The following is a 56,489-nucleotide window of genomic DNA, read 5'->3' as shown; positions in this document are numbered from 1 at the left end:
GCGCGGGCTCAGCGATGAGCAGGCCGCCACGTCTCCGACGGTCAGCGCGCTCTGTCCCGGCGGCCTCGTCAAGCATGTGGCGTCCACCGAGGCCGGTTGGATGCGCTTCGTGGTCGAGGGCCCGTCGGGAATGCGCCACGACCTGCCGGACGGCGTCACCTGGGCCGACCTCGCGGCCGGTACCGCGGACCGGATCCCGCAGTGGATGATCGACCACGGGAACGAATTCCGCATGCGGCCCGGCGAGACGGTGGAGGAGATCCTCGGGAACTACGCGCAGGTCGCCGCCCGTACCGAGGACATCATCGCCGGTGTCCCCGACCTGTCTGCGGCCCACCCGCTCCCGGAGGCGCCCTGGCACGAGCCAGGAGGCGTGCGCAGCGTGCGCCGGGTGCTGGCGCATCTCATCGCCGAGACCGCGCAGCACGCCGGACACGCGGACATCCTGCGCGAGACGCTCGACGGCCGGAAGGCGACATGAGCCCTTGTCACGCTCCCGTCGGGCGGTGGAAGCCGAGAGCGGCGGACAGCCCACGGATGCCGAGGGGAAGGCGCGCTGCGAGGACACCGCGCCCCGGACGCACCGGAGCCCGGACCGCCCGCGGGCTCCGGGCTCCGGGCACCGAGGTGACGCGATGACCGTACTGGACACCCGGGCGCTCAACCGGGCCACACTGGCCCGGCAGTTGCTGCTCGACCGAGCCGGCCTCCCGGCCCTGGACGCCGTCGGGCATCTCTGCGGCCTCCAGGCGCAGGAACCGCAGGAACCGTACGTCGGACTCTGGTCGAGGCTGCGGCAGTTCGAGCCGGCGGCCCTGTCGGGGCTGCTGACCGGGCGCAGCGTGGTGCGGATGCATCTGATGCGGCGTACCGTCCACCTCGTCACCGCCGACGACGCCGTTGCCTGGCGTGCCCGCCACGCCGCGATGCTGCGTCAGCGGGTGCTCGGCGTCTACCGGAACGAGTTCGACGGAACGGATCTCGACGGACTCGCCGCGGCGGGCCGGGCCGTCATGGCCGACGGAGAGCCGCGTACGACCACCGAGGTCGTCGGCGCGCTCGCCGGCCGCTGGCAGGCACCGGGCCGGCGGGCTCTGGGCGAAATGGTGGTCGCGGCGCTCGTGCCGGTGGTGCAGGCGCCGCCCCGCGGGCTGTGGCGCACCAGGGCGGGGGTCCGCAACGTCCTGCTCTCCTCCTGGCTGGACCAGGACGTCGACCCGTCGGTCGCCGACGCGACGGACCCGGTGGGCCAGGCGTTGGTACGGCGCTACCTCGCCGCCTTCGGGCCGGCGGCGTCGGCGGATCTGCGCGCGTGGTGCGGCCTGGCCGGCCTTCCCGCCGCGGTGGCGGCACTGAGGGAGGAACTGGTCTCCTTCCGGGACGAACGCGGTCGCGAACTGCTCGACCTCCCGGACGCGCCACGCCCCGACCCCGGCACACCGGCACCGGTGCGCTTCCTGCCCGCCTTCGACAACGCGATTCTCGGTTATCACGACCGCAGCCGGATCATCGACGACGCCCACCGGGGCCTCTCCGTCGCCGGCGAGCGTGTGGTGCTGGTCGACGGACGGGTGGCGGCGACCTGGAGCGTCGACGCCTCCACCGTGGTGGTGACCCCGCTGCGCGGGCTCCACCGGGCCGACCGCGAAGCAGTCGCGGAGCAGGGGGCCGAGCTGGCGGCCTTCCTGTCATACGGCGCGAGCAGGCGCGTACGGGTCGCCGGGGCCCCGCGCTGAGCTTGCCCGTTCACCGTCCGGCAGCCGGCATCCCCGGCCCGGGGATCCGCGCGACCGTCACTGTGGCTCGGCGGCGAGCACCAGGTCATGGATCATGAAGTGGAGTTGCACATCGTCCATCGACTCCGCCCACAGCCCCTCGGCGTCGAGCACGGAGGCCGCGACCATCCGGGCCTCAGCGACGAGTTCGGGGTCGTAGGCGAAGCCCGGCCAGGGAAGGACGGGGAAGCCGTTCTCCTCGCCGAACCGCCGCACCCTCTCGATGTCGCCCAGGGCGGCGTGCGGGAGTGACTCGTTCGCCCAGGACCACAGCCAGGTCTGCTGGGCGGCGCTGACGCTGCCGATCACGGTGAGTCGGCCTGTGAGGAAGACCTTGCCGTGGCGCGACCACGTGATCCTCGCGTCGTCCATCGACCAGTCGTACCGCACGTCTCCGGACAGGCCGAAGCGCTCGACCATGAGTGCCTGCCGCGCGCGGGCACGCTCCCGAGCCGCGAGGACGACCTTCTCCCAGCCGGAGTGATCATGCTTCGAGCGGTCGTCCACGTCGCCTCCTCGTACAGAACTTCGAGGAAGATCCTTTCACCCTGCCTGCGGTCCGGACTCGCGGGCCCGGACTTGGCAGTCGTGGGACCGGTTGCATCCCCGAACTCGCCGGACGGCCGGGCGGTGCGGCCGTCCGGGGGCTCGCGGCCCGGGGCTTCAGGCGCGGTCGGCCGCCATGCTCTCCACCAGGCTCCTGGGCCGCAGGTCGGTCCAGTTGCGCTCCACGTGGTCGAGGCAGGCCTGGCGCGTGTCCTCCTGGTGGGTCACCGTCCATCCGGCCGGAACCTCGGCGAACGCGGGCCAGAGCGAGTGCTGTCCCTCGTCGTTGACGAGCACCAGGTAGGTGCCGTTCTCGTCCTCGAAAGGATTGGTCACCGATACTCCTCGAACTTAGGTAAGGCTCTCTTTGCCTGACTGTGGGCGACTCTACCCGGCCCGCTCGAAGCCGACGCGTCGAATCCCTCACATCCGCCGTCCCGACGGCATCGGCGCAGGCGCACCGTAGCGAGGCCGCGGACCCGGTCGGCAGGCGACGCGGCGTCCGTCCCACTGACTACGGCGGGCGCCTCGCGTGGCACTCAGGTACGACCCACGACCGACGAGTAGAGGGATTCGTGGAACCCCCGACCGCTCATACCGTCTTGATCAAGGACGGCGGCCGACCACCGCCGGGATGTTCCCGAAGACGGGCGAGACAGTGAGCGGGTGGCACGGATGACTCAGCAGGATCGGCCGAAGGAAAAGGCGTTCGCACCGGAGTACCAGGGGGCCCTGGGCTCGTTGTCGGTGAATTCCTCCCTCACCGAGGTACTGGCGAAGGGCGTCGAGGAACTGCGCTCCGCCGAACGCGCCGGGCAGCAGCGGGAGATGGCACGCTGCGGGCTCGCCGTCGCGGAGGCGTACCGGCGCCTGGGAAGGGTGGCGGAGGCCGACGCCGCCTGGAAGGCGAGCTACCGCGCGGCGCGTTCGGCGGAGGACGTCGGAGCGATGGCCTGGGCGCTGTGGAGCGGTGGCACGCTCGCCCGCCAGCGCGGCTCCCTGGCGCTGGCGTACCGGCTGCTCGGACTCGCGGCGGAGCTGGGCGAGCGAGGGGGCGACGTGGTGGTGCGGGGCTACTCGCTCGCCGGCCTCGCCGAGACGGGGCGCATCCAGGGCGACTACCAGGCCGTCGGCGAACTGCACGAACAGCTGCTCGCCGAGGCCCGCAGGCGAGGAGAGGCCAGGCACACGGTCTGGGCCCTGGAAGGCATAGCCCAGATGCACCGGAACACGGGCTCGTACGACAGGGCGCTCGCCCTCTTCGAGGAGGCGGCCGAGACCGCGGGCCGGGCCGACGACCGGCGGGGGCGGGCCTGGGCGTTGCGCGGCATAGCCGACGTCGTGTCCGTGCGGGACGGTGACTCGGAGCGCGCGCTGGCCCTGCTCGCCGAAGCCGAATCCGCCTGTCGCGAGATGAAGTTGTCCAGTGCCCTGGCGTACAACCACAAGATGCGGGGCAACGTGCACTACCGCGCGGGACAGTACCCGCAGGCACGGGACTCCTACGCGCAGGCGCTCGCGGAGTTCCAGGAGATGAACGAACCGCGGGGGACCGCGCTCTCCCGGCTGGGACTCGCGAAGGCACTGGCCAGGCTCGGCCGGAACCCGGCGGAGACGGTCGTGGAACTGGCCGAGCTCCGGCGGACCCTGGACCGGATCGGCCTGCGGCACGCGCGGGACATGGTCGACAAGGCGACGGTCGAACTGGGTGTGGGGCCGCTGCCGGACACCGGCCGCCACGTCGAGGAGGCGGTGGCGCGATGATCTCCCCCGCGACCGTGCCGGAGCCCGTGTGCGACCCCGGGTCCGTCCGGAACACCTCACCCGCCGGGAAGGCGACGTCTCCGGTCACCGCTCCGCGCACGCTCGCCCGGTGCCGTGACCTCGTACGCCCCTCCCTGTCCGCTGCGATCGCCCGGCTCCATCCGTGGCACGGCGAGATGGCGGCGTTCTCGCTCGGCTGGTGCGGGGTCGGAGGGACGCCCACCGACAGGCCGTCCGAGGGCAAGGGCGTACGCCAGGCCCTTGCCGTGCTCTGCGCCGAGGCGGTGGGCGTGCCCGGGGAGAAGGCCGTGGCGGGGGCGGTGGCCGTCGAACTGATCCACACCTTCTCGCTGATGCACGACGACATCATGGACGGGGACGAGACCCGGCGGCAGCAGGAGACCGTATGGAAGGCGTACGGCACCGGGCCGGCCGTGCTCGCCGGCGACGCGCTCTTCGCGCTCGCGGTGCAGACCCTCGCCGAGGTGCCGGGGCCGCACACTGCTGCGGCTGTGGGCCGTCTGTCCGGGACGCTGAACGGCCTCGTACGCGGTCAGGCGGAGGACCTGCTCTTCTCCGCCCGTCCCTGGACGGGTCCCGAGGCCGTCCGGACCGATGAGTACCGAGCCATGGCGGAACTCAAGACCGGCACCCTGCTCGGCTGCGCGGCCGCGCTCGGGGGCCTGCTGGGCGGGGCGCCCGCCCGCACCGTCGCCGCCCTGGACCGGGCGGGCCGTCACCTCGGGGTGGCCTTCCAGGCGATCGACGACCTGCTCGGCATCTGGGGCGACCCGGACGTGACGGGCAAGCCCGTGCACAGCGATCTGCGACAACGGAAGAAGACCTTTCCCGTGCTGGCCGCTCTTACCGAGAACAGCCCCCGCACCGGGGAGCTCGCCGCCCTTCTGCACTCCCCCGTTCCCCTCGACGAAGCGGGTGCGGTCCGCGCGGCGGCGCTCGTGGAGTCGTGCGGCGGCCGGGCCGCCACTCTGGGCGAAGCCCGCCACCACCTCGATGCCGCCCGCGCGTGCCTGCGGAGCGTGTCCCTCGCCCCGCAGGCGGCCCACGAGATCGACGTACTGATCGGGTTCCTGCTCCACCGCCGGGCCTGAGCGGTCCGGGCGCCCGCGGGGCCGGCCCCGCTCGTCGCGGGGCCGGCCCGCGTCCCCCCTGATCGCCGGGCTCTCGCACGTCGTGCCTGACACGACAGGCCTGACACGACGTGCACGGCGCCGCGTCACAGCTGGACGATCAGGCGCGGACCAGCCGGTCGGTGAAGGCGTTGCCGAAGACACCGTGCGGATCCAGGCGGTCCAGCACGCCGACCGCCTCCGTCCACTGACCCGGGCCGTACGAGGCGGGGACGGTGGTCCCGATGACCTCCTCGTCCGCCCACGCCTCCGTGCCGGTGTACGCCCAGCCCTTCGACCACTCGACACGCGTCAGGGCGTACTCCCCGTCGAAGGTGGCGAGGAGGAAGCGCTCCAGGTCCCGGTAGAACGCGTGGGCTCCGGGTGTGGTCGGCTGGGTCAGGACGTCGATCCACACGGCGCAGTCGAACTCCGGCCGGTCCGCGGGCGGTCGCACGACGGAGAGCAGGGGCGGCCGGGCACCCGACGCCGCTGACTCCTCGGGCCTGTCCAGCCCGCCCACTCGGATCTCGACCTGACCGTTGACCGGGAACTCGCCCCGTGCGGCCCGCGTCTTCAGCTGGTCGCTGTAGTAGGCCGCGAACTGCGAGATGACTCGCTGTACGTCGGCCCGCCGGGTCAGGACGGCGTAGCCGTTCGCGGTCTCCCGCAGCGTCGTGGGGCGAAGGTAGAACTGCAGGTTGTGCGCGGCGCCCCACAGATCGGTGGCCAGGGTAGTGGCCAGCCCTGTCGCGGCCACCGTGTACTGGGCGGCGCCGAAGGCCGGGGCGAGATACCAGGCGGCCTCTCCCAGCATGCGCCCGGCAAGACGGGCGACAGGTGTGGGAAGCGAGTCGCTGAACGGGTAGTTGTACGGGTGGTGCACCGCCCTCGCCGTGAGGGGCCGCTCCGGGCTGAGACTCCACACCTTCAGCCACGGCCGGTCCGTGAAGGCGAACCAGATCGCCTCCACCCGCCCGGTGCGGTCGAGGAAGTCGGCGAAGGTGTTCCCCCGGCGCGCGAGTGCGCTGCCCGGAGCCGCGAACAGTTCGTCACTGGTGAGGTCGACCCGGCTCACGCAGCGGAGCGGGGTCTCCTCGCCCGCCTGCAGGACCACCTCGGCGACGAGGCCCCGGCCGATGTGCGCGGCCAGGGCCTCGCACTCCTTGTCGGAACCCCGGTGGAAGGTGCGTACGACATAGGCGGAGCGGGCGGCGTCCCAGACGACGGCGGTGACGGACAGGACGAGGTTGCTCAGGGTGCCGTAGGTGTGGCCCGGCCTCGCGGCCTCCCCCACCGCGGGCACACTGGTGCCGTGGGCGTCGATGGCCAGTGTGCCGCCGAGCGTCAGTTCGCCGGGCGCCGGGGTGTTGGTGACACCCAGCCCGTGGCCGGCGAGGAAGGCCGTCAGCGTCTCCAGGGTCACCCCGGTCTGCGCCCGGACGGCGCCGGGAGCACCGGCGGGCGGATCCACCAGCTCCATGCGGGTCAGATGCCTGGTCGTGTCCATGAGCAGCACGCGCTGGTCGGATTCGCCGGGGCCGGTGATGGTGAGGGGCGACCAGTTGTGTGCCTTGCCGCGTGCGCGCAGCCGCCATCCGTTGCCGTGCGCCCAGTTCGCGAGGTCGGCGAGGTCCTGGCCGGTGCGGGGAGCGCAGGCCCACAGCCCGTGATGGGTGATCTCGCCGGCCCAGTTCGTGTAGGGCGTGCGGTACGCCTCCAGTCCGGAGGGCAGTTCGGGAGCGGGCGAGGGGGTGGCCGAAGGCGCTGCCGCGGCGGTCGGGGGCCCACCCGCCGCCAGCACCCCTCCGGGGACGCCGAGGGCTCCGCCGACGACGGCCGCCGCGCGCAGCACCCCACGCCTGCTGGGCGGGATCGAATGTGACGTAACGTCAGGAAAATCTGGCATGGGCACGAAGGTATGCACCTCACGCCTTCCGGCCGACGGATACTCCCGAAGGCCTGCGGGATCCTCACATACAGGTGTAGAGGGCAGCGGTCTTCGGCCTCACCGGGCGCGAGAAGGGGAGTGCCGACCGGTTCATCCGAGAACAGCGGCAATGGTGATCAGGGCCGGCACGGAGGCGACGGTGGACAGGAGTATGGATTCTCTGGCCAGTTGCTCGGCGACCCGGTACTGGCTGGCGTAGGTGTAGAGGTTCTGGGCGGCGGGCAGGGCCGAGATCACGACGACGTCGAGGAGAGCCTCTCCGCGCAGGTGGAAGACGCCCCCGCCCACGGCCAGGGCGACGAGTGGCTGGACGGTCGTCTTGAGGGCGGCGGACAGGATTATGGCGGGCCGGTTCTCCCCACGGGCGGGTATCCCGCTGCCGCGCAGGGAGATACCGAAGGCCAGCAGGACGGCGGGGACGGACATGTTGCCGATCAGGGTGAGCGGTTCGAGCGCCGGCTGCGGAACGGTCCATCCGGTGGCGGCCACGGCGACGCCCGACAGTGATCCGACGGCCATCGGGTTGCGGAGCGGCGTGGTCAGGCGCTGCCGGAGCGAGCGGGGCTCGCCCGGCCTGTTCAGGTCGAGGATGGTCAGGGCCAGCGGTGTGACGACGATCTGCTGGAAGAGGAGTACGGGGGCGACGAGCGAGGCATCGCCCAGGACGTAGACGGCGATCGGGATTCCGAGGTTGCCGGCGTTGACGTAGCTGGAACACAGCGCACCGATGGTGAGCTGTCCGGTGTCCCAGCCCCGCAGGAGCCCGATGGTGACGAAGACGGCGGCAGCGGCAGCGGTCCCTGCCGCCGTGACCAGGAGGCGCTGGGAGAAGATGACCGAGAGGTCGGCTCCCGCCAGCGTGGTGAAGAGCAGCGCGGGGGTCGCCACGTTGAAGGCGAGCCTGGTCAGAACCGTCCGGCCGTCGTCCCCCAGGTGTCCGCGACGCCCGAGGACGTAGCCGACGCCGACGACGACGGCGATCACCGCGAATCCGGTGAGAACTCCCTGCATGAAGATCCTTGCTGATGAATCGTGTGCGGCCGGCCTGCGCCTGTCCGGTGCGCAGTGGTCCGGGCCGTCGGCGGTGCCACGGAACCTGCTGCCACCCTGTGGGAACTCCGAGGTCGGCTCGCCGATGTGCCGGCCGGGGCTCAGCCTATGATCACCGCGGCGGCGGAGGTCCCGCGGGGCGGGGCACTGCCGCCGGGGTGGGCCGAGGGGCCGGGGCAGCCGGCGCCGGACGGCGGACGGACCACCGGGGTGGCCGCCCTCGTCATGATCGGCCCGGTGCTGGGCCGGTCAAGTGGTTTCGGGCACCGGGGTGAGTGAACTCCGACGCTTCCGTGGCAGGTGAGTAGCGGTAAACCGCCCCGTCGTCGCAGGAGAACCATGTCACCCCAGAGTTCCACTCCGCGCTACACCGTCCCGGGCCTCAGCACCAAGGAGGGCGGGCGGCTGATCGACGTGTTGCGCATGCGCCTGCACGCGCTCAACGACTTGGCGCTCACCCTGAAGCACATTCACTGGAACGTGACAGGGCCCCACTTCATCGCCGTGCACGAGATGCTCGACCCGCAGACCCTGGCGGTCCGCGACATGGCGGACGGCGCAGCCGAGCGCATCTCGGCCCTGGGCGGTGTACCGCAGGGAACCGCGGGCGTGCTGGTGGACGAGCGGACGTGGGACGACTACGCCGTGGGCAGGGCCGATGCCATCGCCCACCTCGGCGCACTGGACCTCGTCTACACCGGCATCATCGAGGACCACCGCAAAGCTGCGGCGAAGGCGGCCTCCGTCGACCCCGTCACCGAGGACCTGCTCATCGAGCACCTCCGGTCCCTGGAACAGTTCCAGTGGTTCGTCCGTGCCCACCTCGAGAACAGTGCCGGTGCCCTGTCCACGGCCGATGTCAGCAGTGAGAAGCAGGCTGCCCAGGCTGCGGGCCCGGCGAAGAACATCCCGGCGAAGAAGACCGCGAATGCCAGGCGTGTCGGCAAGAAGGCCGCCCCCGCCAAGCGTGCCCGCTAGCGGCGACCGCCTCGTCCCGCGGCAGCAGGCGTACTGAGCAGCAGATGTCGGGGGCTCCTCCGGGCTCGGCCATGGCGGCGAGCAACGCGGACCGGGCGACGCCGTGGCCGGGTCGTGCCGCCGGCCGAGGAGTTCCAGCTCGGTTCGGGCAGTGCAGCGTGGGGACGGGGGCGGTGCGGTGGGCGGGCGCGACCTTCGCGGCGGTGGTCCGCCACGCCGAGCCGGCGGCCCGCCGCGCCGCCGCCCGCGCTCCTAGGATGGCCGGGCTCGCCTCCCGACCGGCGAACAGGCTACCGCTTCCCCTGCCCGGAGAGGAACCACGCCATGACCGCGCCGCACGCCTTCCCCCTGGAACCCACCCCGGTCCATGTGCCCGACACGGTCCTCGACGACCTGCGCGCCCGGCTCATATCGACTCGTCCGCCGCTGGACGAGGGGAACGCGGACTGGTCCTACGGCGTCCCGGACAGCTATCTGCGTGAGCTGGTCGCCCACTGGCGGGACGGCTACGACTGGCGGAAGGCGGAAGCCGCCATCAACGCCTACGAGCACTACCAGGTGAGCGTCGGCGGCGTCCCGGTGCACTTCATGCGGAAACCCGGCCGCGGCCCCCGCCCGATCCCGTTGATCCTCACCCACGGCTGGCCGTGGACGTTCTGGCACTGGTCGAAGGTGATCGATCCGCTCGCCGACCCCGCCGCGTTCGGCGGTGACCCCGACGACGCGTTCGACGTCATCGTGCCGTCCCTGCCGGGCTTCGGCTTCCCCGGCCCGCTCACCGGTTTCCCGGACGTCAACTTCTGGAAGGTCTCCGACCTCTGGCACACCCTGATGACCGAGGCCCTGGGATACGAGAAGTACGCCGCCGGGGGCTGCGACATCGGCGGGATCGTCTCCAGCCAGCTCGGCCACAAGTACGCCGACGAGCTGTACGGCGTCCACATCGGCTCCGGGCTTCCGCTCGACTTCTTCAACGGCCCGCGTGCCTGGGACTTCGCCCGGAACCGGCCCCTCACCGACGACCAGCCGGCCGACGTCCGCGCCCGCGTCATCGAGCTGGACCACCGCTCGGCGTCCCACCTCGCCGTGCACATGCTCGACGGCGCCACCCTGGCCCACGGTCTGAGCGACTCCCCCGCAGGACTGCTGGCCTGGCTGCTGGAGCGCTGGAACGCCTGGAGCGACAACGCCGACGACATCGAGTCCGTCTTCACCAAGGACGATCTGCTCACCCACGCCACGATCTACTGGGTGAACAACTCCATCGCCACGTCGATGCGTTACTACGCCAACGCCAACCGTTACCCCTGGGTCCCCACGCACGACCGCACGCCGGTCGTGCAGGCCCCGGTCGGCCTCACCCTCGTCACGTACGAGAACCCTCCCGGCATCCACACCGCCGACGAGCGCGTCCGGGCGTTCAGGGCCGGCCCGCAGGCCGACTGGTTCAACCACGTCAACGTCAACGCCCATGACCACGGCGGCCACTTCATCCCCTGGGAGAACCCCGACGCCTGGGTGGGCGACCTGCGCCGGACCTTCCGGGGCCGCAGGCCCTGAGGGATGCTTCCCGCTCGGGGACACGGCGGAGCGGCGAAGCACGCCGCACCACCTCCGTAGGCGGGCGGAAGCAGGGCGGTGCCGATCAGAGCCACCGGGTCGGCTCTGCCACGACGTCAGATGTGCCGTGCCCCGATTCAGCCGTGAAGCAGGTCCAGCCGGTGCTGGACAGCAGCGATCGCCCCCGGTCGGCGGCCGGGAACGTGACCGCGCAGCGCGACCAGGGCCGGGCCGAGCTCCAGGGCGCGTTGCGGGTCCCGAAGTTCCTGCCACTGGTGGTGGGCACGGTCGACGGCGTCCACGACTGCGGGGTCGTCAGGGCTTTGCTGCCGTGCGAGGCGGGTGTCGGCCGCGGACATCCACAGCTCGCAGCTCCGTGCCGGTTCACCGGCGAGGCGTGCGAGGTCGGCTCGGATCTCGAGCCAGTGGATGGCCTGCTCGGAGCCGGCGCCGTGGGTGCGCAGCGCCCATCCCTCCCACATGGATGCGAGTGCCGCCGCCTCGCTGTGGTGTCCGGCCTGCGCCGCGCCGAGGATCGCGGGCAGTGGATTCTCCGGTTCCGGCGGCTGGACGAGCCGGCTCGGTGCCGGCCGGACCGGTGGTGCGGGGGCGGGGAGGGGCGTGCTGTCGATGGCCAGGTGAAGTGCGTCGTGAGCACCGTCCTTCGCCCCGGCCTGGGCGATGGCCTGCTCGTGCAGCTCGGTGAGCGGCGGATTGCTTCCGCTGCGCCAGGTGGTGGCGATGGCCTTCAGATAGTCCGGCTCCGCGACTCGGCGCCGTGGCGGCTGCGGGGCCACACGGCCGTACAGGCGTATCCCGTGCCCGATCGTGAGGCCGTCCTTACGGATGTGCTGCCAGGTGTCCGGCGTGGCGATCAGATCGGCGACGACGGTGGTGGTGCCGGGTCTGCGCGCTTTGAGCTCGCCGGCCAGCCAGTGCCAGGGGAGGGCGGAGTAGCGAAGGGTGGCGGGTGTGGTCCTGGCCAGAGCGAAGTGGACGAGGTGCTGCTTGGTGTCGAGGTGGAGCTGCCCCACGAGGAAGACGGTGAGCGGTCCGGGTGTGGTGGCCGCGGCGCGGATCCGGGTGAGGACGGTCTGCGGGTCGATCGGATCGGCCAGCTCGACGACGGTCCCGGCGGTGGTACCGGTCAGGATGCTCGGCGGGACGGCCGCAAGCGCGGGCAGGACGCTCGTCGCGTTGATGAAGCCGCTCTTGCCTGCCGGGGCAGCGGCGAGGAGCAGCGCGGTCCCGGTTACTGAGTCATCCACTGTGATCACCACATCAGCACGGTAACCCGAGCTGACGTGGCGCATTACCGGTCGGCCGGGAATGCCGGAGGGACGAGCCCCTACGCTCGTGGCCCTGCCTGCCCGGCACCCGTCCGTGCCCTCGTCGCGGCAGGGGACGCGCCCCGGTCCGGCACCGCGTCGGAGTACCGGCCGCAGACTCCTCCCGTACGGGCCACTCCCCCGGCGGCGACAAGCGTACGGCGGCGCCTCGGCCCGGCGGGGCCCCTCACGGCAGCCACCACGGCAGGGTCGCTCCCTCGCGTCAGGCCGTGTCGTGGTGTTCATGGGTGACGACGGTGATCTTTCGGTGCGCGGGGCCGGACCTCCGGTATCCCGGGCGACGCACCGGCCACCTATGCCTCGCCGGTGGCGAACAGTTCGAGGTGCCCGCACTTGGGGCAGCGGAACGCCTCGATCTGCCGCCGGGGCCGGCCCATCCGTTTGGCACCGCCGAACACCCCCCGCTCCAAGGCGCCTTCGATCCAGCGCGCGTACCCGCGCGAGTGCTCGCCCGCGTCCTCGATGAACCCCTCCATCAGACCGACGGTGCCGCAATGGGTGCACGTGTAGTTGTTCATCCCGCGAGTGTAGGAAACGGGCGGCCGGACGGTCCCCCCAGCCGTCTCTTGCCGACCGCCCGACACCGTCGGGCCGGGCGGAGTGCGGGACCGGGCAGGGCGAGGAGGAGACCGGTGCGCGGCGCGCGGGACATCGGCGGAGATCATCCGTAGAGCGATCGGGCTCCCGGGCTGTCGCCCTTGAACCGTTGCCCCATGACGATCTCCTCGCCCACCACCGACCAGACGGTCTCGTCGTCCCTGAAGGGGAACGGGTCGATGCCGCCCGTCTCCTGACGGACACGTTCGACCTCGCGGTCCAGGCGCTCGAAGTCGGCTTCCTCGTCGGCGTCGTCGCCGCTGAAGGTGAACTCGTCGAGCAGGCGCTGGAACCGGAGGGTGACCTGCACGAGGGAGGAGACGTCCGCGTGGAGTTCCTGCACGGTCGCCTCGTCGGCGTCGAAGACGTGCACCCTGCCGGAACCGGGGTCGAGGGCGAGGTGGGCGTCGAGCAGCCGGCCGATGACGGGCCATCGACCCGCGTCGTCCGAGGCGCTCTCGAAGTCCTCGACGCGGACGACGTCCCGGACGAGGGCCGGCCGACCGGAGTCCTCGTCGGGCTCACGCAGCCACAGCGTCCCGGTGGGGACGCCGACGGTTTGCAGGAGGCGGACGCCCTCGGTGTCCGCTGCGAAGGGCGGGAAGGACGTGGCGGGCAGGGTCGCGAGCCGGTCCTCGCCGAAGATGTCGACGAGTTGGCTGCGGGTGACGTCGAACAGCACTGCTGGAACTCCGGACTCGGCGGCGGCAGGGGCGCCGTGGGACGATTGCGGACGGGTGCGGTGGCGCCGGCGGCCAGTGGATCGAGGCGTTCACGGCGGCCCCCGCTTCACGCACACCCGACGGGGTCGTCCGCCTTGAGGAAGACGGCGGTGCTGTCGCGGGCCACGGCGAGGTCTGCGCCTGCGGGTCTGCCGGCCGTCGGGCGCAGGAGCCCGCACAGGGCCCGTCACTCTCCTTCGGCACGTCCCTGCCGCCGAGAGGGCCAGGTCAGGCCGGCTGCCACAGCTCGACCCGACTGCCCTCAGGATCGGTGACCCAGCCGAAACGGCCGACACCCTCCATGTCCTGCGTCTCCTCCGCCACGTCCGCTCCCTCGGCTCGCAACTGGGCGAGCATCGCGTCCAGGTCGCGGACCCGGAAGTTGAGCATGGTCCGCTGCGCGCGGGACCCGAAGTAGTCGGTCCCGGACTCGAACGCCGCAAACACCGTCGGCCCGGCATCCTGACGCCAGAGGCCGTGCTCATCCGCGTCCAGACCCAGACAATCGCGGTACCACGCGCTCAGGGCCGCCGGATCGGAAGCCCGCATGAAGTACCCACCGATTCCAAGCACACGTTCCATGCCCCGATCTTGTCAGAACCCCGATCGGCGGGCCGGCATCACGCTGTCGCCCGCTTCGAGCGGTTCCGGCCCGGCCTCTGGAGCCCATGGGAGCTACGCGCTCACGTCGCGGGACGGGAGTGCACGCTGACGGCATAGCCGCAGCCGTGCTCATAGGGGTCGCCGTTCCAGGTGGCGTACCGCTGTCGCAGGGTCACACCGGCTTGCGTACACCACTCGTCGAACTCCTCGAGGGTCACCGGCGGCTTCTGCAACGGCAGATGTGCCGCGTCCAGCCCCATGCCCGTGACCAGCAGACCGCCGGTGCGCAGTGCGGCGGCCAACTGCCGGACGACGGTCGATTCGGTGCCGGGGGCCAGCAGGGGGATGACGTTCCCGGCGGCGAGCACCAGGTCGAAGTCCGGGCTCAGGCCGAGGTCGTCGAGACGGGCCAGGTCGCCGAGGAGCCACTCCTGCGCGGGGGCGTCGCGGCGGGCGACGGCGAGCATCGAGGAGTCGACGTCCACACCCGTGCACCGGTGACCCAGCTCGGCGAGCCGGATCGCGACCCGGCCGGTGCCGCAGCCGGCGTCGAGCACCCGGGCCGCGGGCTTCAGCAGTGCGGTGCAGAAGGCGGCCTCTCCGTGGATGTCCTGACCTGATTCGGCCAGCCGCGCAAAGCGCTGTGCGTATTCCTCTCCAGCTTTTCCGCCGGTCAGTTCCGCCCAGCGGTCGGGTTGCCCAGTCATGTTCCGCATGCCTTCCGGTCAGTCTCGCCCCGCAGGGGCGAGGACGTTGCCCTCACGCTCCACGATCGCAGACGCGGGCCCGGCGGCCCGCACGACGGTACGCGCGGCGGGGCGGCGGTGCCGGCCGGGCACCGACGGCTCCCCGGGAGCCGGTGGAGCAGGGCGGCGGAGCACGTGGTTCCGTTCGTCTTGGCCAGCGCTCTCAGCTGGGCGACGTCATGTGAAGTAGGCCGTCGGATCCAGGGAGTTGAGCGCGACCCAGCGCTGTGCCGTCGCTTCGGCGGACGCCGGGCCACCGCCCGCCGGAGCCCGGAAGAAGCCCTGCACGTCCAGAGCGATGCGGGGATCGTCGTCGATGCGCCGCGCCATGTCGTAGTAGACGGACAGCTCATGGACGCACCGCGGGGTGGCGGCCGGGCAGGTGCAGTCGACGCTGTCGAGGGCCGGCGCGGGCCGATGGCCCGCGTCGGCGATCGCGCGGTACAGGTCGTCGGTGAGCAGGGGCTGGATGCCGCTCAGCCGGCGGGAGACCTCGGCCGTCACCCCCGGGGCCATCGCCGCGACCTCGATCGTGACCACCGAGGTGCCGCGGCCCCGGTGCACGACGGCACGCACGGTCCGGTCGTCGAACGTGATCTGGACCTTCCCGTCACGTGCCGTGCGGCGTGCGCTCGGCAGCTGGGGATCAGGACGGGTCTGGCGCAACGACTCGGCGAACCGGACCCAGTCCTTGCCCCACTTGGTGTACCCGTAGTCGTGGTCGGCCATGGTCAGTTGACCCGCTTCCGGCGCAGGACCTCGATGAGACGGTCGTCGTCCAGTCCGGTCAGCTCGGCGACGCCGGGCCTGTCGGTGATGTCCGACAGCGCGGACTTGCGGTCGTGCATGGCCGCGATGTGCTCCTCGACGGTGGTTCCGGTGGTCAGGGTGGTGACGGTGACCGTGCGGGTCTGACCGATCCGGTGGACCCGGTCGGACGCCTGGGCCTCCACGGCAGGGTTCCACCACCGGTCGAAGTGGATGACGTCGGCCGCGCGTGTGAGCGTGAGCCCGGTGCCCCCTGCTTTCAGGCTGAGGACGAGCACGGCCGGCCCGTCGGCGGACTGGAACCAACGGACGATGCCGGCCCGCTGCTCCTCGTTCAGGCCACCGTGGAAGAACGGCGCACGCACCCCGAACTGTTCGGCGAAGTGCCGGACCAGCAGCTCACCGGTCTGCCGGTACTGGGTGAAGACGAGGGTCGGAGAGCCGGTCTCCACGTTGTTGGCCACGATGTCGGCGCACAGGTCGAGCTTGCCCGACCTGCCCGACAGCTCACCGAGGTCGTCCGTGATCAGGCCCGGATGGTTGCAGACCTGCTTGAGCGACGTCAGGACCGCGAGCACCTTGGTCTGCCGCTGGGCGCCGCTGCCGAAGCCGTCATCGACGACCTGGTCCAGCAGCCGGTCGTACAGCTGCTCCTGCTCATCGCTGAGGTCGCAGATGAGATCGGCGTGGATCTTGGGAGGGAGAGATCCCGCGACCTGGGACTTCTTCCGCGTCAGCACGACCGGCTCGATGGCCCCGCGCAACCGGGCGGAAGCGGCCTGGGAGCCGTCCGCGATCGGCCGCACGAAGCGACGGCGGAACTGCGTCCGGTTCGCGAACAGGTGCGGTGCGACCAGATTGAGCAGGGCCCACAGCTCGTCGAGGCGATTCTCGACGGGCGTCCCGGTCAAGGCGATCCGCGCGTCGGCCGCGATGGTGCGCGCGGCCTTCGACACCTGCGTCCGGGGGTTCTTCAGGACCTGTGCCTCGTCGAAGACCGCGGTGCTCCACCGGATCCCCGCCAGGGCCGGGCTGTGCATGCGCAGCGTGGGGTAGCCGGTGAGCACCACCGTGCCGCTGGCCACCTGGGGCAGCGGACCGCCGCGCCAGATCGCGGTCCGCAGCCCGGGGGCGAACCGCGCGATCTCGTGCGCCCAGTTCCCCACCAACGACGTGGGGCAGACCACCAGTTGCGGCGCCCTCTCGGCGCGTCCGGCGACACAGCCGATGGTCTGCAGGGTCTTGCCGAGCCCCATCTCGTCGGCCAGCACCGCGCCACCGTGCGTCTCGATGGTCTCGCGCAGCCAGCTCACCCCGCGCACCTGGTAGGGCCGGAGCTCGGCGGTGAGCGCCGCGCGCATCTCTGCCCCCACCGAGGTGGTACGGCGGAAGACGCCGCCCGCGTGCTCCGCCGTCGTCACGGCGACTCCCGTGGCGTCGGGCACCGCGTGCGCGGCGATCGACAGAGGTGCAGCGCCGTCCGCGATCCACGACCGCCAGTCCCTCACCGACCGGCCGGGCGAGTCGAGGGGCGCGGCCACGAGCCGGTCCGGCTCGATCAGGACGCAGTCGACGTCGGACACCTTGAGCCCGCCGAGGTCCGCCGTCGGCACGACCAGGGGAACGGTCTCGACGTCGCCCAGCGGCGGGGCCGCCCCCACGGCGCCGTCGGCCCAGGTCCACAGGGCGAACATGTGCCGGTCGGGCAGGTACGTGGCCTGGCTGTCCGACCGCACCTCGGGGAGTTCCTGTCCGTTTCCCATGCGTCAGCGGGCTCCCAGGTCGTCGCCCACGCGGACGGGCCGGGCATCGGCACCGGCACGGGGGGCCGCCTGGTCCGTGGTCGGGTCGGTTTCCCGCGTGGGCTCCGGCTCGCCCCCGGCGGTCGCGGGCCCGCGGACCGCGCGCAGGGCCAGCAGGAGTACAGCCGCACCGAGGAGCGCGATGAGCATGAGCCAGATCGCACCGACGTGCATGGCGTGGACGAACGCGTCATCGGCGGCGTTCCCGAGCGCGGGCAGGTGGGACGTGGTGGCGACGTGCCGGGCCTGTTCGGCGGAGACGAGCGCCTCGTCCCGCACCGGTCCGGGGACACCGTGCAGCGAGGGTTCGATCGCGCGCCGGTACACGATCGACATGATCGTGCCGCCGACGGCGATCCCGATCACGCTGCCGGTCTGGCGCACGGTGTTGGTGACGGCCGACCCGGCGCCGGCGCGTTCCAACGGCAGGGTGCTGATCAGCGCCGCGGTCACCGGCCCGAGCACCATGCCGACGGAGAGGCCTTGGACCAGAAGCAGGACCTCGATCCGGACGAGGGGAGTCCTCAGCCCGAAGAACCCGTACGCGCCCATGGTCAGCGCCGCGACGGTGAGGGCCGGCACGGTGACGAGCCGCAGCGACCAGCGGTGCACCAGGCGCGCGCCCACGGGTGCCCCCAGGATCGCGCCGAACGCGGTCGGGAGGCCGGCCAGGCCCGCCTCGATCGGCGAGAATCCGCGGGCGCCCTGCAGGTAGAAGGCGTTGTAGAAGGTGATGGCGGACACGGTGAACAGCAGCAGTCCGAGGGCTGCGTTGCCGCCACCGAACGCGCGCTGGGCGAGAAGCCGGGGGTCGAAGCTCGGCATCTTGCTGCGCAGTTCGACGCGGACGAACGCGGCCAGCAGGATCAGTCCGACGACGATCGGCGCCCAGACGTCCGTACGGCCCCAGGCCGCCACCTGCCCCGTGCGGATCAGTCCGTAGGCGAGCGCCGCGAGGCCGCTGACCGACAGCAGCATTCCGGCCGGGTCCAGCGGTCGCACCACGGGGCTGCGGAAGTTCGGGACGAGCAGGACGATGCCGATGAGCGCGAGGACGACGACCGGGACGTTGACGAGGAAGACCGAGCCCCACCAGAAGTGATCGAGCAGCACGCCGGCGAGCACCGGGCCCACGGCCATGCCGACGCCGGCGGAGGTCGAGGAGATGGCGATCGCGGTCGACCGCGCCGGGCCGGTGAAGGTCCACATGAGGATGGCCAGGTTGCCGGGCAGGATCAGCGCGCTGCCGACACCCATCGCGGCCCGTGCGGCGATCAGCTGCCCCGCGTCGCCCGCGAACGCCGCCCACACCGAGGACGCGGCGAAGACCACCAGGCCCGTCACGAGCACGGTCCGGTGACCGAACCGGTCGCCCAGCGCGCCCGCGGTGAACATCAGGGTGGCGAAGGCCAGCGTGTACGAGCCGGTGGCCCACTGCAGTTCGGCCGGGCCGGCGTTCAGCCCGCGGACCGGGTCCGCGAGGGTCTCCAGGGTGGTGCTCAGGACGGTGTTGTCCAGCCAGATGAGCAGTGAGGACACCATGAGAACAGCAAGAATCAACTGCTGCCTGGACTTCGGCAACGTGGATGCAGTCATGAATACCTTTGGGTGCGGTCCGGAAAACCTGACCAGCGGAATGTAAGCAACAATCAGGCGGGTGTCAATTCCCTGACGGGGAATAACAGTTGACGATTCTTCGGCGCACCGAGGGCATGCCGACCGGCTTTCTGTCAATTATTGAAGATGTGACCGGGAAGGCGATTCAGTACGCCGCCGAGGGCATGCCGCCAGCGCTCTGTCAATTGCTGAACCCGATGTTTGACTTGGCGAGAATTCCGTGCCCCGCCCCACGTTCTGCCCACGTGTCCCGCCCCGTGCCGGGAGCGGCGGCCCAACCGGACGGCGGCCCCGCACGAGCTTCCCCTGCAGCCCGCCGATTCAGCGGGCCGCACATTCTTCCCCGCACATCTTCCGAATAGGGGGATCGAAATTCACCCGGATCGGGACCAGGGCGCCGCACAGGCCGTCTGCGGGACTCAGCCGGGACGCTGACAAAAGGTTCTGCCCGTGCAGGCCCTCCTATGAGAACCGAAATGCCGGGACCGTCCACGACCCCCCGGAACCAGCCGCCCATCAGCAGATCTTTACGAACCCACCGCCTGCTCAATAACGTGGCGGCATGCTACCTGCCGTGGACACGGATGAGCAGTGGGACGAAGTCGTCCCCGACGACGAGGCACTCCGCCCCGGCGTAGAGCATCTCTGCGCCCGGCTCGGTTTCGCCGATGTCCGAGCTGTTCGGTACCCCGACGGATCGGAGCCGGTCTACGCGCTCGGCGACCGCCACGTCCTCAAGCTCTTTCCCCGCTTGTGGGTGCAGGACGCCCTCACGGAAGTCCGGGTCCTGGAGTACCTCCAAGGGCGTCTGCCCATCCCGGTACCCGAGTTGCTGGAATCCGGGGAGTGCGAGAACGGGTGGCGCTACGTCCTGATGTCACAACTCCCCGGAGAGGGCCTCGCGAAGGCCTGGCCGCGGCTTCCGGAAGCCGACCGGGACCGCATCGTCACCGAGGTCGGGGAGGCCCTGTCCGTCCTGCACTCGCTCGACCCCGCGCCCCTGACCGATGTTCTGGGACCCGAGGACTGGGGCGCCGCCCTGGCGGGTCGCCGCGCCCGAGCCGTCGAGCGGCAACGCGAACGCGGACTGCCGGCGGAGTGGCTGGAGCAGATTCCCGGCTTCCTGGACTCGGTCACGCTCACCACGGACCGGCCGCGCTCCCTGCTGCACACCGAGGTGATGCGCCAGCACCTGATCGTCGATCCCGGCAGCCGACGGCTGACCGGACTCATCGACTTCGAACCGGCCATGATCGGGGACCGCGCCTACGACTTCGTCGGCATCGGCCTGTACGTCTCCTGCGGCGACCCACGCCTTCTGGGACGGATCATGAAGGCGTACGGGCAGGAATTCGACCCCCGCGAGCTTCTCGCTCACACACTGCTGCACGTCTACAGCAACCTGCCGCGGTACTTGCGGGACCTCCCCGAGCCGCCCGAACCCACCCTCGACTCGCTCGCCGAGACATGGTTCGGCACCGGGCGAGCCTGAAGCGTGGCCCCGCCGGGAACCGGCGGGCCTCACCACCGTGCCCCTCCCCTGCCGTACAGGGAGAGGGGCACGGTGGCGGCCCGTCGCCGGCCTGGGGAGCCCGTCCGCAGCGGCCGGCTCCGGCTCAGGGGTCGAGCCTCCCGGCGTGGGGGTGCTCAAGTGGTCTGCCGTGGCCGGGATCGGAGACGCCGGCGTCGGGGGCGAAGCCCTCGGTGAAGTAGTCGGCGTCCTTGGGACGTGTACGCGCGGACAGGGCGCGGGGGGCGGGTTCGAGGTGCGGGATGTGCTTGGAGCAGTGCACATAGGCCTCGTGGACGCCGATCAGCGTCCACAGCACCGGCCTTCGTCCGGGGGCGGTGTCTGCCGGTATCCAGGGGTGGGCGGCACGGAGGTCGTGATCAGCGACGAGCCTGACGGAACCGTTGACGTGCAGTCCGATGTGGTCCTGGGTGAAGTCCATGAAGAGCAGTCCGATGTGCGGGTTCTCGGTGATGTTGCCCGCACTGGCGAGGACGCCGTTGCCCCGGTACTCGGGGTAGGCCACGGTCCGGTCGTCCAGGACGACGACGAAGCCGGGGGGACCCGCGCGGAACGTGGCGTCACACTGCCCGCGGGCGTCGGCGGTGGAGAGGAACACCATGGACTGGCGGTGGATGAAGTCCCGCATCGCCGCGGTGAGGTACGCGTGGACCTGCCGGTCGTAGAAGGCGTCGGCTCGCTCCCGTGTGCCGAGGTGGGCCTGCAACCGGAGCTCTCCCTGCGAGGGGGTGGCGGGGTGCGTCACGGCAGGTCGCTCTCCAGACTGGGTCGGGGCGGGGTGAGGGGTGCGGTGAGGACGGGGGTGTCGATCGGGTCGTGGTGGATGTGGGCCCGTGGTGTGCCCTGGCGCAGGAGGGTGTCAACGGCTGTGGTGACCATGACGGGCGGGCCGCACAGGAAGGCCTCGTGCCGGTCCCAGGGGCCGAATTCGCGCAGGACCTGTGGGAGCGTGCCCCGCTGGCCGGGAATCTCCTGGTGGGAGACGGACGCGCGAACCGTCAGCCAGTGGTGGCGCTGGGCCATACGCAGCATGTCGTCGAGACCGTAGAGCTCCTCTGCGGTGCGCGCTCCGACGAACAGGTCGACGTAGCGGCGCATGCCGTGGACGGCCGCTTCCTCCAGCAGGGCACGGATCGGTGCGAGGCCGGTACCGCCCGCCACACACACCAGATCGCGGTCACCTGCCGAACCGAGCGTCATGTCACCCTGCGGTGGCCCCAGTCGCACCGTGTGACCCGGCGCTCCGTGGTACACCAGCGCACTGCTCACCGGCCCGTCGGGAACAGCCCGCACATGAAAGGTGAGCGTGCCGTCCGAACGCGGCGGGTGCGACGGGGAGTAGTGGCGCCAGGCGCGGGGATGCCAGGGGGTCTCCATGCTCACGTACTGTCCGGCCACGAAGGGGTAGGGCAGGTCGGGGCGCACGGTGATCTCGGCGATTCCGTGTCCTCGGTACGCATGGTCGATGATCTGCGCCTCCCAGGTGGCCGGGCGCAAGCGCATGTCATCAGCCGCGGCCGCGATCATCACGTGGGAGGCGAGGGTGTACGAACGGGTCCAGGCGGCCGCGAGCTCGTCGTTCCAGGCCGGGCCCGCATAGCGGGCCACGGCGGCCAGCAGGCACTCCCCCACCGCCGGATAGTGGGCGTCCAGGGTCCCGAACTTGCGGTGGTCGCGTCCCAGCCGGGAGCAGAACTTCACAAGGTTGTCGACGTCGTCGACGAGGTCGATGATGCGCAGCAGGCCGCGCAGCAGCCGGTCACGCTGCACGTCCATGTTGGCGGGGAACAGGCTCCGGACCTCGGGATAGCGGGCGAAGAGGATGGCGTAGAAGTACACCGTCAGCTCCGTGGCCTGCGGCGCGACCGCCGCCACGCTGGAGCGCACCAGGGAGATCTCGCGGCCCGTGGGCGGTATCGGCATCATCTATGGCCACCGTCCGACGGGAGACGGAAGAGCACTGGGCGTCGTGCAGGAAACAGGTGGGGGGAGGAAGGGGCCGCGCCGGACACTGGCGCGACCGGGACGAACGGATGTACAGACAAGAAAAGGCTTCGCAATCGTGAGGGGGGCTTCCCACTCCGGCAAGCCGTGAGCGGAAAAGCGTGATCAGCGGACGCAACATTGTGCACACCGCACCGCGCGGCCGGACTAACCCCGTCCACTTTGCGGGACGAACCCGCCGGAGACGCAGGGGGCTGCTCGTGCGAGGGCGGCGATCCGTCCGTCGGACGCCTGTGGGCCTCGTGCGGCCGTCAGCACGATGCCGACGCTGGGCAGGGCGGCGCGCAGCCGGAGTTCCCCTTCCACGCATGCGTCCGGACCGGCCGGAATCTCGAAGGGTTCGGCGAGCTTCTCGAAAGCGTTCTCCCGGCCGGGGCGGAGGTCGTGCACGACCCGCCGGTCGGCCGGCGCGAACCTCATGACGGGCAGACCGTCCCCCGTGACCAGGTCGACCGTCCGGTCCACGGCGCGGGTGCGCAGATCAGGGGCAGGGGGCTGCTCCCTGGCCCGGTCTCTCCGTAGCGTCCGCACGCACACCCGTCCCCCGAACTATGGTGTCCCGCCACATACGCCCCTGACCTGCCCCTTCCTACGGTATGGCGACACGGAAACGTCCCCGCCAACTGTCCGGAAGTGGTACCCATGACCGTCCCCGCAACCGCTCCCCCGCCGCCCTCGAACCTCCGCCGCATCGTCGCCGCGAGCCTCGTCGGGACCACGGTGGAGTGGTACGACTTCTTCCTCTACGGCTCCGCTGCCGCGCTGGTCTTCAACAAGCTGTTCTTCCCCGACTCCGACCCGCTCGTCGGCACCCTCCTCTCCTTCCTCACCTACGCGGTGGGCTTCGCCGCACGGCCGGTCGGGGCTCTGGTCTTCGGGCACTACGGGGACCGGCTGGGGCGCAAGAAGCTGCTGGTGCTGAGTCTGCTGATGATGGGCGGAGCGACGTTCGCCATCGGGCTCCTGCCGACGCACGCCACCATCGGGTCCGCAGCACCCGTCCTGCTCACCGTCCTGCGGCTGGTGCAGGGCTTCGCCCTCGGAGGCGAGTGGGGCGGCGCCGTGCTGCTCGTCTCGGAGCACGGCGATGCGAAACGGCGCGGCTTCTGGGCGTCCTGGCCCCAGACGGGGGCGCCCGCCGGGCAGTTGCTCGCGACCGGGGTGCTCTCGGCCCTCACCGCGCTCATGTCCGAATCCGCGTTCGGTGCCTGGGGGTGGCGGATACCCTTCCTGCTTTCGGGCGTTCTCGTCATCATCGGTCTGTGGATTCGTCTCTCTGTCGACGAATCGCCCGTCTTCAAGGCGGCCCTGGCCCAGGCCCAGCAGCGCAAGGCCACCGACGCCCAGGCAGAGAAGATGCCCCTGGTGGCCGTGTTGCGGCATCACTGGCGCGATGTGCTGATAGCCATGGGTGCGCGGATGGCCGAGAACATCAGCTACTACGTGATCACCGCCTTCATCCTCGTCTACGCGACGACGTCCGCGGAGCTGAGCAAGCAGACGGCACTGAACGCCGTACTCGTCGCGTCCGCCGTGCACTTCGCCGTGATCCCGCTGTGGGGCGCGCTGTCGGACCGGGTCGGTCGCAGGCCCGTCTACCTGGTCGGCGCCATCGGCGTGGCGCTGTGGATGTTCCCGTTCTTCGCACTGATCGACAGCAGGAGCTTCGGGAGTCTGCTGCTGGCGGTCACCGTCGGGCTGATCTTCCACGGTGCCATGTACGCGCCTCAGGCGGCCTTCTTCGCGGAGATGTTCGCGACGCGGATGCGTTACTCGGGGGCGTCGATCGGCGCCCAGTTCTCCTCGGTCGCCGCGGGCGCCCCGGCGCCCCTCATCGCCACGGCGCTGCTGGCCGACTTCGGCAGCTCGACGCCGATCTCGTTGTACGTGATCGCCGCCGCGCTTCTGACCGTGCTCGCGATCGCCTGCGCGAAGGAGACCAGGAGCCGGGATCTCGCGGACATCGAACCGGACGGCGGCCGGGAGGCCGCGGATCGCGCGACGCTGCCCGCCGGCGCCCGGAGCGTCTGACGCACCACCCGGCGGCGGGCCGAGGTCCGTCTCCCGGCCCGCCGCCTCGCGCGGCGGTGTCGGACCTCGGCGACAGGGCGCTCCGCGGGCGGGGACTCGGGCAGCCCGCACACCGGGGCCGTCACGTCGCCTTCCGCCTGGGCCTTACGCCGTCACCCGCCTGGGCCCGGCGCACGGTAGGGGCCTTCCTCCGCGGTCAGCACCCTGTCGACGCCGGTGAGTGCGAGAAGGTGGCCGAGTTCCCTGGACACGCCCACGAGCAGAACCGAGGTCCTCGCCGCCCGGGCCCTGCGGTGGGCGAGGACGAGCTCCGTGAGCCCCACCGAGTCGCAGAACGTGAGCAGGGTCATGTCGAGGACGAGCGGCGACTCCGCACGGAGGGGGATCTCCTCGACGGCCCTTCGGAAGCGGGCGGCGGTGAGGTGGTCGAGCTCTCCCGTGAGCCTCAGGACCACCGCGCCGGAAGGGCTGTGGTCCGCTGTGAGCACCAGCGCGCGGTCAGGCACCGTCAGCGCCCCATGGGGACACGCGGACGCCCTGGTCACGGCGGGCGCGGGCCGGGGTGCGCCGGATGTCAGAGGAGCCGGGCCGCCAGCAGTGCGATGTCATCCGTCTTTCCCTTTCCGAAGGTGTCGAGCAGTACGTCGCACAGCTCTTCCAGTTCCTGTGGCGCGCCGCGGAGCGTGTCGCTCAGCGCCTCCATGCTGTCGTCGAGGTCCTCGCCGGGGACCTCGATGAGCCCGTCGGTCAGCAGCAGGAGTGTGGAACCCTCCGCGACGTCATGGCTGGTGGCGGGAGGATGCGGAAGCTGGAGACCGAGGAGCGGACCGTGCTCCGTCAGATAGCTGGTGGAACCGTCGGTGCGTCTCAGCAGTGGCGGTATGTGCCCCGCGTTGGCGACGTGGATCCGCCGGCCGCCCGGCTCCACCAGGACGAGGCAGACCGTGACGGTGATGGAGGGGCGCAGTCTCACCAGCAGCGCGTCCAGACGGTTCAGCAGTGTCCGGGGGTCGTGCCCCTCGATGGCGTAGGCACGCAGCGCGTGGCGGACCTCCCCCATGACCATGGCGGCCTGGAGGGAGTGCCCGGCCACGTCTCCGATGGCCAGCATCAGGCCTCCGGGCGTCTGTATGGCCTCGTAGAAGTCGCCGCCGATCTCGGCGTGATCGGCGGCCGGTTCGTACCGCACCGCCATGTCCACACCGGGCACCTGCGGAAGCCGGTCCGGCAGGAACGAGCGCTGCAGGGTGAGTACGAGGGCGTGCTCCTCGCTCTGGCTGCGGAGCGCTTCCAGGGCCAGCGCGCACGCCTGTGCCAGCTGGGACAGGAGTTCACCGTCGTCGACTCCCGCGAGCGTCGTGGCGTCCACCGCCAGCGCCACCGGCGGGCGTCCCTGCTTCGTCCGGGCGAGAACCAGCCCGACCCGGCCGGGGAACACGTCGGCCCGGCCGGACCGGTCCCGCGCCATGAGGCTCTTCCACTGCTCGCCCGACAGCAGCACCGTGTCCGTTCCGATGCCGTCCCCCAGAGCCGTCTCGCAGAGAAGGTCCAGGACATGCAGGTCCGCCTGCCAGGCCGGCCCCGCCGGCGGACCCGACGCTCCCGGTTCCTCCGCCGGACCGGACCCGGCCGGCGGAGCCGCGGCAAGCAGGAGTGTGCGGTTGTCGGGGCTCAGGGAGATGGCGACGGCGGGTGAGGACATCAGAGCGGCCGCTCCCGCGGCGGCGGCGGTGGTGAAGGCCTCACCGTCCCGCGCGCCGTAGACGGCGAGGGTGCTGCTGTTCAGCGCGGCCACGCGCCTGGCGAGCCGCTCGGCACGCCGGCGGGCCCGGGCGTAGCGCAGCGCCGCCGTGACCGTGGCCAGCAGTTCGTCGGGCGCGATCGGCTCGGTCAGGTAGGCATCGGCTCCGCGGTGCAGCCCCTGGGCGCGGTCGCTCACTTCGACGGCCGATGCCGACACATGGATGACGGGCAGGGAGGCGGTGCGCGGGTCCGCCTTGATCTGCTCGCACACCTCGAACCCGCTCATGTCCGGCAGGCGCACGTCCACGACCGCCAGTTCCGGCAGTTCCGCTTCGGAGGCCCCCGCCAGCAGGGCGAGCCCCTCGGCTCCGTCGGCGGCCTCGACCACCGTGTGACCCGCGCGTCGCAGCCAGCTGCCCACGATGTAGCGCTTGGTGTCGTTGTCGTCGAGCACCATGACCGTCGCGACGGCGCTGTCCGGGTGCACGTGGCTACTCACTGTCTTCCTCTCCGGCTGTGCGAGGGCTGTCCACGTCTCCGAAGGCGGAGACGAGTTGCGCGAGGCTGAGCGTGGACTTGTCGAGGACGGCTCGCGCGTGGGCCAGTCTCTCCTTGTCCAGCGATCCGGCGGGGGCCGAGGTGACGACGACGACCGGCGTGCCGCGCAGTTCGGGGTCGGCGGCGAGTCCGGCCAGGACCGCGTAGCCGTCGAGGTCCGGCATGTGCAGATCGAGGAGGACCGCGTCGGGCCGTTCGGTGCGGACGGTGGCGATCGCCTGGCCGCCTTCTCCGACTTCGGCCACCTGACCGGCCAGCTGTTCCAGGACGGGACGGATGGTGTCACGGAACGCCTCGTCGTCGTCCACGGTGACCAGCGTCGCGAGGACCGGGCTGTGCGTGGGAGGACCGGCGCCCACGTCATCGGGGGCCGGTCCCGCGGGCAGTCTCACGGTGACCTGCGTACCCGTACCCGGCCCGCTCGTGAGCACCAGGCTGCCGCCGAGGAGCTCCGTGAGCCGGCGCGCGTAGGGCAGGCCGAGACCGGTTCCCGGACGCCCGCGCTGGTGCGGCCCGCGCACCTGGTAGAACTCCTCGAAGATCTGCTGCTGCTCCGCCTCGGGAATGCCGATCCCCGTGTCCGCCACCGTGAAGACCACGTGGTTGCCCCCCGGACCGTCGTCGGCCTCGACGTCGAGGCTCACGGTGCCGTGCTCCGTGAACTTGAGGGCGTTGGACAGGAGGTTGCGCAGGATCCGGGTGAGCATCACCTCGTCGGTGACGAGCGGAGGACCGGAGGTGGCGACCGACAGGTCCACCTCGTCCTGCGCGCCGTACCCCTTCAGCGTTCCGCGCAGCTGGCCCAGTACGGCCCGCAGGTCGATCTGCGCCATGTGCGGTTCGAGTCGGCCCGACTCGGCTTTGGCGACGTCCAGGAGCTCGTCGACGAGGGCGAGCAGCGTATGGCCGGAGCTGGAGATCAGGGAGATCTGCCTGCGCTGTTCCTCGTCGAGCTCGCCGGAGTCAGGGTCGAGGAGGAGCCGGGCGAGGCCCACCACGGAGTTGACCGGCGTACGCAGTTCATGGCTCACGTTCGCCCAGAACCGTGTCTTGGCCTCGCTGGCCACCCTCAGCTGGTGCGACTTCTCGTCCAGTTCCGCGTAGAGGGCGACCACCCCTCTGTTGGTCTCCTCAAGCTCCTCGGACAGCTCGGAGTAGAGGGCGACCACTCCTCTGTTGGTCTCCTCCAGCTCCTCGTTGAGGCGGCGGAGTTCCTCCCTCTGTGCCCGCGACTCCTCCAGGGCGGCGATCAGGTCGCTGGTCTGGGCCCGGGCGTCCTCGAGAACGCTGCCGCCGTTCTGCTGCACGAGGAGATCCCGCGCCCTCTGCACGCTTTCGGCGGTCTGTGCGCCCGCCGTGAGCTGCTGCTCGATCAGCAGCGACCGGCTGTGTCCCTCGTGGTGCACCTGGACCAGGCGGGAGGCGGCCCGCAGCGACTCGTCGCCGGGGCCCGGGCCGTCCGCCCAGTGGAGGGCGGCCCGCAGCACGGGCTGTGTGCCCTGTCCCGTGCTCAGGGCGACCCTCAGGTCGGACGAGCCGAGCAGATCACGGCCGAGCTCGCTCAGCGCGGTCGCCAGGCGTACCTGGTCCTGCCGCTCGACACCGAGAGCCTCGGCAGCCGCTTTGCCGCTGCGGCGAAGGGCGAAGATGTCCTGTTCGGTGGTGATGGCTATCGTCACCAGGTGAATGGTGCCGTCGGCCGCGGTCGAACTCACCAGCTCCCCTTCAGTACGGCGACGCCTGCGTCGTCCCTGCGTATCCCTGCCTCACGGAGCAGCTGAGCGGCGGCCACCAGCGGGGTGTGCTCCAGGAAGCCGGGCATGGCGGCCGGCTGCCATCGCTCGGTGAGCCCGTCGGAGTGCATGACCACGCCGCCGTGGCGCGGGAGTTCCTGTCGCACCGCACGAAGCGTCGGAAGCTGGTGGCCCACGATCCCGGGCGACGACAGGAGGGAACGCCTGACGTCGGTGTCCGAGTCGACGACGAAGGTGCTCACGTTGCCCACGCCGCAGAAGTACAGGCACTTCTTCTCCGGTTCGACGCGCACGACGGCGACCGCTCCCCCACGGCTTCCGCGGAGGGCCTTGTGCAGGTCGGTGAGCACGCCCTCGGGATCTTCCGCCCGGCTGTCGCGGAACGCCGTGACGGCGGTCTGGGCGGCACGGTGCGCGAGGGGGCCGTGACCGAGTCCGTCACAGAACATCAGCAGCAGGGCGGGCCCCTCGGCCCCACTCGTCCGTCCCCGTGCAGCCCGTTCAGGCCGCGCCCGCTCCGGCTCCGGCCGGAATCCCGTCAGCGCCGCCCACCCGAGCGGCTCGTCGGAGGAAGCGCGTCCCGTCACCCTCCGTGCGGCTGTGGGCTCCGGTTCGCGCTCACGGCCGCCCACGGCGCGCGCGGCCCAGGCGTCCCCGCACACGGATTCGCCGGTGATGGGCCGGGTGAGTCCGGCGACGACGGGCTCTCCCAGTGCGGCGGCACGGCGTGCGGCGTCCTTCGTCCAGAACCGGGCGGACATGGACGTGCCCTTTCCCGGCAGTGAGTGCACGTCAAAGGTGTCGGCGAGGCGGACGATCGCCCCCAGGCCTATCCCCAGCGTGCCCGCCGAGGACGAACCGTCCACCAGGCACTTGTCGACGTCGGACATGCCGGGGCCCTCGTCCGTCGTGACGAATTCGAGGCCGGCGTCGTGTTCCGTACGCACGACCCGCAGCAGCAGCGCTCCGTCGACGGCGTGCTTGCGCAGGTTCGACGCGGCCTCGCTCACGGCGAGCGCGACCTCGGCGCAGCGTGATTCGTCGAACCCGAGGCGCCTGGCGAGCGCCGCGGCGGCTCCTCTCGTCGACGCGGGGAGCGACTCGTCGTCACGGAACCAGGCGATGTCCTCGGATTCCAGCAGGGGCGGGTTCAGCGGGCCCATTTGGTCACCGCAACCTGCGTGCCCCGGCCGACCTCGGTGTCGAGGGTGAAGTCGTCCACCAGCCTCCGGGCTCCGCTGAGGCCCAGGCCGAGCCCGCCGCCGGACGTCCAGCCGTCGGTCAGGGCCAGGTCCAGGTCCGGGATGCCGGGGCCGGAGTCCTCGAAGACGGCCGTGACGCCCACCCGGCTGTCCTTGCGGACGAGTCCGGTGCGCATGACGCCTCCGCCTCCGTACACCAGGGTGTTGCGCGCGAGTTCGCTCGCAGCGGTGACGAGCTTGGTCTGGTCGACCAGGGAGAGCTTGCACCGCTGGGCGAGGGTGCGCACCAGTTGGCGGGCTCGGACCACGTCGTCGTTCGAGCCGATCGTGACTGTCTCGTGGTCGGCGTCGGGGGCGGGCCGCAACCCGCTCACGGCTTGGCCGGAGGACGGCTGTCGGGCCGGGCAAGCATGTCGAGCCCCTTCTCCAGGGTGAGAGCCGTGCGGACGCCGCCGAGCGAGAGGCCCAGCTCCACGAGTGTGATGGCGACGGCCGGCCGCATTCCGACCACGACGGTCTCGGCGTCCAGCATGCGCGAGATGGCTGCCGTGGTCGCGAGCATGCGGCCGACGAACGAGTCGACGATCTCCACCGCGGTGATGTCGATGACCACGCCGGACGCCCCGGTCGCCACGATCCTCGCCGCGAGATCGTCCTGCAGGTCGAGGACGGTCTGGTCCTCGAGGTCGACCTGGATGGAGACCAGCAGGACGTCGCCGATCTTCAGCACGGGAACCCGCTCGGTCATGCTCGTCCTCCGGGCAGGGCGAGTTCGACGCTGTTACGTCGCAGAGCGTGCTTGAGCGCGTCGGCGAGCGTCGCCTTGGTGACGATGTCACCGAACTGGATGCCGAGCGCCACGATCGTCTGGGCGATCTGTGGGCGGATGCCCGAGATCGTGCACTCGGCGCCCATCAGCCGGGCGGCGACCACGGTCTTGAGCAGGTGCTGGGCGACCTCGGTGTCGACGGCGGGAACGCCGGTGATGTCGATGATCGCCTGGTCGGAGCCGGTGTCCACGAGGGTCTGGAGAAGCTTCTCCATCACGACCTGCGTGCGCGCCGAGTCGAGGGTGCCGACCAGGGGAACGGCGACGACGCCCTCCCACAGCTTCACCACCGGGGTGGACAGCTCCATCAGCTGCTCGGACTGGGCGCTGATGATCTCCTCACGCGTCTTGGCGTACACCTCGAGGGTGTGGAGCCCCAGGGCGTCCGCGAGACGGCTCAGCCGGAGGTAGGCATGGATGTCCTCGGCCGCCGTCTCCGTCGTCGGTTCGAGGATCTCCTTGCAGGCGAGCACGCTGATCGCCGTCTCGGTCGGCGTGAAGCCCTGCCGCGCCCGGTTACGGGACAGTTCGCCGAGGAGGGCGCGGACTTCGGCGTACTTGTCGCCCTGCCAGTCGAATCCGCCGGTCCGGAGGCCCTCCACCAGCGCGGAGTACAGCTCTCGCAGCTCACGGTCCAGCTCCGACAGGGAGATGCGCCCGCGCAGGGTGCGCGAAACCGTCTGCACCCACGCGGCTTCGAGCGACTCCCGCTGCTCCGTGAGCAGCGTCACCAGGCGGGTGGATATCTCTTGCTCTGCCACCGAAGTGACCCCTTCTCTCATGCCGTCATCACAGTTCCTGCGCAGCGTATGTCATCGTCGAGGCGCCTTGGAGGGCATCCCGCCCGGCACGGCGGCAACCACCGTCACGCCGTGCCCGGCCGAGCACTTCCGGCCCGCGAACGGGCACCGGGCAGCGCCCCGCCCCGGCCCCGGCGGCGCCCGTCGAAGCACCCGCAACCTGGGCATACCTGGCTCGTCGGGCCGGCCCGGAGCGCACACCCGGAGGCGGTGCCATGGGCGCCCTGGCCGCGATCCATCACGCCTTCTCGAGCGCGAATCCGGCCCAGACGAGCACAAGGCCGACGAGGAGTACGAGTACGACAGGAAGCATGAGCACCGCGTGCCCCTTCACAGATGCTTCACACATGCTTCGGGGACGTATTTTCACCGCGGGAGCGTACGGAGGACGCCGTGCGGACAACGGGCTTCCTCACGGAGCCGGTCCGACCTCGCCCCGGCGACTCTCCACAGGCCGTCAGGTTTGCGCGCCCGCTTCCGGGTGAGACGGTCCCGAGGTCACCCAGGACGCGCGAGCTCCGGGAGGGCACAAACGGGAAGCGACCGTTCCGCGCACCTGGGGAGGTCGCCGGAACGCCGCTTCCCGTGCGGCGGCCCCGAGGGTCAGGCGCCGGTCGTGCGCGCGAACCAGGTGGGGCCGTCGGTGAGGGACTGCTTGATCCGGAACAGCGAGAACTCGCTCAGCGGCGGCAGCGCGTCGACGTCGAACCACGCGACTTCCAGCGACTCGTCGTCGTTCACCCTCGCCTCGCCGCCGGTGGCCCGGCAGCGGAAGGTGATGTCGACGTACTGGCACCGGTCACCGTTGGCGTACTGCACCGGCTTCAGCGCCTGGGTGAGCACGACCCGCTCGGCGACGCAGTGCACGGCCGTCTCCTCGTACACCTCACGCTCGGCGGTCACCGCCGGCTCCTCACCCGGCTCCCCGATGCCTCCGATGACCGACCACTTGCCGGTGTCGGACCGCCGGCCGAGCAGCACCCTGCCCGCGTCGTCGAAGACGACCGCGGTGACCCCCGGCAGCAGAAGCAGCTGGTGACCGGCGGTGGCACGGATGTCCCGGATGAAGTCTGGAGTAGCCATGCGACGAGCCTACGTGGCCGCCGAGGTGCTCCGAGGGCCGGCCGTGAGGTCCTTCCTCGCGCGCACCGCGCGGGCCGTCGCCCAGCCGAGCCCGGCCACGGCGAGCAGTGCCAGGACGCCCTCCGGGAGGGTTCCCATCCGGGTGGCGGGCGTGAGCGAGGAACGCAGGGGCACCTCGTCGACCAGGGCGTCAGGGGTGAACATCTTCGTCTTCTCGACGATCGTGCCGTCCGGGCGGATCACCGCGCTGACGCCGCTGGTGACGGGCACGACGACGGACCGCCCGTGCTCGACCGCCCGCACCTGGCTCATCGCCAGCTGCTGGTAGGTCATCTCGCTGCGCCCGAAGGTCGCGTTGTTGCTCGGTACGGCGATCAGCTGTCCGCCGTCCTTGACCGTGTCGCGCACGGCGTCGTCGAACGCGGCCTCGTAGCAGGTCACGAAGCCGACCTTGGTGCCCGCAAGGTCGAACACGCCGACCTTGCTGCCGGAGCCGAAGTCCCGCTGCACCCGGTCGACGTCCTTGCTGAAGATCCGGGCGACGGAGCGCATCGGCATGTACTCGCCGAACGGCTGGATGTGCCGCTTGTCGTAGGTGTCCACGGGGCCGCTCTTCGGATCCCACTGGATGAGGGTGTTGCGGAGCGGTCCGGTGTCGGGGGCGAGGACGGCGCCGATGACGGTGGGGGCGCCGATGGCCCGCACGGCCCGGTCGATGACGTCGCGGGCGTCGGGGTTGCGGTAGGGATCGAGGTCCGAGGAGTTCTCCGGCCAGAGGACGAAGTCGGGCTGGGCCACCTTCCCCGCCTTCACGTCCCGTGCGAGCTGTTCCGTCCTGTTCGCGTGGTTGTCCAGGACCGCCCTGCGCTGGGAGTTGAAGTCGAGTCCCAGGCGCGGCACGTTGCCCTGGACCGCCGCGACCGTGGCGGTGCCGTCCTCGGGCGAGTCGTCCACGAGCGGGAGGGCGGCCAGCGCCGCGGCGACGGGGGCTGCGACGGCGACGGCCGCCGCGATCACGGCGGAGCGGGGAACCGTGCCGGTGGCGCGGTAGCGGCGGACCTGCCGGACTGCCTCCAGGAGCCCGAAGCCGCACAGCACGACGGCGAACGAGAGCAGGGGGGTGCCTCCGAGCGCGGCGAGCGGCAGGAACGCGCTGTCGGCCTGGCCGAAGGCGATCTTGCCCCAGGGGAAGCCGCCGAACGGGACGCGAGCCCGGAGCGCCTCGTCGAGGGTCCAGACGGCCGCTGCCCAGACGGGCCAGTACGGGAGCCGGGAGACCACGGAGACACCGACGCAGCCGATGGCGATGAAGAGGGCTTCGGCGAGCGCGAGGGCGAGCCAGGGGACGGGGCCGACCTCCTCGCCCGTCCAGTGCAGCAGCGGAAGCATGAAGCCGAGGCCCGCGAGGAGGCCGAGCCCCAGCGCGGCGCGCACCCTGCGGGCGGTCAGGACCCAGCCCAGCAGGGCGAAGCCGGGCAGCACCAGCCACCACAGGGGCCGGGGCGGGAAGCTCGCGTAGAGCAGCGCACCGGACAGGACGGCTGCGGCCGGCCGGACGAGCCGCGGCCACAGCTTCCTGCTGCGGGACACGGGGGCGGGCGGCGGTTCGGCGGTGGTGATGGTGGCGCTCACCTGCCGGAGTCTACGGTGAGCGGCTGTGAGGACGTCAGCCGCTCCGGCGGCGGGCAGCGAGGCCCGGCCGGGGTCAGGATCCGGTGGGACCCGCGGCCTTCCCGGTGACCGGGAGGTGCAGACGGTCGCGGATGAATCGCACGGCGGCCTCCGCGTCGTCCACCGTGACGGTGAAGGTCCTGCCGTCCCCCAGCAGGAGCACCAGGGCCTCCCCCCGGCGCACGACCACGGCTGTGCCCTGGTCGGGTCGCCAGCGGTAGCCCCAGCCGCCCCACTGGCGCGGGGTGACCTTGGGCGCGAAGTCAGCGCCCACCACATGGGTGAGCAGGATCCGGCGCCTGGGCAGTCCGGCGTGACCGCAGCGCACCTCGAGGGCGTCGCCGTCGACCTTCACCGCGACATGGACGAACGCCAGGGTCCCGAAGAGGATCAGGAGTCCGGCGGCGACACAGCCGATGACGGACATGAGCAGGGGGGCGATCCCGGCGCTCCAGGCCGAGTCGACAGCCAGTTCGATCCCGAGCGCCAGGCACCCTGCCCCCACAGCCGCGAGCAGCCACTGGAAGCGATTGGTCGCCCGTCCCGTCCAGACCGTGCTCGGGGCCTGGCTCGAACCGTGCCGGGTGTTGCCGGGGTGGTCCCTCATGCCAAGCAGCGTACCCACGTTCCCGCCTGTTCGGAGGGGGTGCGCGGCCCCGGCGGGGCGCCGGACGGCGTCAGATCGCGGGGCTGACGTCCTTGAGGAGCAGGCCCTCGGCGTAGGCCAGAGCGGGTTCGGTGAGATCTGCGGTGCGTCCGCCGAGGAGAACGGTGAGGGTGCCGGACGGTTCGGCCGACGGAGCGGGGTCCGCCCCGATACGGCGCAGCGCCTGGGCGGCCACCGCGTCGGCCGAACCGTGGAGCACCAGCGCCCGGCCGGGGCGGTCGCCCTCCACGGCGGTGCGAATGCGTCCGGCCACCAGCTCGTAGTGGGTGCAGCCGAGGACGACGTCCGTCACGCCGGCCGGGGTGAGCGCGGCCGCGGCGGCCACCGCACGGTCGATCGCCTCGTCGTCAGCGTGCTCGACGGCGTCGGCGAGCCCGGGGCAGGGCACTTCGGTCACGTCCGCGGAGCGGGCGAAGTCGTTGATCAGCCCTCGCTGGTAGGGGCTCCCGGTGGTCGCCGGCGTGGCCCAGATGGCGAAGGGGCCGCCACCCGCGGCGGCCGGCTTGATCGCCGGGACCGTACCGATGACCGGCAGCCCGGGCTCCAGTGCGGCACGGAGGGCGGGCAGGGCGTGGACGGAGGCGGTGTTGCAGGCGACGATCAGGGCGTCCGGCCGGTGGGCCGCCGCCGCGCGCGCCACGGCGAGCGCGCGCTGGGTCACGTCCTCGGGCGTACGGGGGCCCCAGGGCATCGAGCCGGGATCCGACGACAGCACCAGATCGGCGTCGGGCCGCAGCCGGCGTACGGCGGCCGCTGCCGCGAGCAGGCCGATTCCCGAGTCCATGAGTGCGATCTTCACCCGGTCACCATAGTCGACAGCCCTTGCGGCACCTTCGGAGTGGGGCAGACTTCGACGGATGAGCGCCCTTGCCTGGATCGCCGTGTGTTCACTGACCGTGTGGGTGTGGCTGCTGCTGGGCCAGGGGTTCTTCTGGCGGACCGACCAACGGCTCCCCGTGCGCGGGGAACCGGCACGCTGGCCCTCGGTGGCCGTGGTCGTACCGGCGAGAAACGAGGCGGATGTCCTGCCCATGAGCCTGCCGACCCTGCTGGCCCAGGACTATCCCGGTGACGCGGAGATCTTCCTGGTCGACGACTGCAGCGGGGACGGCACGGGCGAGCTGGCCCGGGCGCTGGCCGAGCGGTGCGGAGGTCTGCCGCTGACAGTGGTCGCCCCCGGTGAGCCGGAGCCCGGCTGGACGGGCAAACTGTGGGCGCTGCGGCACGGGATGGCACAGGCACGGCAGCGGAAGCCCGAATTCCTGCTCCTGACCGACGCCGACATCGCACATGAACCGGACAGCCTGCGAGAACTCGTCGCGGCGGCCGGGACCGAGGGCGCGGGCGGGTTCGACCTGGTGTCGCAGATGGCCAGGCTGCGGGTGACGAGCACCTGGGAGCGGCTGGTCGTGCCGGCCTTCGTCTACTTCTTCGGGCAGCTGTACCCGTTCCGCCGGGTGAACGCTGCGGGATCGCGGACCGCCGCGGCGGCGGGCGGCTGTGTGCTGCTGCGTGCCGGTGCCGCCGAGCGGGCCCGCATCCCTGAGTCCATCCGTCAGGCGGTGATCGACGACGTGTCACTGGCGCGGGCGGTGCGCCGCTCCGGCGGCCGCATCTGGCTGGGGCTGGCGGACCGGGTGGACAGCGTGCGGCCGTACCCGGGCCTCCCCGACCTGTGGCGGATGGTCTCGCGCAGCGCGTACGCACAACTGCGGCACAGCCCCGTGCTACTGGCCGGCACGGTCCTCGGCCTCGGCCTCGTCTACGTCGCGCCGCCCGCAGCGGTGTTCGCCGGGCTGCTGTCGGGCGATCCGGTGGCCGCGGCGGCGGGCGGGGCGGCCTGGGCGGTGATGGCGGGGACGTACATGCCCATGCTCGGGTACTACCGGCAGTCGCTGTGGCTGGCGCCGCTGCTGCCCTTCACCGCGGCCCTCTATCTCCTGATGACGATGGATTCGGCTGTGCAGCACCACCGGGGGCGCGGTGCGGCCTGGAAGGGGCGCACGTACGCCCGCCCGGAGGCCGCACCGGAAGGCTGAGCCCCGCCGGGGCAGGGCTCATTTACGCCCGGGGGTCCAGTTCATGCCCCATCCGTAGGCGGCGTCTATGGTCCGCTGGGGGCTCACCCCCCGCTGGGGAACGAGGTAGCGCGCCTCGCGCTGCACGGTGAGGTCTCCCCCGTTGCTCGTGATCAGCGCGAGCGCGCACACGGTGGACGGCACGGTGCACTCGTCGAGCGAGAAGTCGATCGCCGCGCCGTTCTGGGGCTGGAGCGTGACCGTGGCGTGCAGATCGGCGAAGCTCCGGGCACCTTCGTAGATGGTGACGAAGATCAGCACACGGCGCAGCCGGTCCTTGTGGTCGAGGTTGATCGTGAGGTTCTCACCGGTGGACACCGCGCCGGTCCTGTCGTCCCCGTCGAGGTGGATGTAGGGAGGCTGCCCGAGGGAACCGAAGGCGTTTCCGAGTGCCTGGACGACTCCCTTGCTCCCGTCGGTGAGTTCGTACAGTGCGCAGAGATCGAGATCCAGGTCGGCGTGCACGGCGACGGCTCTGCCGAGCTTCGCGCCCCAGCTCTTGAACTGCTTGCGCACTTCCCAGTTGAGGTTGACGCGCAGGGCTCCGGACGTTCCGCCCTGTTTCGACAGCGACACCGAAGGGGCGTCCTTCGTCAGGGTGACCTTGGTCAGCCGCACGGCCTGCACGACGGGAGGCACGGGCGGCGGCGCCGGGGCGGCCCGGGGTACGGCCGGGCGTGCCGGGGGCCGGGGCGCCCTCTGCGGCTGCGGGGCCTGCTGCGGCTCGTCGACGGAGATGCCGAAGTCCGTCGCGAGGCCCGCCAGTCCGGTGTCGTAGCCCTGTCCCACCGCCCTGAATTTCCAGGCGCCCTGGCGCAGGTACAGCTCACCGAGGATGAATGCCGTCTCGACCGTCGCGTCCGCGCTCTCGAAGCGCGCGATCTCGGAGCCGTCGGCCGCGTCCACGATCCTCACGTAGAGGCCGGCCACCCGCCCGAAGGTGCCGCCGTCCGCCGAGGCCGCCACCACGACGCGGTCGATCACCGGCTCCATCCGCGCGAAGTCGACGGCCAGGCTGTCCGTGACGGCGTCCCCGGCGGTTCGCTTGCCCTCGTGGCGCACCGCGCCGGACCCGTGCGCCGGCTGGTTGTAGAAGACGAAGTCCGCGTCGCTGCGCACCTTTCCCGACACCAGGAGGAGCGCCGAGGCATCCACGTCGGGGGCTCCGGGTGAGGTACGCCAGCCCAGCTCGACCCGCACGGCCTGCGCCGGCACCGCGACGTTCGTTCCCTTTTGCATGGTCATGCTCGCCCCCATCACGAGTCCGGCTGCCCGGAGCGTCTCCCGCCAACCTAATCCCCGGCCCGTCGGGGAGCCCACAGTCTCGACGGGACAGCTGCCCGCGATTCGCCGAAGGCCTCTGCGTACTCGCCCTTCACACGATCAAAGCACCGCTCGGGGTCCCGTTCTGCGCATTCGCCCACATCGGCGATCAGGATTCGTCCGGGCCTCGCGGGGGCGAGCCGCTCGGCACACTGAGAGGGTCGGCCGGCCCGCGTCGGGGCGGCCGGCCCCTCACGTGTGCCGGCTTCGCGGCAGCCCTCAGCGGGTGGCGGTGGTGAGCGCCGCGGCGTAGTGCTCGTCGGTGACGGGCTCCAGCCAGGTGGTGCCGTCGCCGTCGGCGTCGCCGACGACCATGGCGATGTGGGCCATGAAGGTGGTGTCGGTGGCGCCGTGCCAGTGCTCCTCCCCGGGCGGGCACTTGACGGTCTGGCCCGCAGCCACCCGTACGACATCGCCGTCCCGGGTGCCGACCAGACCTGCGCCGTCGGTGATGTACAGGGTCTGGCCGTTGGCGTGGGAGTGCCAGCCGGTACGGGCGCCCGGGGTGAAGCGCACCAGGGCGGAGGCCAGCCGGGCCGGTTCGGCGGGGGTCTCGATCATGTTGAGGTAGACGTCGCCGGTGAAGCGCTCGGCCGGGGCCTTGGCGGTGGGGGTCCGGGTGATGTGTTCCACGGCGGGTGCTCCTTGGTCGGTCGGTGGTGCGGGGAACGCCGGCGGGTGGACGCGCCGGGGTCAGGCGTCGCGCTCGTCGGCGATCTTCTCGAGTTGGCTGACCGCGGTCATGGGGTTGGGCCGGCCGGCGTGGACGGACAGGTGGGTGATCACCTCGACGAGATCGGGCACGAGCGCCTCCAGTTCCTTCGGCGCGGACTGCCGGGGCATGTCGCCGCTCCTTGTCGTGCGGGCAGGAGTGCGGCCCGATCCGTCCGGTGGACCTCGTCCTGCCGGGGTCAGTGGGGCATCGGCTCGGCGTAGTGCCGGAAGCCGCTGCGCTCGATGTGCAGGGTGTACAGGCGCTCGGCGAGGGCTCCGGGGCTGCTGTGCTCGGCGTCGGGACTGATCGCCCCGGGGATGATCAGCTGGGTGGCGTGGATGTTCGCGCCGGCCAGGGCGTCGTGCAGCATGCGCGCGTAGGCGCTCTCGGCGGCGAACGCGATCGATGTGCCGGCACGCTCGGGATGCGGTTGCACCGCGCTGCCGCCGTTGACGAACAACAGGGTGCCCCGGCCCAGGGCCCGCATTCCGGGCAGGACCGCGTTCACGCAGGTGACGGGGGATTTGACCGAGAAGGCCAGGGGGTCGTCGAGGTCCGTGGCGGTGGTGTCGAGCACCGGCTTCATGAAGTCGGCGCGGGGCACCGGGCTGTACTGCAGGATCTCGACCGGCCCCAGCTCCTCGGCGGCCTCCCGGAGGGCCGCCGTGAGGGATGCGGGGTCGAGGACGTCGGCGGGGAAGCCGCGGGCCCGGACACCGTCACGGCCGAGCTCGGCCGTGAGCGCGTCGAGGTGGCCGGCGCTGCGGGAGATCAGGGCGACTCCGTGGCCGGCGGCGCCGAACCGGCGGGCCGTCGCCAGCCCCAGGCCGGGGCCGGCACCGATGAGAGCGAACGTGGTCACGAGGGGGTCCTTCCGGTGAGGGCCCGGGGCGGCGGCTGCCCCGGCCCCGGGACGAGGAGCAGTGTGCGGCGTCAGGGCTTGAGGAGGGCCTTGGTGGCGCGGCGCTCGTCCATGGCCTTGTAGCCCTCGGCGACCTGGTCCAGCGGCAGGCTGAGGTCGAAGACCTTGCCCGGCTCGATGCGGCCGGTCAGCACGCGGTCGATCAGGTCGGGCAGGTAGCGGCGGACGGGGGCGGGGCCGCCGCGCAGGCCGACGTGGGAGAAGAAGAGTTCCTGCCCGTCGACGGCGACCTCGTGGGGGACGCCGACGAAGCCGACGTTGCCGCCGGGCCGTGCGGAGTGGAGTGCCTGCTGCATGGCCTGCGCGGTGCCGACGCATTCCAGCACGCTGTCGGCGCCGATACCGCCGGTGAGGTCCTTGACCCGGGCGATGCCTTCGTCGCCCCGCTCGGTGACGATGTCGGTGGCACCGAACTCGCGGGCGAGCTTCTGGCGGGAGGCGTGGCGGCTCATCACGATGATCCGCTCCGCGCCCATCTCCCTGGCCGCGATCACGGCGGACAGGCCGACCGCGCCGTCACCGACCACGACGGCGGTGGAGCCGGGTCCGACCTCGGCGGCGTCCGCCGCCCACCAGCCGGTGCCCATGACGTCGGACACGGCCAGCAGGCTCGGCCACAGTTCCTCGGCCGGGTGCTCGTCGGTGGCCACCAGGGTCCCCTGCGCATGGGGGATGCGTACGTAGTCGGCCTGGCAGGTGCTCATGAACTCACGGTGCACGCAGTTGGACTGGAATCCGTTGCGGCAGTTCGCACAGGTGTTGTCCGAGGTGGCGAACGAGCCGATCACGAACTGGCCCGGCTCAACCGAGGTGACCTCGCTGCCGACCTCCTCCACGAAGCCGACGTACTCGTGCCCCATCGGGTGGGGATCGCCGATCGGCTCCAGGCCGCGCCAGGCCCACAGGTCCGAGCCGCACACGCAGGTGACGGCGGTGCGGATGATCGCGTCCGTCGGGTCGAGGATCTTCGGGTCGTCCAGGGTCTCGAAGCGGACGTCGCCGGGGGCGTGGATGACTGCTCCGCGCATGAGGGGCTCCTTGATGGGACGGAGGACGTGCTGCCGGGGTGCGGGCAGCCGCCGGGTGCGGGTGCGGGGCCTGTCCGGACGGCGAGCCGCCCGCTGGGCCGGGGTGCCACCCGCCGCAGGCCGTGTGCACGGCAGCAGCGAAAAGCACCACGTCATCCAGGTAACCCGCATTTCGAGGGCGCAGCGAGTCACCGTCAAGGGGTGTACCGCCGGTACACCCCTGCGCCGGCGTGCGGGACGTACTGTCGAGGTGTGGACAACCGTGAAGAGGTCCGCGAGTTCCTCACCTCGCGGCGCGCGAAGATAACCCCCGAGCTGGCCGGCCTGCCCTCCGGCAGCCGGCGGCGCGTCCCCGGCCTGCGCAGGAGCGAGGTCGCGGCCCTCGCCGACATGAGCGTGGAGTACTACGCGAAGCTGGAGCGCGGCAGCCTCGCCGGGGTCTCACCGACCGTCCTGGAGGCCGTCGCCCGAGCCCTGCGGCTCGACGATGCCGAGCGCGCGCACCTGCTCCATCTCGCACAGGCTGCTGACGGCTCCGACGCGCTCACCCGCCCCCGGCGCCGGCGCTCCACGGGACAGTGGGTGCCGCACCGCAGCCTGCGGTGGACCCTGGACGCGATCACCGCCGGGCCCGCGTTCGTCCGTAACGGCCGCATGGACGTGCTCGCCACGAACGCACTCGCCCACGCCTTCTACAGCGATATCCACGCCACCCCGGCCAACCAGGGGAATCTCGCCCGGTTCACCTTCCTGGACCCCGCCTCCCGCCGCTTCTACCCCGACTGGGAGCCGGCCGCCGACGTCACCGTCGCCATCCTGCGCACCGAGGCCGGACGCAACCCCCACGACAAGGACCTGCACGATCTCGTCGGTGAGCTGTCCACCCGCAGCGACGAGTTCCGCACCCGCTGGGGTGCTCACGACGTACGCCATCACGGCTCCGGCACGAAACGCTTCCGCCACCAGGCCGTCGGAGACCTCACCCTCGCCTATGAGGGCCTGGACATGGCCGCCGAACCCGGCCTCACCCTCACCGTCTACACGGCCGAACCCGGCTCGCCCTCGGAGGACTCCCTGCGCCTGCTCGCCTCCTGGACCGCACCGCAGGAAGCGTCCCCGCCGGTGTCACCGCTCACGTAGTGTGCCCGTGGTGACACGCACGGCACAGGGCCGAGCCGTGCGCCGCTGCCCGGGAATTCCCCGCGGGCGCTCAGTCGCCGAGGATCCGCTCCCACAGCAGCCCGTCACGCCAGCTCCCGTCGAGGAAGATCGAGGAGTGCGCGACCCCGTACGGGCTGAATCCGTTGCGGCGCAGTACCCGCTGCGACGGGAGGTTCTCCAGATTGGTGGACGCCTCGGCGCGGTGCAGACCCAGTTCGTCCGTCATCACCCGGAGCACGAGCCCGACGGCGCGCCCGGCATGCCCTTGGTTCTGGGCGGCTCCGGCGATCCAGTATCCGACGGAGCCGCGGCGCAGGTGCGGCTGCGGCAGGATGCCGCCGACGGTGACCTGCCCGATCACCTGGTCGTCGGCCAGCACCACGCCGGGCCAGACCCCGCCGGCCCGGAATCCGGTCAGCAGCCTGTCTATGCGCTCCGCCTGGCCTTCGGGGGTGAAGAAGTCGGCCGGCTGGGCGGGTTCCCACCGCCGGAAGGCCTCGACGTCCCGCGTCCGATGTGCGGCGATGGGGGCGGCGTCGCCGGGCTCGATCAGGCGGATCCTGGTACTGCTGCGCATGGGCCGGTCCTCGTGGTGGTGCGTCGGGTGAGGCGGCCAACCTATGCGAGGGTGCCGGCGTCGACCGTGTCCGCCGAAGGACGGAGCGATCAGCCCTGCGACTCGTCACGCGACCCGGCGGACACCGCGTAGTCGAAGGCCGACCGGTGCTCGTGATGGCTCCCGCGGCCGTCTCTCGCTCTCAGCGAGAGGTCCGAACCGAGTCTCCGCGCCAGCTCGCGGGCCTCATGGCTCGGCGCCACGCCCTCTACGTACTCCAGGAACCGCACGAGGGAGTCGAGTTCGCCCGTGTGCAGTGACAGGTCGACGATGTCCTGCTTCGGCGCGGTGAGCGCTTCGGAGACGCGTCGCCGGTAGAAGTCGGTCCTCACGCTCACGAACCGATGGTCGAAGTGGCGCTCTTCGGCGTCCCGGCCGCTGTCGAGCCCCTGGAGCCTGTCGAGCAGGGCCTGGAGCTCGCTGCGCGGTGCACGGTAGAACGGCCGCTCGTCGCTGCCCGCGACCGAGGGATCCAGTCGTACTTCGGAGAGGAAGGCGGCGACTCGTGCCGGCGTCGGCAGCAGGCCGGCGCCCATCCAGCGGGCCGAGTCCATGAGCACCTGCCCTGATCCGCGCGGTGTGCGGAAGAGGCACCAGCCGGAGACGCCGCACCAGAGAAGACCCGCGCCACCCTCCTCGGTGGACAGGCCCCGTTGGAACGCCTGCGTAAATTCCACACTGCCCTCGACGTCACCGTCGAAGTCCTCCTGGCCCGGATCGTCGTACGAACCGAAGGCGGAGACGCTCGCCACCGGAAGCCCGTCATCGAGGAGCTTGCTCGCCACCGCCACCATGTAGTGGCCTATCGCGTCCTCGAGCTCCTCCCGAAGCCGCTGGGCGAAATCCTGATCGTACGTCACCATGGTTCTCCGAATCCGGGCACGTGGTGTGCTCGCCATTCGTCAGACTTCCCGGAAGTTGCCTGCTCACACAGGCTTCATGAGCCGCACCGCCCTCTCGTCACCAGCGCGACGCCGGCGATCGGCCCCCGGACGGCCCATCACTTCGCAGCCGGCAGGCAGCAGGCGTCGAGTCATGTCCCGGGCGGCATCGGGCCGGCCCCGGGACGTGACCGCGCGTGCGACGGGCAGCGGCCCTCGCGCCCCTCACGGCCTGTTCCAGGACGCTGTCACCGGTCCGCGGAGGATGCGAGCATCGGCAGCGAGAGGGTGTCGGCCAATGCCTGCTGGCCCGCGATGTTCGCGTGGACACCGTCCCCGGTGTCGTAGGACGGGTTGATGGCGTTGGGCCTCAACGGGTCCTTGAGAACCTGGTCGAAACCCATGATGCCGTCACAGGTGCCGCTGCAGTTGTTCCACTTCGAGACGAACGTGTTGACGGCGTGCCGGATTTCGTTGTGCTCGTCCGTGTAGCCCGGCCTCGGGGTCACCGGAGTGACGTACACCTTGATCCCGGCTGCGTGCAGACGCCGGAAGGTGTCGCGATAGCTCGCCAGCACCTGTTCCGCGTCACATCCGGCGGGCAGGTCGTTGGTTCCGTAGTAGTAGAGGACTCCGGTGACACCGTGGAGTGCGAGGACGTCCCTCTCCAGGCGTGCTCCCGCGTCGAGCCCCCGCAGGTGCTCGGCGAGATCCGGGCAGCCGGCGGCGCTGGTGGTGCCGTTCACGCCGGCGTTGGCCACTGCGAGCCGGCGTGCGGGAGGCAGTTCCGCGGTGATCCGCCGGGCGAGGTCGTCGGTCCACCTGCGATGGGTGCCCAGTTGGGTGCAACCGGGTCCGCAGTTCGTGGAGCCGACGCCGTCGACCACGGAGCTGCCGTACGCGACGAGGCTTCCCTTCAGGCGCGGGTTGCGCACGTCCACGGCGGTGACCAGGTAGGTGGACTCGGTCGTCTCCGTGTAGGCGTCGGCTGCCGTGTCGCGGGTGTGGTCGCCGGCGCCGGGCTCCGTCAGGTAGTTGGTGCGGAAGGCGGCCTGGTGCCGCCCGGGGACGATGGTGCCGGAGACGGACAGGGAGACCGCGACGTCGCTCTGCGCGCTGGTCGTCAGAGTGGTGGCGTCGCTCCAGAGCTCGCCACCGGCCGGGATGACGGCTTCGGGCAGGCCGGCGAAGGTGACGGGAAGGGGGCGCCCCCGCACGGCAGCGCTCTTCCCGTCGGTGGCTGCCACAGTGGCGGCGTCCACGGTCAGAGGAGTCGCGCCGAACGTGTTCTGGATCCTGACGCGCAGCGCGTCACCTCCCTCGCTGAGATGGCTGATCATGCGAACGGTCTGGTCACGCAAGGGAGTGGGACCGAGGTCGTGCTGCGAACCGGCCCACGACGTCGACCAGTTCGGCACGCCGCGCGGTGGTCCGGACGAGGCCTCACCCACGGCGTTCGTCGTCGGGACCGAGAGAGCGAGGGCAGCCGCCATCGAGGCGGTGGCCAAGGCGATCGGGACACGTCTGGACGGCGCCGCCCGACGGCGACGGACTGCGGCGAGGAGTGAGTTGATCAAGGACGTGCCTTTCCGTGAGGAGGGAAGGGGGTCCGTGCTGCGCGGATCAGGGCCGAGTCGCAGGACGCGGCACACGGACCGGATCCGCGTACGTCGTTCACAGAGGAGGCCCTCACGGGAGGCGGGAGATCAGGCGCCCTCGCGCACCGCCTTGTGAAGGAGGCCGAGTTCGCCAGGGGCGTCCTGCCGGCCCCGCGCCTCGGCGGCGCCCGGCCGCCGTCATGGGTCCGCCCCCAGGACCCAGGGCTCGCTTCGGTCAGTGACCGCGCGCTGTCGGCCACGGTGTGCGCCGGTTCCCGTCCACCGGTCCGTGCGTGGAGACGGGCCGGCGGATGAACCGAAAGCCGTCCCCGGGGGCTGCTGGGAGTCACCCGAATCCCGGCACCACCAGGACGAGCTACGCAGCCGCGGGAACCACCGCGACGACGACCCCGCCGTAGACCATCAGCTGCCTGAAGAACCGCTCCCGATCGACATCGGGCGCCGCGGCGAGGACGAGCGCACCGTTGGTCGAGAACGGGCTGACGTCCACCACGGTCGCCGAGACCGCCAGCGCCGCGATCATTCCGACCGCCCCGATCTCGCCCTGGGCGAGGAACGGCACGGCCAGCGGGATCAGCGCGCCCATGATGCCGACCGACGAGGCGAACGCCGACACGATCGCGCCGATGTAGCAGAGCAACAGGGCCGCGAGCAGAGGTACTCCGATGCCTCCGACCCCCTCCCCCGCCCACGTGATCGTGCCCATCTCCTCGAGCACGCCGACGTAGGTCAGGACACCGCAGATGAGCAGCACGGTGGGCCAGGCGATCGCGCCGACCGCCTGACGGCTGGTGTCGGGCCACACGGCGCTGATCAGCACGGCGAGGGTGATGGCGGTGAGGCCCGCGTCCAGGTCGAGGACGAGTACGGCGACGACCAGGGCCAGGAGCGAGAGAAGGGTGGCCGTGCGGGGCGCGTCGAGCCGGGAGTTCGCCTCTTCCGCCACGGGCCCCGGTGAGTCGTCGTCGCCCTCCGTGGTGCGGTGCCGGGCAAGCTTCAGGCCGCCGAACACCACGAACACCACACCGGCGATGGCCAGGTTGGCGACCAGCGAGGCGAGGAACAGCGCGATCTCGTTGCCCGGCAGGTTCTCGCGCTCCACGATGCCGTTCACGATCGAGCCGTAGATGCTGATCGGGGAGAAGCCGCCGCCCTGCGCTCCGTGCACCACCATCGCACCCATCAGGAGCGGGCTGATCCCGTAACGGGCGGCGAAACTCAGGGCGATCGGTGCGACGATCGCCACCGCCGCAGGGCTGACCGCGCCGATGGCCGTCAGCGCCCCGGTGATCACGAACATCACCCAGGGGATCAGGGCGATACGCCCTCCCACCAGGCGTATGGACGCGTGCACCAGCCAGTCCGTGGTGCCGTTGGCCCGGGCGATCGCGAACAGGTAGGTGACGCCCACCAGGACGACGAAGAGGTCTCCTGGGAACCCGGCGAAGATGCCGTCCGCGTCCAGGCCCGCGGCCAGCTCACCCACCGCGAACGCGGCGGCGAACGCGAGCGCGCCCATGTTGATCGAGCGGGTGGTGGCGATCGCGAAGACCGCCACGAGTACGAGGATGGAGATGAGTTCCGCGGACATTGCGGGGGCTCCCGTCCTGGGCCGACCCTCATTGGTCTAGTGGTCGAGCCACTCAGCCTGTTGACGGCACTCAGAGTCGGTGGAGCCCGGACGGCCGTCAAGGGGGCACGCATGATTTGGTTCAGCCTCCGGACCACTGGGCGCTGCTAGGCTGCGCGGTGCCGAGAGGGCGTGGGGGCTCTCGTGAACAGGGGCAGGGGATGTCCGACGCGCTGCGGCCCATGGGGCGTACACGACTGTACGAGCAGGTGCTCGACCGGCTGCGCTCCTATGCCGCCGAGAGCGGTCTGGTGGTCGGTGACAGGCTCCCGCCGGAGCGCGACCTCGCACAGCGCCTGGGAGTCTCCCGGGCTTCGGTGAAGCAGGCCATCGTCGTCCTCGAAGTGCAGGGGCTCGTCGAGGTGCGGCACGGCGGCGGTACCTACCTCCTCGGAACCGGCCTGGACGCCGAACCCGTCGAGCGTCTCGTCGAACGGCGGCGCAGACTGCCCGACGTCCTGGAGGCACGCGAGGCCCTGGAGACGAAACTCGCCGAACTCGCGGCGGAGCGGCGCACCGAGGAGGATCTGACCGCGCTGAGGGCGTCGCTCGCCCACATGGCCGCGGAGATCGCCGACGGCGGCCACGGCGTCGAGGGCGACCGGCGCTTCCACGCGGCCGTGACCGCGGCCGCGCACAGTGCGTTGCTCGCCGAGTTCATGCTGGCCATCGCCGACCAGATCACCGAGAGCAGATACGAATCGCTGCGCCAGCCCCGTCGGCCCGGCCGCTCGCTGGCCCAGCACCGGGCGATCCTCGACGCGATCGAGGAAGGGCGCGGCAGGGCGGCGGCCGCGGCGATGCGGCGCCATGTCCGGACCGTCGCCCAAGTGAGGCTGCTGGACTGGAATCCCGAACCGGACGCCACCGACGGGACGCCCTGAACGCGCCCTCCCGGCCCTGCTCCGGCGGGCGTCACCCTGGTGCGGCGCGCCCCCGGGCTTCGGCACCTGCGGCGGGGCTCCGTCCCGGCTTCCCGTGTTCCGCCCCCGGGCTCGAACTCCTGGAGCGGTCGGTCAACGGCGCGCAGGGCCTGGTGGCCCGGCGCGCGGGCACCGTCATGACCGTGGCCCCGTTCGACGTCATCGACGGTTAAGTCGTCCGGATCCGGACGGACCGCGACCCCGGGAAGCTTCGGCCGGGGGCGGAAATGCCCATGCGGCGTCGCCCTTTGTAGCCCATTCACCACTTCGCGTCACCCATCGGGTCATCCGACGAAATAGCCTCCGCCGGTGATGGGAGTTTTGACGATGTTTTGCCAGGTCAGATGGATAGAACCAGCATAAAAAGGATGAGCCCAAGATTGGGTCTCCCCAACCAGCACATCGTGGGCTTAACTTATGTGTCATGACCTCCCCCCGCTCCACCTACGGCAGCGGCTACTACGCCGCGCCGTCGTTCCCCGACACCCCGATCTACGACTCCCTGGTCGCCGAGCGGGGGACCCCCCAGATCGCACCGATCCGGGTCCCTGCCGCCTACGACACCGGGAACAGCTATCTGCCGGCCCTGCCGTCGGCGCTCCCGGCCCTGCCTGCGGCACCGTCCCAGCACAACGGGTCCTACGGCTACCCGCAGCAGGCGGCGCAGCCGCAGTACCAGAACACCGGGATGCAGCAGGCGCCGATGATGCAGCCCGCGCAGCTGCAGCACGCGCCGGCGCCGTACATCCCGCAGCAGCCCTCGGCGCCCCGCGGCTACCAGCAGCAGACGCAACAGCAGCGGCCCGGCACGGGTTACGAGGCGATGCGCCCCGCGTCGCCGCGGCCCGCGCCCGCGCAGTCCCCGTACGAGGACCCCTACAACAACCGCCCGTACCAGGGCGGCCGGGGGTACTGACCGGCGCTGCCGCGTACTGTCGGTGACGGCTGGCAGGATGAAGGCATGCTTTCACCTGCACTCGGTGCCGTGTACATCCACCCGGTCAAGTCGCTGGCCGCACACGCGGCGGACAAGGTCGCAGTCGAGCCATGGGGACTCGACGGCGACCGTCGATGGATGTTGATCGACAACGAGAACAGGGTCGTCACCCAGCGTCAGCAGCCCCGCATGGCGCAGCTGTCAGCCGAGCCGCTGCCGGACGGCGGAGTGTCCCTGTCGGCGCCCGGGGGTCCGTCGCTGACGGTAGGGGCGCCCGATCCCGTCACCACCGTCGCCGCCGAGCTCCATCGGAGCAAGGTCGAGGTGGTGCCGGCGTCCGAGGACGCACACACCTGGTTCAGCGCGCGCCTCGATGCGGAGGTCCGGCTCGTCCATCTCGACGCGCCGTCGCATCGCAGGCCCGTCGATCCGGAGTTCGGCCGCCCGGGCGAGACCGTGTCCCTCGCCGACGGCTTCCCGCTGCTCCTCACCACGCGTTCCTCGCTGGACGCGCTCAACTCGCTGGTGGCCCGGGGGGATCATCCGGAGGAGGGGCCGCTGCCGATGGACCGGTTCCGGCCGAACGTGGTCGTGGAGGGGACAGCGCCCTGGGCCGAGGACGGCTGGAGGCGGATCGCGATCGGGGAGGTCGCCTTCCGCCTCGTGAAGCCGTGCGGCCGGTGTGTCATCACGACCACCGACCAGCGGACGGCGGAGCGGGGCAAGGAGCCCCTGCGCACGCTCGCCCGGCACCGCCGCGAGGGGAAGCACCTCCTCTTCGGCCAGAACATGATTCCGGAGGCCACCGGCGTGATCCGGGTGGGGGACCCGGTGACGGTCCTCGGCTGACCGCGCGCGGATTCGCGAGGGTCTTCGGGGGAACTCGGAGGGACAGGACAGGCGTTGACGGCGTGAGGTTGCTCTCTCTTCGCCGTATGTGGACGCGATCGCCGCCCTGTCGGGTTATCACGGACAGGGAAGGGGTGCATGACTGTGCGAGTGGTTCTGGGTATCCAAAGGTGGCGGCACAATCCGGTGTGCAGGCGCACCGACCGTCGCGAGGCGTGGGTGGCGCTGGCCGCGCTGCTGCTCATGCTGCTGGCGGCGCCCGTGCTCGGCTGGAGAGTCGGATCACTCACGGACGACGCACTCCGGCAGACGGTGCGGACCCAGCACGAGCGACGCCACGCCACGTCGGCCGTCGTGGTCCGCGCGCCCTCCGGTACGTCCCGTTTCGCCCAGGACCCCGAGGCGGCAGTCACCGAGGGCTCCATGCGCACGTCGGTGGTGGCCGACTGGCGCGCCCCGGACGGCACGGCACGTACGGGCACGGTGTCGACGGCGGCGACGAGGACCGCGCCCGGCACCGCGATCCGGATCTGGACGGACGACCGGGGCGACCCGGCGATGCGCCCCATGGACATGTCCACGGCTCACACCCACGCGGTGCTCGCGGGTATCGGCGCCGCCCTGGTCGCGGGCGCTCTGACGGAAATCGCCCGCAGAGTCGTCGTATGGCGCATGATGCAACGGCGGTACGCCCGGCTCGACCGCGCATGGGCCGAAGTCGGCCCCGACTGGGGCAGAACGGGTACGGGCAGCTGATCCCGGGGGCGCAGTTCTCCTCGTGCGCGGCTGTGCGGGGCCCCTCAGCAGCCGACTCGTCAACTCGCGCCCGTCACGCGCGCTACGGTGGACCGGCCCGCCCGACTCCTCGGCAGGCGGGCCGCAGGACTGCCGGTGGACCGGCGGGCCGGACGGACAGGCACGAGGCAGCGCACACGGCACGAGGTGGGGGCTCAGCAGCACCATGGCACAGGGCACGGTCCAGGTGACGCACACCGGCACATCGCGATGGCGGCGCCGAACGGGCGAATACGCTTCCCTCACCGCAGCCCTGGAGGCCGCAGCTGACGGTGACGTCCTCACCGTCGCTCCCGGCACGTACCGGGAGAATCTCGTCATCCACCGTGCGGTGACGCTCCGCGGCCCCGAGGGTTCCGCGGGCTCCGTCCGGATCGCGCCGGCCGACGGAGTCCCCCTGACCGTCCGTGCCTCGGCCGTCCTCCAGGACCTCCACGTGGAGGGGCAGGACTCCGCCGCCCCCGCGCTGCTGGTCGAGGAGGGCGCTCCCGAGCTGTCGGACCTGCGCATCGTGACCCGGTCGGCAGCAGGCATCGAGGTGCGGGGCTCGGCCAGGCCCACCGTGCGCCGCTGCACCGTCGACAATCCGGCCGGTGTGGGCATCGCCGTACTCGACGGTGCCGGGGGCGTGTTCGAGGAGTGCGAGATCGTCTCGGCGGGCCAGTCCGGTGTATCCGTGCGGGACGGCGCGCATCCACGGCTCGAACGGTGCCGCGTGCACCACACGTCGGGCGCCGGCCTGAGCGTGACCGGGGAGGGCAGCGGCCTGGAAGCGGTGGGCTGCGAGGTGTACGAGATCAAGGGCAGCGGGGTGCAGGTCACCTCGCGCGGGACCGCGCACCTCACGGACTGCACGGTGCACCGCACCTCCTCCGACGGCGTCACGCTGGACACGGATGCCGTCGTCACACTCGCCGACTGCGACATTCACGACATCCCGGAGAACGCGGTCGATCTGCGGTCCCGTTCGGTGCTCACCCTGACCCGCTCCACCGTCCGCAGATTCGGCCGCAACGGCCTCTCCGTCTGGGATCCGGGAACCCGTGTCGACGCCAACCAGTGCGAGATCCACGACAGTACGGGTGACTATCCGGCGGTCTGGGTCAGTGACGGCGCCACGGTGATACTCGACTCGTGCCGCGTCCACGACGTGCCCGACGCCCTCTTCGTCCTCGACCGGGGCTCGCGCGCGGACGTCGTGGACAGCGACCTGTCCCAGATCCGCAACACGGCGGTCTCGGTGAGCGACGGGGCCACCGCCCAGCTCGACGACTGCCGGATCCGCGAGGCGTCCACCGGAGCGTGGTTCCGCGACCACGGCAGCGGCGGCACACTGAACAACTGCACCATCGACGCGGCGCAGACCGGGGTCATCGTGACCAAGGGCGCCGACCCGACCATCGAGAGGTGCACGGTCACCTCACCCGCGGAGGCCGGCTTCTACGTCTCCGCCGAGGGCCGGGGCACCTTCGACAGCTGCCGGGTCACCGGGAGCGAGGGCTACGGCTTCCACGTGATGGACGGCTGCCGCTCCACCCTGACGCGCTGCCGCACCGAGCGGTGCGCGCGCGGTGGCTACGAGTTCGCCGAGGGCTCCGGCGACGGGCACACAGCCGGTCCGGTGGCGCAGGACTGCACCAGCGACGAGAGCGGTCTGCGCGGCGCCACTCCCCCGGCTCCGGCCGTCCTGACGGCGACACAGACCACTCCCGGCCTGCTCGGCGCCATGCCAGGGCAGCGGACCGCCGAACCCGCGGCCCCCGCGCCCCCGAGTGAGCCGGTGCGCGACTCCGACGCCGTCCTCGGCGAGCTGGACACCCTGGTCGGCCTGGACAGCGTCAAGCGCGAGGTGCGGGCCCTGACCGACATGATCGAGGTGGGGCGCCGCCGCCGGCTGGCGGGCCTGAAGGCGGCATCGGTGCGCCGGCACCTGGTCTTCACCGGCTCGCCCGGCACGGGCAAGACGACGGTGGCCCGACTGTACGGCGAGATCCTGGCCTCACTGGGTGTCCTGGAACACGGCCATCTCGTGGAGGTCTCCCGCGTCGACCTGGTCGGCGAGCACATCGGTTCCACCGCCATCCGTACACAGGAGGCCTTCGAGCGGGCGCGCGGCGGTGTCCTGTTCGTCGACGAGGCCTACGCGTTGTCGCCCGAGGACTCCGGCCGGGACTTCGGCCGTGAGGCCATCGACACACTGGTGAAGCTGATGGAGGACCACCGCGACGCCGTGGTGGTGATCGTCGCCGGGTACACGCACGAGATGGAGCGCTTCCTCACCGTCAACCCCGGTGTGGCGTCGCGTTTCTCGCGGACGATCACCTTCAGCGACTACGAGCCCGAGGAGCTGCTGCGGATCGTGGTGCAGCAGACCGAGGAGCACGAGTACAGCCTGGCGGAGGGGACGGGGGAAGCGCTGGTCAAGTACTTCACAGCGCTTCCCAAGGGCCCCGCCTTCGGAAACGGCCGGACGGCCCGTCAGACCTTCGAGTCCATGGTGGAGCGGCACGCCGGCCGGGTCGCCCAGCTCGCCGATCCGAGCACCGACGACCTGACCATGCTCTATCCCGAGGACCTTCCGGCGCTGCCCTGAGCGGTGCCGTCCGGTACACCGCCGTCCGCGGAGCCCGCGCCCGCCTGGTGCGGCAGGAGGGGTCCGAGCCGCTCCAGGAGAGCGGCGCGCTCCACGGCGAACACCGGGTCGGCCTGGTAGTCCGAGTGCCCCAGGACCGGTTCGGGCAGCGGGTGTTCGGGGGTGCGGCCGTAGACCAGCGGGTCCTTCAGCGGACCCCGGTCCACTTCGTGGCCCTGCCCCTCGTCGATGCGGACCGGGCCGCCTATCGGGTCGGTCGCACGCCAGAGATTGCGCCAGCAGTGCACCGACCGCTGCAGCCCCTCCAGGGGGACGCGGCCGAAATAGGCGGGGAACCAGCGCCCGTACAGCCGCTCGATCGGAGAGCCGTACGTGAGCAGCGCGACCCGGCGCCGGGCGGAGTCGGGGAGCTGCCACACCGCTGCCGCGGCGAGCACGCTGCCCTGGGAGTGGCCGGAGATGACGAGCCTGCCACGGGTGCGCCCCGTCCAGGCGCACATCCGGGACGAGAGGTCGGGGACGGCCCGCTCGGCGTAGCAGGGCGGCGCGAAGGGATGGGCCGCACGCGGCCAGAAGGTGCCCACGTCCCAGAGGATGCCGATGGTGCGCCGGGCGGAGACGTCGCGGTAGGCGCGACGTCCCCAGGTGACGAACAGTATGGCGCCGAAGCCGGTCAGCCAGGAGCCGGTCGACTGGGCCGTCTCGGCGAGCGATTCGACGAACGGGCCTGTCCCGTCCATCGCGAGGCCGGGGACCTCTCCGGCGAGCCAGGAACCGGTCACCGCTGCCGTGCCGAGGAGCAGGGTGGCCCCGGAGAGCAGTCCGAGGATTCCCGGCGCGGAGTCGGTGAGTGCGGCGGTGGCCCTGGTGCGTGCGATCCTCCGGGTGCGTCCGGGCTCGGGATGCTTCTCCTCGTACTCCGCCTCGATCACGGGGCCCAGCCGGCGGGCGTGCCGTACGGTGCGGACCGCCAGCCAGACGACGGGCAGGAGCAGGAGCAGCAGCAGGACCGGGATGACGGAGGCTTGCCAGCTGAGGAGGACGGGCGGGCCCGGTATGTCGGCGCCCGCCCCCATGCCGGGGGTGCCGGGGCCGTCGAGCCAGTCGGCCACGCGCTGGGCGGTCCCGCCCGTCATCACACCGCCGAGGGCGCAGGCGAGCATGGCCACGGCGGGGCCGCCCAGGCCGTGGAGGGTGGTGCGAGGCTCGGGGGCGCGCCGGTACAGGCTCAGCGCCACCACGGCGAGTACGACGACGAGCAGGCCCTGGCCGAGGGTGAGTGCGCGGAAGACGGCTTCCCCGGGAAGGGTGCCCGAGGAGACCCAGCCGGGACGCGACCAGCCCGCGTACGCGACCGAGCAGAGCAGCAGACCGAGAGCGGCGCCGGGCAGGAAGGTGGTGACGGCCCGGTCGACCCGGTTGTCGAGGCGCCGCTCGCTGCGCCCCCGGTGGCAGACGACCGCGACGACGACGAGTCCGCACAGGACGAGAGCGGTCTCGAGGAGGGCGCCGGCCACCTCGGGGACGGGGCTGGCGGCGCCCCGGTCGTACCGCGCGGCGGTGGCGCCGACCGCGGCGGCGACGGTGAGGAATCCGGCCGCGGTGTGCGCCGCGCGCAGCCGGGCCACCAGTCGGCGCCCGTACCAGAACCCGGGCCGGCCGAGTGCGGGGCGGACCAGGGGGGCGCCGGACTCCGTGACCACGTCCACGTCCGGTTCGTCGCCCGCTTCCGCGCCGTCCGGTTCGTCCCAGGTCAGGGGGCGCTGCGACTCGTAGGCACTCCAGGTGCGGTTGGACAGGTACCAGAGCAGTCCGACCAGCGCGGCGGGCACGAGCGCGGCGACGGCGAGGCGGCGTCCGGGCTGGGCGAACCATCCGTCCTGGTGGGTGGAGAGGAAACCGAGCCACGAGCGCTGGACGGAGCACTCGGGAGTCCCGGCGCACTGCCACGCCACCAGGTCCAGGGCGACCTCGCAGGCCGCGGCGGTCAGCAGCACGGTGAGCGTGAGGGCGACGAGCCGCACCAGTACGCCGTACAGCCGCACCGTCCGGGCGCGCCCCCGCGCCGTGGGACGCATCCAGTGGGCGAGGTTGACCACCATGAAGGGGAGGAGCAGCAGCCACAGGGCCCGGGAGCCGTTGCCCGACGTCAGGTTGGACCAGCAGTAGGCCTCGGCGACGGGCCCGTCCCGGTGGCGCTCGGGGTGCTGCTCGGCACCGACGTCCTCGGTGCGCCGGTAGACGGCGGCCGTGGCGTCCCCGGTGATCCTGGTGATGCGCGGGTCACCGAGCATCTCCTGCGGGGTGGTGCCACCGACACCGTGGACGAGAAGTTCCAGTGCGGCACCGCTGCTCTGAGCGGCCTCGGCCTGGGGGGCAGGGGGCAATGTCGGTGACTCGCTCTCTGGTCCGTCCGGCTCGCGGGCCGGCGGGAAGGGGAGGCTGGGAAATGAGCTGATGCGCAGTCACCACCATCGCGGACGCGGGGCGCTCGCCGCACCCGCTCTCACGGAATCTCCCCAGTGGGACGGTCCGCGGGCTTGCGTGGGAGGATGTGGGCGTCCCGCAGGACCGCTGCCGGACCGTGCGGACAGACGGAAGGACCGGGGCCCGGCGTTGAGCGAGAACCAGAACCTGCTCGCGGAGCAGCGGCGCGCGCTCATTCTCGACGATGTGCGCAAGCGGGGTGGGGTCAGGGTCAACGAGCTGACCCGCAAGTTGAGCGTCTCCGACATGACCATCCGCCGGGACCTGGACGCCCTGGCGCGCCAGGGCGTCATCGAGAAGGTGCACGGCGGAGCCGTCCCCGTCGTCGAGGCGAGCACGCACGAGCCCGGTTTCGAGGCCAAGTCGACGCTGGAGCTCAGCGCCAAGGAGGACATCGCGCGCACGGCGGCCGCGATGGTCGTCCCCGGCAGCGCCATCGCGCTCTCCGGCGGCACGACCACGTTCGCGCTGGCGCGGCATCTGCTCGAGGTGCCGGGGCTGACGGTGGTGACGAATTCGGGGCGGGTCGCCGACGTGTTCCACGGCGCACAGCGCCCGTCGTCGGGCGGCGCGCGTGCCGGGGCGGCGACGGTGGTGCTGACCGGTGGCGTCCGTACGCCGTCGGACTCGCTCGTCGGTCCGGTCGCGGACCGGGCGATCGGCTCGCTCCACTTCGATCTCCTGTTCCTCGGGGTGCACGGCATCTCGGTCGAGGCCGGTCTCTCCACGCCGAATCTCGCGGAGGCCGAGACGAACCGCCGCCTCGTGCAGGCGGCCCGCCGGGTCGTCGTGGTCGCCGACCACACCAAGTGGGGCACGGTGGGGCTGAGTTCCTTCGCCACGCTCGACGAGGTGGACACCTTCGTGACGGACGCCGGGCTTCCGGACGGCGCCCGGCAGGAGATCGAGGAGCATCTGCCGGGCCTGATGGTGGCGGGCCGGACGTCGGACGAGTAGTCCGCCGGATGGCCCCCCGCGTGTTCCGCTCGTCGGCCCGCGGGCGGCGGACGTCCTAGGATCGGTCCGTGGCCGTCTTCCGCATCGAGCGCTTCACTCCCCTCCCCGCCGCCGAGGCGTGGCGACGGGTGACCGACTGGGACC

53 protein-coding genes (2 of these 53 only partly in view) are annotated in these 56,489 nt (G+C 71.6%); 17 read left to right on the top strand and 36 right to left on the bottom strand.

The genetic code is table 11. The features are described from left to right. Together ACFUNE_RS09865 and ACFUNE_RS09860 are read left to right on the top strand one after the other, a co-directional pair. Positions 1-481, top strand: partial view of a DinB family protein gene (locus ACFUNE_RS09865; RefSeq protein ID WP_383564564.1) — the 3' portion only. The gene continues 89 nt to the left of window position 1, outside the view; 481 of the gene's 570 nt are visible here — the last part of the coding sequence; the start codon falls outside the window, past its left edge; it ends in the stop codon at positions 479-481. A 154-nt stretch (positions 482-635) separates the two neighbouring features. Further along, positions 636-1,736: a winged helix DNA-binding domain-containing protein gene (locus ACFUNE_RS09860; protein WP_383564562.1), complete on the top strand. Its 1,101-nt coding sequence runs from the start codon at positions 636-638 to the stop codon at positions 1,734-1,736. 57 nt (positions 1,737-1,793) lie between these two features. Here ACFUNE_RS09860 and ACFUNE_RS09855 read toward each other — a convergent pair whose 3' ends face one another. Together ACFUNE_RS09855 and ACFUNE_RS09850 are read right to left on the bottom strand one after the other, a co-directional pair. Next, entirely contained in the window at positions 1,794-2,282 is a 489-nt protein-coding gene (locus ACFUNE_RS09855; RefSeq protein WP_383564560.1) for a DUF6882 domain-containing protein, read from the bottom strand. 156 nt (positions 2,283-2,438) lie between these two features. Then, entirely contained in the window at positions 2,439-2,657 is a 219-nt protein-coding gene (locus ACFUNE_RS09850) for an MbtH family protein (protein ID WP_383564558.1), read from the bottom strand. A gap of 339 nt (positions 2,658-2,996) precedes the next feature. Here ACFUNE_RS09850 and ACFUNE_RS09845 point away from each other — a divergent pair, with 339 nt between their 5' ends. Both ACFUNE_RS09845 and ACFUNE_RS09840 read left to right on the top strand, forming a co-directional pair. Further along, positions 2,997-4,085 carry a tetratricopeptide repeat protein gene (locus ACFUNE_RS09845; protein WP_383564556.1) on the top strand — a complete coding sequence of 363 codons (1,089 nt, stop codon included), beginning with the start codon at positions 2,997-2,999 and terminating at the stop codon, positions 4,083-4,085. Then, complete coding sequence (locus tag ACFUNE_RS09840) at positions 4,082-5,197, top strand: polyprenyl synthetase family protein (protein WP_383564554.1); 1,116 nt, start codon at positions 4,082-4,084, stop codon at positions 5,195-5,197. The genes ACFUNE_RS09845 and ACFUNE_RS09840 overlap by 4 nt, the downstream gene beginning before the upstream one ends. A 139-nt stretch (positions 5,198-5,336) precedes the next feature. Here ACFUNE_RS09840 and ACFUNE_RS09835 read toward each other — a convergent pair whose 3' ends face one another. Both ACFUNE_RS09835 and ACFUNE_RS09830 read right to left on the bottom strand, forming a co-directional pair. Beyond that, positions 5,337-7,124: a cholesterol oxidase substrate-binding domain-containing protein gene (locus tag ACFUNE_RS09835; protein WP_383564552.1), complete on the bottom strand. Its 1,788-nt coding sequence runs from the start codon at positions 7,122-7,124 to the stop codon at positions 5,337-5,339. A 132-nt stretch (positions 7,125-7,256) separates the two neighbouring features. After that, a complete protein-coding gene (locus ACFUNE_RS09830) occupies positions 7,257-8,177 on the bottom strand; it encodes an AEC family transporter (protein ID WP_383564550.1) in 921 nt (306 codons plus the stop codon). A 378-nt stretch (positions 8,178-8,555) separates the two neighbouring features. Between ACFUNE_RS09830 and ACFUNE_RS09825 the strand changes: the two genes are divergently transcribed. Then, positions 8,556-9,194 carry a Dps family protein gene (locus ACFUNE_RS09825; protein WP_383564548.1) on the top strand — a complete coding sequence of 213 codons (639 nt, stop codon included), beginning with the start codon at positions 8,556-8,558 and terminating at the stop codon, positions 9,192-9,194. A 324-nt stretch (positions 9,195-9,518) separates the two neighbouring features. Next, positions 9,519-10,754 carry an epoxide hydrolase family protein gene (locus ACFUNE_RS09820; protein ID WP_383564546.1) on the top strand — a complete coding sequence of 412 codons (1,236 nt, stop codon included), beginning with the start codon at positions 9,519-9,521 and terminating at the stop codon, positions 10,752-10,754. Positions 10,755-10,891: 137 nt separating this feature from the next. Here ACFUNE_RS09820 and ACFUNE_RS09815 read toward each other — a convergent pair whose 3' ends face one another. From ACFUNE_RS09815 to ACFUNE_RS09780, 8 genes are all read right to left on the bottom strand, one after another. Continuing rightward, complete coding sequence (locus ACFUNE_RS09815) at positions 10,892-12,022, bottom strand: hypothetical protein (protein WP_383564544.1); 1,131 nt, start codon at positions 12,020-12,022, stop codon at positions 10,892-10,894. Positions 12,023-12,396: 374 nt separating this feature from the next. Next, a complete protein-coding gene (locus ACFUNE_RS09810; protein WP_383564542.1) occupies positions 12,397-12,621 on the bottom strand; it encodes a hypothetical protein in 225 nt (74 codons plus the stop codon). Between the two features lie 143 nt (positions 12,622-12,764). Continuing rightward, positions 12,765-13,382, bottom strand: coding sequence for an SUKH-4 family immunity protein (locus tag ACFUNE_RS09805; protein WP_383564540.1), 618 nt, complete (start codon positions 13,380-13,382; stop codon positions 12,765-12,767). Between the two features lie 268 nt (positions 13,383-13,650). Continuing rightward, on the bottom strand, positions 13,651-14,004 hold the full coding sequence (locus ACFUNE_RS09800; RefSeq protein ID WP_383564538.1) for a VOC family protein: 354 nt from the start codon (positions 14,002-14,004) through the stop codon (positions 13,651-13,653). A 101-nt stretch (positions 14,005-14,105) separates the two neighbouring features. Then, complete coding sequence (locus ACFUNE_RS09795) at positions 14,106-14,732, bottom strand: class I SAM-dependent methyltransferase (RefSeq protein ID WP_383564536.1); 627 nt, start codon at positions 14,730-14,732, stop codon at positions 14,106-14,108. A gap of 216 nt (positions 14,733-14,948) precedes the next feature. Next, positions 14,949-15,500, bottom strand: coding sequence for a hypothetical protein (locus tag ACFUNE_RS09790; RefSeq protein WP_383564534.1), 552 nt, complete (start codon positions 15,498-15,500; stop codon positions 14,949-14,951). Between the two features lie 2 nt (positions 15,501-15,502). Then, positions 15,503-17,302, bottom strand: coding sequence for a DEAD/DEAH box helicase (locus tag ACFUNE_RS09785; protein ID WP_383564532.1), 1,800 nt, complete (start codon positions 17,300-17,302; stop codon positions 15,503-15,505). A gap of 3 nt (positions 17,303-17,305) precedes the next feature. Then, positions 17,306-18,937, bottom strand: a complete 1,632-nt coding sequence (locus tag ACFUNE_RS09780; RefSeq protein ID WP_383564530.1) for an MFS transporter — start codon at positions 18,935-18,937, stop codon at positions 17,306-17,308. Positions 18,938-19,520: 583 nt separating this feature from the next. On the opposite strand from ACFUNE_RS09780, the gene ACFUNE_RS09775 reads away from it, so the two are divergent. After that, the gene (locus ACFUNE_RS09775; protein WP_383564528.1) at positions 19,521-20,450 is read left to right on the top strand and encodes an aminoglycoside phosphotransferase family protein; all 930 of its coding nucleotides are present in this window, start codon (positions 19,521-19,523) and stop codon (positions 20,448-20,450) included. A 124-nt stretch (positions 20,451-20,574) separates the two neighbouring features. Here ACFUNE_RS09775 and ACFUNE_RS09770 read toward each other — a convergent pair whose 3' ends face one another. The 3 genes from ACFUNE_RS09770 to ACFUNE_RS09760 form a co-directional block, all read right to left on the bottom strand. Continuing rightward, positions 20,575-21,234, bottom strand: a complete 660-nt coding sequence (locus ACFUNE_RS09770) for a pyridoxamine 5'-phosphate oxidase family protein (protein WP_383564526.1) — start codon at positions 21,232-21,234, stop codon at positions 20,575-20,577. Then, on the bottom strand, positions 21,231-22,415 hold the full coding sequence (locus tag ACFUNE_RS09765) for a globin domain-containing protein (RefSeq protein ID WP_383564524.1): 1,185 nt from the start codon (positions 22,413-22,415) through the stop codon (positions 21,231-21,233). Before ACFUNE_RS09765 ends, ACFUNE_RS09770 begins: the two co-directional genes overlap by 4 nt. A 225-nt stretch (positions 22,416-22,640) precedes the next feature. Next, positions 22,641-23,024, bottom strand: a complete 384-nt coding sequence (locus ACFUNE_RS09760; protein ID WP_383564522.1) for a hypothetical protein — start codon at positions 23,022-23,024, stop codon at positions 22,641-22,643. 111 nt (positions 23,025-23,135) lie between these two features. Here ACFUNE_RS09760 and ACFUNE_RS09755 point away from each other — a divergent pair, with 111 nt between their 5' ends. Continuing rightward, positions 23,136-24,524, top strand: a complete 1,389-nt coding sequence (locus ACFUNE_RS09755) for an MFS transporter (protein ID WP_383564520.1) — start codon at positions 23,136-23,138, stop codon at positions 24,522-24,524. Positions 24,525-24,676: 152 nt separating this feature from the next. Here the strand turns inward: ACFUNE_RS09755 and ACFUNE_RS09750 are convergent, their stop codons facing one another. The 11 genes from ACFUNE_RS09750 to ACFUNE_RS09700 form a co-directional block, all read right to left on the bottom strand. Next, complete coding sequence (locus tag ACFUNE_RS09750) at positions 24,677-25,030, bottom strand: STAS domain-containing protein (protein ID WP_383564518.1); 354 nt, start codon at positions 25,028-25,030, stop codon at positions 24,677-24,679. A 68-nt stretch (positions 25,031-25,098) separates the two neighbouring features. Next, a complete protein-coding gene (locus ACFUNE_RS09745; RefSeq protein ID WP_383564516.1) occupies positions 25,099-26,766 on the bottom strand; it encodes a SpoIIE family protein phosphatase in 1,668 nt (555 codons plus the stop codon). After that, positions 26,759-28,540, bottom strand: a complete 1,782-nt coding sequence (locus ACFUNE_RS09740; RefSeq protein WP_383564514.1) for an ATP-binding protein — start codon at positions 28,538-28,540, stop codon at positions 26,759-26,761. The genes ACFUNE_RS09745 and ACFUNE_RS09740 overlap by 8 nt, the downstream gene beginning before the upstream one ends. Then, positions 28,537-29,742: an ATP-binding protein gene (locus tag ACFUNE_RS09735; RefSeq protein ID WP_383564512.1), complete on the bottom strand. Its 1,206-nt coding sequence runs from the start codon at positions 29,740-29,742 to the stop codon at positions 28,537-28,539. Before ACFUNE_RS09735 ends, ACFUNE_RS09740 begins: the two co-directional genes overlap by 4 nt. Next, positions 29,730-30,155: an anti-sigma regulatory factor gene (locus tag ACFUNE_RS09730; protein WP_383564510.1), complete on the bottom strand. Its 426-nt coding sequence runs from the start codon at positions 30,153-30,155 to the stop codon at positions 29,730-29,732. Before ACFUNE_RS09730 ends, ACFUNE_RS09735 begins: the two co-directional genes overlap by 13 nt. Then, positions 30,152-30,529: an STAS domain-containing protein gene (locus tag ACFUNE_RS09725; protein WP_014157783.1), complete on the bottom strand. Its 378-nt coding sequence runs from the start codon at positions 30,527-30,529 to the stop codon at positions 30,152-30,154. Before ACFUNE_RS09725 ends, ACFUNE_RS09730 begins: the two co-directional genes overlap by 4 nt. After that, positions 30,526-31,371: an STAS domain-containing protein gene (locus ACFUNE_RS09720; RefSeq protein WP_383564507.1), complete on the bottom strand. Its 846-nt coding sequence runs from the start codon at positions 31,369-31,371 to the stop codon at positions 30,526-30,528. The genes ACFUNE_RS09725 and ACFUNE_RS09720 overlap by 4 nt, the downstream gene beginning before the upstream one ends. Before the next feature lie 642 nt (positions 31,372-32,013). Continuing rightward, complete coding sequence (locus tag ACFUNE_RS09715) at positions 32,014-32,493, bottom strand: NUDIX domain-containing protein (RefSeq protein WP_383564505.1); 480 nt, start codon at positions 32,491-32,493, stop codon at positions 32,014-32,016. Positions 32,494-32,502: 9 nt separating this feature from the next. Then, positions 32,503-34,125, bottom strand: coding sequence for an apolipoprotein N-acyltransferase (lnt, locus tag ACFUNE_RS09710; protein ID WP_383564503.1), 1,623 nt, complete (start codon positions 34,123-34,125; stop codon positions 32,503-32,505). Between the two features lie 73 nt (positions 34,126-34,198). After that, positions 34,199-34,771 (bottom strand): hypothetical protein, encoded by a 573-nt coding sequence (locus tag ACFUNE_RS09705; RefSeq protein ID WP_383564501.1) that lies wholly within the window; start codon positions 34,769-34,771, stop codon positions 34,199-34,201. Positions 34,772-34,841: 70 nt separating this feature from the next. Continuing rightward, positions 34,842-35,630 (bottom strand): glutamate racemase, encoded by a 789-nt coding sequence (locus ACFUNE_RS09700; RefSeq protein WP_383564499.1) that lies wholly within the window; start codon positions 35,628-35,630, stop codon positions 34,842-34,844. A gap of 58 nt (positions 35,631-35,688) precedes the next feature. Here ACFUNE_RS09700 and ACFUNE_RS09695 point away from each other — a divergent pair, with 58 nt between their 5' ends. After that, positions 35,689-36,870 (top strand): glycosyltransferase, encoded by a 1,182-nt coding sequence (locus ACFUNE_RS09695; protein ID WP_383564497.1) that lies wholly within the window; start codon positions 35,689-35,691, stop codon positions 36,868-36,870. Positions 36,871-36,888: 18 nt separating this feature from the next. Here ACFUNE_RS09695 and ACFUNE_RS09690 read toward each other — a convergent pair whose 3' ends face one another. From ACFUNE_RS09690 to ACFUNE_RS09670, 5 genes are all read right to left on the bottom strand, one after another. Then, a complete protein-coding gene (locus ACFUNE_RS09690) occupies positions 36,889-38,166 on the bottom strand; it encodes a TerD family protein (protein WP_383564495.1) in 1,278 nt (425 codons plus the stop codon). Positions 38,167-38,451: 285 nt separating this feature from the next. Further along, the gene (locus ACFUNE_RS09685; RefSeq protein ID WP_383564493.1) at positions 38,452-38,865 is read right to left on the bottom strand and encodes a cupin domain-containing protein; all 414 of its coding nucleotides are present in this window, start codon (positions 38,863-38,865) and stop codon (positions 38,452-38,454) included. A 60-nt stretch (positions 38,866-38,925) separates the two neighbouring features. Then, positions 38,926-39,075, bottom strand: a complete 150-nt coding sequence (locus ACFUNE_RS09680; protein WP_383564490.1) for a hypothetical protein — start codon at positions 39,073-39,075, stop codon at positions 38,926-38,928. Between the two features lie 68 nt (positions 39,076-39,143). Then, a complete protein-coding gene (locus ACFUNE_RS09675) occupies positions 39,144-39,809 on the bottom strand; it encodes an SDR family NAD(P)-dependent oxidoreductase (protein WP_383564488.1) in 666 nt (221 codons plus the stop codon). Between the two features lie 71 nt (positions 39,810-39,880). Beyond that, on the bottom strand, positions 39,881-40,897 hold the full coding sequence (locus tag ACFUNE_RS09670) for a zinc-dependent alcohol dehydrogenase family protein (RefSeq protein ID WP_383564486.1): 1,017 nt from the start codon (positions 40,895-40,897) through the stop codon (positions 39,881-39,883). A 252-nt stretch (positions 40,898-41,149) separates the two neighbouring features. On the opposite strand from ACFUNE_RS09670, the gene ACFUNE_RS09665 reads away from it, so the two are divergent. Then, positions 41,150-42,037 (top strand): helix-turn-helix transcriptional regulator, encoded by an 888-nt coding sequence (locus ACFUNE_RS09665; protein WP_383564484.1) that lies wholly within the window; start codon positions 41,150-41,152, stop codon positions 42,035-42,037. 70 nt (positions 42,038-42,107) lie between these two features. Here ACFUNE_RS09665 and ACFUNE_RS09660 read toward each other — a convergent pair whose 3' ends face one another. The 4 genes from ACFUNE_RS09660 to ACFUNE_RS09645 form a co-directional block, all read right to left on the bottom strand. Then, complete coding sequence (locus ACFUNE_RS09660) at positions 42,108-42,635, bottom strand: GNAT family N-acetyltransferase (protein ID WP_383564482.1); 528 nt, start codon at positions 42,633-42,635, stop codon at positions 42,108-42,110. 89 nt (positions 42,636-42,724) lie between these two features. Further along, the gene (locus ACFUNE_RS09655) at positions 42,725-43,537 is read right to left on the bottom strand and encodes a hypothetical protein (protein WP_383564480.1); all 813 of its coding nucleotides are present in this window, start codon (positions 43,535-43,537) and stop codon (positions 42,725-42,727) included. Positions 43,538-43,803: 266 nt separating this feature from the next. Continuing rightward, complete coding sequence (locus ACFUNE_RS09650; protein WP_383564478.1) at positions 43,804-44,895, bottom strand: GDSL-type esterase/lipase family protein; 1,092 nt, start codon at positions 44,893-44,895, stop codon at positions 43,804-43,806. Positions 44,896-45,529: 634 nt separating this feature from the next. Next, positions 45,530-46,765, bottom strand: coding sequence for an SLC13 family permease (locus ACFUNE_RS09645; RefSeq protein WP_383564476.1), 1,236 nt, complete (start codon positions 46,763-46,765; stop codon positions 45,530-45,532). Positions 46,766-46,965: 200 nt separating this feature from the next. On the opposite strand from ACFUNE_RS09645, the gene ACFUNE_RS09640 reads away from it, so the two are divergent. The 5 genes from ACFUNE_RS09640 to ACFUNE_RS09620 all read left to right on the top strand — a co-directional run bounded on the left by ACFUNE_RS09640 (position 46,966) and on the right by ACFUNE_RS09620 (position 52,901). Further along, the gene (locus ACFUNE_RS09640; protein ID WP_383564474.1) at positions 46,966-47,688 is read left to right on the top strand and encodes a FadR/GntR family transcriptional regulator; all 723 of its coding nucleotides are present in this window, start codon (positions 46,966-46,968) and stop codon (positions 47,686-47,688) included. A gap of 463 nt (positions 47,689-48,151) precedes the next feature. Continuing rightward, positions 48,152-48,643, top strand: coding sequence for a DUF6643 family protein (locus tag ACFUNE_RS09635; RefSeq protein ID WP_383564472.1), 492 nt, complete (start codon positions 48,152-48,154; stop codon positions 48,641-48,643). Positions 48,644-48,688: 45 nt separating this feature from the next. Beyond that, complete coding sequence (locus ACFUNE_RS09630) at positions 48,689-49,513, top strand: MOSC domain-containing protein (RefSeq protein ID WP_383564470.1); 825 nt, start codon at positions 48,689-48,691, stop codon at positions 49,511-49,513. 138 nt (positions 49,514-49,651) lie between these two features. Further along, complete coding sequence (locus tag ACFUNE_RS09625; protein ID WP_383564468.1) at positions 49,652-50,269, top strand: hypothetical protein; 618 nt, start codon at positions 49,652-49,654, stop codon at positions 50,267-50,269. 205 nt (positions 50,270-50,474) lie between these two features. Then, positions 50,475-52,901 (top strand): right-handed parallel beta-helix repeat-containing protein, encoded by a 2,427-nt coding sequence (locus ACFUNE_RS09620; RefSeq protein WP_383564466.1) that lies wholly within the window; start codon positions 50,475-50,477, stop codon positions 52,899-52,901. Here the strand turns inward: ACFUNE_RS09620 and ACFUNE_RS09615 are convergent. Further along, complete coding sequence (locus ACFUNE_RS09615) at positions 52,871-55,288, bottom strand: hypothetical protein (RefSeq protein WP_383564464.1); 2,418 nt, start codon at positions 55,286-55,288, stop codon at positions 52,871-52,873. The two genes, ACFUNE_RS09620 and ACFUNE_RS09615, sit on opposite strands and share 31 nt — an antisense overlap. Before the next feature lie 229 nt (positions 55,289-55,517). Between ACFUNE_RS09615 and ACFUNE_RS09610 the strand changes: the two genes are divergently transcribed. Together ACFUNE_RS09610 and ACFUNE_RS09605 are read left to right on the top strand one after the other, a co-directional pair. Continuing rightward, positions 55,518-56,345: a DeoR/GlpR family DNA-binding transcription regulator gene (locus ACFUNE_RS09610; protein WP_383564461.1), complete on the top strand. Its 828-nt coding sequence runs from the start codon at positions 55,518-55,520 to the stop codon at positions 56,343-56,345. 68 nt (positions 56,346-56,413) lie between these two features. After that, a protein-coding gene (locus ACFUNE_RS09605) for an SRPBCC family protein (protein ID WP_383564459.1) crosses the window boundary here: on the top strand, positions 56,414-56,489 show its 5' end (the start). Its footprint extends 359 nt past the window's final position; 76 of the gene's 435 nt are visible here — the first part of the coding sequence; the start codon lies at positions 56,414-56,416; its stop codon lies off the right edge, out of view.

Origin of the sequence: Streptomyces sp. NPDC057287 (assembly GCF_042667905.1) — a bacterium.
GTDB lineage: Bacteria > Actinomycetota > Actinomycetes > Streptomycetales > Streptomycetaceae > Streptomyces.
The sequence above is the reverse complement of the archived record's forward strand: the minus strand, read 5'-3'. Positions and strand labels throughout refer to the sequence as shown.

What these genes read in the sequence shown, in the direction of transcription:
- ACFUNE_RS09810 (WP_383564542.1), bottom strand. Translation starts at nt 12,621, where the DNA reads ATGAACAACTACACGTGCACCCATTGCGGCACCGTCGGTCTGATGGAG.
- ACFUNE_RS09735 (WP_383564512.1), bottom strand. Translation starts at nt 29,742, where the DNA reads ATGGGCCCGCTGAACCCGCCCCTGCTGGAATCCGAGGACATCGCCTGG.
- ACFUNE_RS09800 (WP_383564538.1), bottom strand. Translation starts at nt 14,004, where the DNA reads ATGGAACGTGTGCTTGGAATCGGTGGGTACTTCATGCGGGCTTCCGAT.
- ACFUNE_RS09790 (WP_383564534.1), bottom strand. Translation starts at nt 15,500, where the DNA reads ATGGCCGACCACGACTACGGGTACACCAAGTGGGGCAAGGACTGGGTC.
- ACFUNE_RS09680 (WP_383564490.1), bottom strand. Translation starts at nt 39,075, where the DNA reads ATGCCCCGGCAGTCCGCGCCGAAGGAACTGGAGGCGCTCGTGCCCGAT.
- ACFUNE_RS09715 (WP_383564505.1), bottom strand. Translation starts at nt 32,493, where the DNA reads ATGGCTACTCCAGACTTCATCCGGGACATCCGTGCCACCGCCGGTCAC.
- ACFUNE_RS09835 (WP_383564552.1), bottom strand. Translation starts at nt 7,124, where the DNA reads ATGCCAGATTTTCCTGACGTTACGTCACATTCGATCCCGCCCAGCAGG.
- ACFUNE_RS09755 (WP_383564520.1), top strand. Translation starts at nt 23,136, where the DNA reads ATGACCGTCCCCGCAACCGCTCCCCCGCCGCCCTCGAACCTCCGCCGC.
- ACFUNE_RS09620 (WP_383564466.1), top strand. Translation starts at nt 50,475, where the DNA reads ATGGCACAGGGCACGGTCCAGGTGACGCACACCGGCACATCGCGATGG.
- ACFUNE_RS09795 (WP_383564536.1), bottom strand. Translation starts at nt 14,732, where the DNA reads ATGACTGGGCAACCCGACCGCTGGGCGGAACTGACCGGCGGAAAAGCT.
- ACFUNE_RS09780 (WP_383564530.1), bottom strand. Translation starts at nt 18,937, where the DNA reads ATGACTGCATCCACGTTGCCGAAGTCCAGGCAGCAGTTGATTCTTGCT.
- ACFUNE_RS09765 (WP_383564524.1), bottom strand. Translation starts at nt 22,415, where the DNA reads ATGATGCCGATACCGCCCACGGGCCGCGAGATCTCCCTGGTGCGCTCC.
- ACFUNE_RS09705 (WP_383564501.1), bottom strand. Translation starts at nt 34,771, where the DNA reads ATGAGGGACCACCCCGGCAACACCCGGCACGGTTCGAGCCAGGCCCCG.
- ACFUNE_RS09640 (WP_383564474.1), top strand. Translation starts at nt 46,966, where the DNA reads ATGTCCGACGCGCTGCGGCCCATGGGGCGTACACGACTGTACGAGCAG.
- ACFUNE_RS09695 (WP_383564497.1), top strand. Translation starts at nt 35,689, where the DNA reads ATGAGCGCCCTTGCCTGGATCGCCGTGTGTTCACTGACCGTGTGGGTG.
- ACFUNE_RS09830 (WP_383564550.1), bottom strand. Translation starts at nt 8,177, where the DNA reads ATGCAGGGAGTTCTCACCGGATTCGCGGTGATCGCCGTCGTCGTCGGC.
- ACFUNE_RS09725 (WP_014157783.1), bottom strand. Translation starts at nt 30,529, where the DNA reads ATGACCGAGCGGGTTCCCGTGCTGAAGATCGGCGACGTCCTGCTGGTC.
- ACFUNE_RS09630 (WP_383564470.1), top strand. Translation starts at nt 48,689, where the DNA reads ATGCTTTCACCTGCACTCGGTGCCGTGTACATCCACCCGGTCAAGTCG.
- ACFUNE_RS09840 (WP_383564554.1), top strand. Translation starts at nt 4,082, where the DNA reads ATGATCTCCCCCGCGACCGTGCCGGAGCCCGTGTGCGACCCCGGGTCC.
- ACFUNE_RS09690 (WP_383564495.1), bottom strand. Translation starts at nt 38,166, where the DNA reads ATGGGGGCGAGCATGACCATGCAAAAGGGAACGAACGTCGCGGTGCCG.
- ACFUNE_RS09670 (WP_383564486.1), bottom strand. Translation starts at nt 40,897, where the DNA reads ATGCGCGGAGCAGTCATCCACGCCCCCGGCGACGTCCGCTTCGAGACC.
- ACFUNE_RS09655 (WP_383564480.1), bottom strand. Translation starts at nt 43,537, where the DNA reads ATGGTGACGTACGATCAGGATTTCGCCCAGCGGCTTCGGGAGGAGCTC.
- ACFUNE_RS09660 (WP_383564482.1), bottom strand. Translation starts at nt 42,635, where the DNA reads ATGCGCAGCAGTACCAGGATCCGCCTGATCGAGCCCGGCGACGCCGCC.
- ACFUNE_RS09650 (WP_383564478.1), bottom strand. Translation starts at nt 44,895, where the DNA reads ATGATCAGCCATCTCAGCGAGGGAGGTGACGCGCTGCGCGTCAGGATC.
- ACFUNE_RS09775 (WP_383564528.1), top strand. Translation starts at nt 19,521, where the DNA reads ATGCTACCTGCCGTGGACACGGATGAGCAGTGGGACGAAGTCGTCCCC.
- ACFUNE_RS09845 (WP_383564556.1), top strand. Translation starts at nt 2,997, where the DNA reads ATGACTCAGCAGGATCGGCCGAAGGAAAAGGCGTTCGCACCGGAGTAC.
- ACFUNE_RS09635 (WP_383564472.1), top strand. Translation starts at nt 48,152, where the DNA reads ATGACCTCCCCCCGCTCCACCTACGGCAGCGGCTACTACGCCGCGCCG.
- ACFUNE_RS09785 (WP_383564532.1), bottom strand. Translation starts at nt 17,302, where the DNA reads ATGGGAAACGGACAGGAACTCCCCGAGGTGCGGTCGGACAGCCAGGCC.
- ACFUNE_RS09625 (WP_383564468.1), top strand. Translation starts at nt 49,652, where the DNA reads ATGACTGTGCGAGTGGTTCTGGGTATCCAAAGGTGGCGGCACAATCCG.
- ACFUNE_RS09860 (WP_383564562.1), top strand. Translation starts at nt 636, where the DNA reads ATGACCGTACTGGACACCCGGGCGCTCAACCGGGCCACACTGGCCCGG.
- ACFUNE_RS09825 (WP_383564548.1), top strand. Translation starts at nt 8,556, where the DNA reads ATGTCACCCCAGAGTTCCACTCCGCGCTACACCGTCCCGGGCCTCAGC.
- ACFUNE_RS09820 (WP_383564546.1), top strand. Translation starts at nt 9,519, where the DNA reads ATGACCGCGCCGCACGCCTTCCCCCTGGAACCCACCCCGGTCCATGTG.
- ACFUNE_RS09645 (WP_383564476.1), bottom strand. Translation starts at nt 46,765, where the DNA reads ATGTCCGCGGAACTCATCTCCATCCTCGTACTCGTGGCGGTCTTCGCG.